Below are 41,854 nucleotides of genomic sequence, written 5' to 3'. Positions count from 1 at the left end.
TTGTGGCCCCGTTGCTCGCGCCGCGCATTCGCAGCCGTAGGGTGGGCAAAAGCGCGCGAGGCGCGCTGTGCCCACGTCCTCCTGGTTCAGACAGACGCGTGGGCACGCTCCGCTTTGCCCGCCCTACGAGACCTTCATCCGCGAAAAAAAGCCCCGGAGACATCTCCGGGGCTTTTGTCGTTTCGCGCCTCGCAGCGCGAGGCAGTTACGTTCGCGTCCGCATCCGCATCATGAAGCTGTCGAAGCTGAGTTCTGCCACCTGCATCCAGGCAAGCGAGTCGGCCCGATAAGCGGTGAGACTCGAGTACATCTTGCCGAAATGCGGATTGCTCTTGGCGAGATCCGCGTAGATCTCATTGGCCGCGCCGTAGCAGGCCTCGAGCACCTCCTGCGGGAAGGGCTTGAGGATCGCGCCGGCGGCGAGCAGCCGCTTGAGCGCGGGCGGATTTACCGAATCGTACTTGCCGGTCACCCAGGTGAAGGTGTCGAGCGAGGCCGTCGAGATCGCCGCCTGATAATGTTTCGGCAACGCGTTCCACTTCTCGAGGTTCATGAGGTTATGGCCTTGGCCGGTGCCTTCCCACCAGCCCGGATAGTAATAATACTTTGCCACCTTCACGAAGCCGAGCTTCTCGTCGTCATACGGCCCGACCCACTCCGCCGCGTCGATCGTGCCCTTCTCCAGGGCGGGATAGATATCGCCGGCCGCGATCTGCTGCGGCACACCGCCGAGCTTCGCGATGATGGTGCCGGCGAAACCGCCGACGCGGAATTTCAGGCCCTTCAGATCATCGACGGTCTTGATCTCCTTGCGGAACCAACCGCCCATCTGGGCGCCGGTCGAACCCGTGGGGACACCGATGGCATTGTGCTCCTTCAGGAGATCGTTGAGCATCTCCTGACCGCCGTTCCAGATCAGCCAGGAGATGTGCTGGCGCGTGTTGAGACCGAACGGCAGCGATGTGCCGAAGGTAAATGCAGGGTTCTTGCCCCAATAATAATAGAGAGCGGTGTTGCCCATCTCGACGGTGCCGTTGGAGACGGCGTCGAGCACTTGCAGGCCCGGCACGATTTCGCCGGCGGCAAAGGGCTGGATCTGGAAACGATTGTCGGTGATCTCGGCAACGCGCTTGCAGAAATATTCGCAGCCGCCATAGAGCGTATCGAGTGATTTCGGCCAGCTCGCAGCTAACCGCCATTTCACCTCGGGCATCGACTGCGCAACGGCCGGCGCGGCAACGGCACTCGCGGCCAGGCCCAGCCCGCCCGCCGTCAGGAATTTACGACGTTCCATGTAGTCCCTCCCTGTCCTGTCGAGTCCTCGACGAGGGATCGCGATCTTGTCGTCGCTTTGTCTTCGCCGGTGGCCGACGTTTTATTGCGTCCGAAATTCTATGTTCCCGGATCGAGGTGCAGGATGACCAAAGGGGGATCGCAAATCAAGCGCACTTTGGTTGAGCTTGCGGTGGCGCCGCTCAATGCTGCGCTGCGAACGCGGCCTCCATCGCCTTGCGCGTCTTCACCGTCTCGTTGCCGGCGTCGAACTCGACGTCGCTCCAGCGCACCACCGCGCCGTGCGTGACGTCGTGCTTCAGCTTCAGGCGGTGGGCGAGGCCAATCGGCAGCGCGCCGGCCTTGAGGCTCGCGGCCGCCGGTACCAGCTTGCCCCACACCGTATAGCCGCCTTCGCCGTCCAGCATCTCGCCCGCGCGCAGATTGCGCTTGGCCACTGCCGCAACGTCGCCGCGGAAGCCGCTGGCCTGGCCGGTCGGCTCGCCCCGCAGCGCCGCCGACAGCACCGAGATGTTCAGCTCGAGCCCGATCAGATGATACGGCTTGTACATCGCCGCATAACGTCCGCTGCCGTCGGTCTTGAGACCGTATTGCCGGAAGCAGTCGGCGGCATAGTCGTTCGGCGCCTCCAGCACGACATAGACGCCCCAGCGGAGGTCGCGAAACACCGGCCGCCCGTCCCGTTCGAGCGAGGAGACGACCTCGACCACGCCCGGCCGCTCCAGCACGCCGCCATGCGAGCGCGGCCGCATAATGTGCGGCAGATCGTCGACGCCGCAGGGCGGAAACAGCAGGCCGTCCGTGGGCACGTCGAGGGCACAGGCATTGGCGATCGCGGCCATCTCGATCGCTGATTTGGTGCCGTCGAGAAACGAGTTGAACATCTGCGGATTCATGCCGGCCGACTGCGCTTCGCCCGCGGTCAGGCCGTAATGCTGCCAGACGCCGTCAGGCGTCACGTCGTGATAGGCCGGCAGATATTTTGTGCCTTTACCGGCGGCGACGACGCGGAAGCCGGTGGCGCGGGCCCAGTCGACCATCTCGGCGGTCAGTGCCGGCTGGTCGCCATAGGCGAGCGAATAGACCACGCCCGCTTTGCGCGCTTCCTCGGCGAGCAGCGGACCTGCCAGCACGTCGGCCTCGACATTCACCATCACGATATGCTTGCCCGCCGCGATCGCGGCGCGCGCATGCCTGATCCCGACGGCGGGATTCCCGGTCGCCTCCACAACCACGTCCATGGCGCCGCCGGCAATGGCGCGGGCGCCGTCATCGGTGAAGACGGTTGCGGCGATCCGCTCGGCGCTCCAGCCGACGGTGCGGCAGGCCTCGCGCGCGCGGTCGCGGTCGATGTCGACGATGATGGGCACCTCCAACCCCGGCGTATGCGGCACCTGCGCCAGAAACATCGAGCCGAACTTGCCCGCGCCGATCAGCGCGACCCGGACCGGCTTGCCGGCGGACGCGCGGGCCTGGAGTAGGCGGAAGAGGTTCATGGGGGATTGTCCTGGTAATGGTCGTGTCCCGGACGCGGTGCAGCACGTAGTGCTGCTGCGCAGAGCCGGGATCCAAAAAGGAAACTATCAGCGCGGCATGGGCCCCGGCTCAGCAGCGCACCGCTGAAGAAGCGCTGCGCTGCGTCCGGGGCGCGAGACCTACTTACTCCGCCGCCTGCCGCGGCGCACGGGCAAGCCGCAGCAGCGCGTCGTCGTCCACCGTCTTGATCGGGGCGAAGTCGCGATGTGCGATGTAGTCCGGCCGCGTCGGGCTGCGGATGTAGTTCGAGACCGCGTTCAGCGTCAGGTACACGATCTTGCGCGGGAAGGGCGTGATGTTGCCGGCCGAGCCGTGGACGAGATTGCCGTGGAACATCAGCATGCCGCCTGGCTTGCCGGTCGGCGCCACGATGCCGCCCTGCGCGACCAGCCGCGTCACCGTCGCCTCGTCCAGCGTCCACAGCGGATAGGATGTGGTGGCGAGGTCGTGCGAGGCTTCGAGATCGCCGGCGTTCTGGCTGCGCGGCACCAGCATCAGAGGCCCGTTGATCGGCATCACCTCGTCGAGGAAGATCGCGATATTCATGGCCCGCGGCTCCGGCATGCCGTCGTCGCGCTTCCAGGTGCCGTAATCCTGGTGCCATTGCCAGACGTCGCCGGTGAAGGCCGATTTCGCGTTGATCTTGAACTGGTGCATGTAGACGGGCTCGCCGAACAGCTGCTCGACCGGGTCGATCATGCGTGGATGCGCGCCGAGGAGGCCGAACGCCTCATTGTAAAGATGCGCGGCAAACGCCGTGCGCGGCGCGCCGCTCTTCTCGCGCCAGACTTCGGGACGGTTGGCGTCGTAGATGCCGACCGCCTCGCGCGCCAGCAGATCGACCTCCTCCTGATTGAACAGCTCGGGCAGGAACAGCCAGCCCTCGCGGTGGAAGAACTCCAATTGCTCCTGAGACAGTTTCATGGGTCGTTTCCTCCTGTTTTGTTTATTTGTCGTTTCGTCGCTCCGGGGCGGTCCGCAGGACCGAGCTCCGGTGCGCACTTGCGCACCGTAGTCGCGCGTCGCGCGTCCGGAATGACAGCGCAAATCGCTACGCCGCCGCTTCCTCCGTCGCCCTCAATCTCTCCTCGGTCATCCGTCCCGCCGTTTGCGCATGCGCCAGCGCGGCGGCTTCGGCGGCCTTCGCGTCGCCCGCGAGAATGTGTCCGGCGATATCGGCGTGCTCGGCCCAGGCGCTGCCGCGATAGTCGAGCTCCGACAGCACTGTCGCCATCGAACGCCGCATATGCGGCCATTGCGGCGCGATCGTCTCCTCGATCACGGGATTGCCGGCGAGCTGATAGATCGCGCGGTGAAAATTCACGTCGAGCACGATCAGTTCAGTGAGTGTCGTGTTGCGGTCAATGCCGCGCCCCGCGGTGAACGCAGCCTCCAGCCGCGCGCGTCCTGCCGCGTCGCTGGCGGCGCGCTTCGCCGCAAGCCGCGCGGCCAGCGCGTCGATCGCGCCGCGCACCTCGTAGAGCTGGCGGATGCGCGCGGGATCGAGCTGGGTGACCTCGAAGCCGCGCTTGCCGCTCTCGGCGACGAGGCCCTGGCGGTGCAGCAGGTGCAGCGCATGCGAGACAGGCTGGCGCGACACGCCAAGCTTGTCGGCGAGCTCGTTCTGCCGGATGCGCTGGCCGGGCTCAAGCGTGCGGTCGGAGATCGCCTCCAGGATGCGGGCATAGACCTGGTCGATCAGGTTTGGGAGCGGGTCGAGAGGGATCACGCCGGCAGCTCCTGCGAGGGAATACGGAATTCCGTATTCGAAGGTATCGCGGGAGGGGGAGGGCGTCAAGACGAGCTGCGCGCCCGCGCCCAAGGCGCCCGCGCGGCTTCGCTAAGTCATTGATATCGCTATGATCGTCTACTGTGCATGGGGTTGTTTTCGCGGAAAAACCTCCGCCTCAACCCTCCAGCACCTCCACCTCCAGCGCGGCGATCCCTTCCGCATCGGCCAGCGCCTCGATTCCGGCAATGCGTTCGCCCTTGAACGTCACGCGCAGCGCGATGCGCAGCTGGCCACCGAGGATGACGGCAACGCCGATCTCGCCGTCGACCAGTGCCGTCCGCGCGGCCTGGGCGCGGCCCTTGTAAAGCTGTGCGACCGCATCCGCGCCCCGGATCTCCGGTAGCGTGCCGAGCCGCACCGCGGCCTGATCGGCGCGGAAGACGACGTCGGGGTCGAGCACGGCGAGCAGCCCCTCGAAATTGCCTTCGCGCGACGCTTTGAGGAAGGCATCAACGATTCCGCGCTGGCGCGACAGGTCGGTCTCGGGCACCGGCGCCCCCTGCACGCGCCGCCGCGCCCGGCTCGCGAGTTGCCGCGATGCGTCGACCGAGCGGCCGACGATCGGCGCGATCTCCTCGAAGGGCACTGCGAACATGTCGTGCAGCACGAAGGCGAGCCGCTCCGCCGGCTGCAAGGTCTCGAGCACGACGAGCAGCGCCGCGCCGACGGAATCGGCCATCTCCGCCTCGCGCTCCCGCGTCTCGTCGAGCGGCTCGGGCACATGCGGGCCCATCGGCTCTTCCTTGCGCGACTTCCGTGCGCGCAGCATGTCGAGGCAGATGCGCGCGACCACGGTCGTCAACCAGCCGCGCAAATTCGCAACATCGGACATGTCGTAGCGGCTGACCCGCAGCCAGGCCTCCTGCACGGCATCGTCGACCTCGGCGCCGGAGCCCAGCATGCGGTAGGCGACCGCGCGCAGATGGTCCCTGCTGGCTTCGAACTGGTGGCTGAGAAAATCGTCTTCGAAGTTTTTTTCGGTCATCGGTCACATTCCCTCGTCGCGATCCGTCATGCCCATGACGAAGCCAATCCGGCCGATGTGACCGGAACCTTCGACATTCGAGCGATGGAGACGAAAAAGATGCACGCCCGCATGAATCACCCTGTCATGGTCCTCCCCGAGGCCATGAATGTCCTGCAATCCCTCGGCAATCTGACCAAGCAGGGGCTGCCGGAAAAGCTCCTGGAACTGGTGCACCTCCGCGCCAGCCAGATCAACGGTTGCAGTGTCTGCGTCGACATGCACCCCAAGGTCGCCCGCAAGCTTGGTGAGACCGACGAGCGCCTGTTCGCCGTGTCCGCCTGGCGCGATGCGCCCTATTTCACCGACGCCGAGCGCGCCGCGCTGGCGCTGACCGAGGCCGTCACGCGCCTCGCCGACCGCGAGGATCCGGTGCCCGACGCAACCTGGAACGAGGCCGCCAAGCATTTCGACGAACGCGAGCTCGCAACGTTGATCCTGTCGATCGCGACCATCAATGTCTGGAACCGGCTGAATGCAACGATCAAGATGCCGGTCGGCGTGTGGAAGGTGTGAGGTCTCTTTCCCTCGCCTCTCCCCGCTTGCGGGGAGAGGCGACGAGAGCACCTACTCCGCCAAGAACCGGTTCACCACCTCGCCGAACTCCAGTGGCGCTTGCTCGAACATCCAGTGGCCGGCGTTCGGAATGACTGCCGTTTGCGCGCCCGCGATGTGCGCGGCCAGCACGCGCCACATCACTGACAGGCTTCCCGTCGTCGCGCCGCCGCCGATCAGCAGCGTCGGCGTGCGGATCGCCTGTGCGTCGCTGAGCGTGTAGGGCCGGCGCTGCTCGTTGATCTGGCCAAGGAAGGTGAGCGCGTTGTCGCGCAGCTGCTGCTTGGCCGCCGCGGGCACGCGCCGCCACGAGCCGTCACCCTCGATGCCCTCGTAGAAATTCTGCAGCGCGCCCTCGATATCGCCGGCGCGGATCATCTCGACCGAGCGCGCGGTGCGCGCCGCCAGCGGCGGGTGCGCGGGCGTGCCTTCCGGCACCGGCAGGGATGCATCGAGATCGCCGCCCGGCTCGGCCAGCACCAGTTTTCGCAGCAGATCAGGCCGGGCCTGCGCCACGCGGAAGGCAATGTGGCCGCCGCGCGAATGGCCCATCAGGTCGATCGGTGCGGGCGTCACCTGCTCGATGAAAGCGATCGTGTCGGCAACGTGCTGCGCCATCTTGTAGTCGTCGCCGACGGCATCCCAATGTTCGGGGAAGAAATGCCGCAGACTGACCGAGATCACGCGATGGGATTTCGAGAGCGGGCCGAGCACCGAATACCAGGTGCGGAAATCACCTAATGTGCCGTGCACGCAGACCAGCGGATGGCCCTCTCCGACTTCGAGATAGGCCATGTCGTAACCGTTGACGCGGAATGTCTGCATGATCAGCTCGCCAGGAAGTCGAGAACCACTTCGGAGTATTTCTGCGGCGCCTGCTCGAACATCGGATGCGTCGCATTCGGGATGATCGCCGTCTTCGAATAGGGCACATGCGCAGCGAGCGCATGCAGCACTTTTGGCAGCAGGCCTTTGGTTCGCGCCCCCAGGACGAATAGCGTCGGCATCTTGATCGCCTCCGCATCCGCCTTGGAGAACGGCGGACGGTTGTCGCGGACCTGGCCGATCAGGGTGGTGGCGTTGTCGCGAAGGTTCTGTTTCACCAGGGCCGGCAGCCGCGGCCAGGTGCCGGCGCCTTCCAGCGTGTCGACGAACACGGCAAGGCCGCCGTCGACGTCGCCGGCCGCGATCTTCTCGGCCGAGGCCGTGAACCGCGCCAGGAGCGGCGAGGGCCCGCCGACATAGTCGGGATCGAGGCTCGCATCGAGTTCGCCGCCGGGTTCAGCGAGGATCAGCCGCCGCAACAGATCCGGCCGCCGCTGCGCCACGCGGAAGCAGATGTGCCCGCCGCGGGAATGGCCCATCAGGTCGACGGGCCCGAGGTCGAGCTCCTCGATGAAGGCAATGACGTCGTCGACATGCTGGGCGATCGAGTAGGTGTCGCCGATGCCGTCCCATCGCGCCGGGAAGAAGTGCCGCAGGCTGACCGCGATCACCCGGTGCCGTTGCGACAGCGGGCCGAGGACGCAGCCCCAGACCCGGAAGTCGTTGAGCGAGCCGTGCACGCAGACCAGCGGCGCACGTCCTTTGTCCTCGCCCACGTCGAGATAGGGCATATCGTATCCGTTGACGTGGAGGCTTTGCATTCCGGGGCTCGCGAAGGATTGGAACTCCTGTGCAAGATTCCCGGAAACCGGGTGGATCGCAACTATTTCCAAGCCTAGATTTGGTCCGAGATCACATTGGGGGCATGCGACGAGGGACGCAAGCTCAGGAACCAAACCATGACCGACCAGCATTTCGCTCTGTTCGACACCAGGATCGGCCTCTGCGCCATCGCCTGGGGCCCGCGCGGCATCAACGGCACGCAATTGCCGATGGGCGGTGAGCAGAAGATCCGCACCCGCATCAGCCAGCGCCACGGTGATGCCGTTGAGACCGAGCCGACCGCCGAGGTGCAGCAGGCGATCGACCGCATGACAAAACTGCTCGCAGGCGAGCCGGATGACCTCACCGATATCGAGCTCGATCTCGACGGTGTGCCCGAGTTCAACCGCGGCGTCTACGCGATCGCCCGCGCCATCCCGCCCGGCAAGACCATCACCTATGGCGACATCGCCAAGCAGCTCGGCGGCGTCCAGCTCTCGCGCGACGTCGGCCAGGCGCTCGGCCACAATCCGTGCCCGATCGTGGTGCCCTGCCATCGCGTGCTGGCTGCCGGCAACAAGCCCGGCGGCTTCTCGGCGAATGGCGGCGTGGTGACGAAGCTGAAGATGCTCGAGATCGAAGGCGCGCTGGTGAACCACACGCCGAGTTTATTTGATTGAGGCGGCTTGCACCCCTGCCGTAGGGTGGGCAAAGCGGAGCGTGCCCACCGTCTCGTCGTAACATGGAGAGGTCGTGGGCACGGCGCTTCGTGCCTTTGCCCACCCTACGAGACCTCCGCTAGATCTTCGCCGCCGTCTTCGGCCAATATTTGTCGCGCAAATGCCGCTTCACCAGCTTGCCTGTGGGCGTGCGCGGCAGCTCGGCTTCGAAATCGATCGAGCGCGGGCACTTGATGGCAGAGAGGCGGCCCTTGCAGTAGGCGATCAAATCGGCCTCGAGCGCCTTGCCGGCACGCTTCATGTCGTGCGGCTGCACCACCGCCTTCACCTCTTCGCCCATCTCCTCGTTCGGGACGCCGAACACCGCAACGTCGGCGACCTCGGGGTGGGTGATCAGCACATCCTCGGTCTCCTGCGGGTAGATGTTCACGCCGCCCGAGATGATCATGTAGGACTTGCGGTCGGTGAGATAGAGGAAGCCATCCTTGTCGAGATAGCCGACGTCGCCGAGCGTCGACCAGCCCTTGGCGTTGTAGGCCTTCTTCGTCTTCTCGGGGTCGTTGTGATAGGTGAACGCCGGAGCGTCGGCGAAATAGACCGTGCCGATCTCGCCGACCGGCTGCTCTTCGTCGTTCTCGTCGAGAATCTTGATCTTGCCGACCACGGCGCGACCGACGCTGCCGCGATGCGCCAGCCATTCCTTGGAGCTGCAGACGGTGACGCCGTTGCCTTCCGAGCCGGCGTAGTACTCGATCAGGATCGGCCCCCACCATTCGATCATCCTGGCCTTGACGTCGACCGGGCAGGGCGCCGCGGCGTGGATGGCGCCCTTGAGCGTGGAGACTTTGTACTTCGCGCGGATCTCGTCCGGCAGCTTCAGCATGCGCACGAACATGGTCGGCACCAGCTGCGACTGCGTCACCTTGTATTTCTCGACCAGCGTCAGGAATTCCTCGGCGTCGAAATGCTCCATGATGATGGAGGTGCCGCCGAGCACGATCGCCATCATGTTGAAGCGCAAGGGAGCTGCGTGATAGAGCGGCGCCGGAGAAAGATAGATTGTGTCGGCGTTCATGCCGCACATGTTGGCGCAGAGCACGCGCAGGAATGCGTTCGGCTCGTCGATCGGCTTGCCCTCGAACGCCTTCTTGACGCCTTTCGGCCGGCCGGTGGTGCCGGACGAATACAGCATGTCGTAGCCGGCGATCTCGTCGGCAATCGGTGTGATCGGCTGGCTTGCTGCTTCCTCGTCGTAGGAGCGGAAGCCGGGCAGCGGCTCGTCCATCATGTAGAAGATCGGCTCGCCGGCGGCGCCCTTGATCAGGCCCTTGATCTGGTCGGCGCATTTCGGCGTCGTGATCACGACCTTGGCGCCGCAATCGGCGATGATGTAGTCGATCTCGTCCTGCTTCAAATAGCGGCTGATCGCGGTGTAGTAGAGCCCGCTCCGCTGGGCGGCCCAGCACAGCTCCATGAAGGCGAGGCGGTTCTCCATCAGCAGCGCGATGTGGTCGCCGGCCTTGAGGCCGAGCGAGCGGAACAGATGCGCGCCCTGGTTCGAAAGCTCGTCGAGCTCGCGATAGGTGATCGCCTTGCCGGTGCCGGCCATCTGGTAAGCGATCTTGTCGGGCGTGGTGCGGGCATGGATGGAGGGGTGGGTCATGGCGTTTCCTCAAAACGCGAATGGCGAGTAGCGAATGGCAAATAGGAAGAAGGGCAACCGCTCTTCGCCTACTCACCATTCGCTACTCGCCACTCACTACTCGCTTTTGTTTTTTTTACAGTCGCTCGACAATCGTCACGTTCGCCATGCCACCGCCTTCGCACATGGTCTGCAGGCCATAGCGCTTGCCGCGCTGGTGCAGGGCGTGAACCAGCGTCGTCATCAGCTTGGTGCCGGAGCCGCCGAGCGGATGGCCGAGCGCGATGGCGCCGCCATTGACGTTGAGGTGGGCCGGATCTGCACCGGTGGTCTTGAGCCAGCCGGTCGGCACCGAGGCGAAGGCCTCGTTGACCTCGAACAGGTCGATGTCGCCGATCTTCATGCCGGCCTTCTCCAGCGCCTTCTTGGTGGCGTGCAGGGGCGCATCCAGCATGATCACGGGATCGCCGCCGGTCATAGTCATGTGATGGATGCGCGCCAGCGGTGTGACGCCGAGCTGCTTGAGACCGCGCTCGTTGACCACCATGACGCCCGAGGCGCCGTCGCAAATCTGGCTGGCGCTGGCCGCGGTCAGCTTGCCGTTCTCGGCGATCAGCTTGACGCCCTTGATGCCCTCGAGCGTGGCATCGAAGCGGATGCCCTCGTCGATGTGGTGGGTGTCCTTGGAGCCGTCGGCGCGGGTGATCTCGAGCGGTACGATCTCCTTCTTGAAGTGGCCGGCTTGGGTCGCCGCGATCGCGCGCTGATGGCTGTTATAGGAATATTCGTCCAGATCATCCTTCGACAGGCCGTACTTCTCCGCCATCATCTCCGCGCCGGTGAACTGGCTGAACACAATGTTGGGATATCTCGCCTCGATGCCCGGGCTCTTGTAATGGCCGAAGCCGTTCTTGGCGGCGAGCTGCGAGGACAGGCCCATCGGCACCCGCGTCATCGATTCCACGCCGGCGGCGATCACGACGTCCATGGTGCCGGACATCACGGCTTGCGCGGCGAAGTGCAGCGCCTGCTGCGAGGAGCCACACTGGCGATCGATCGAGGTGCCCGGCACGCTCTCCGGCAGCTTCGAGGCCATGATCGCGTTGCGCGCGACATTGTTGGATTGCTCGCCGACCTGCATCACGCAGCCCATGATCACGTCCTCGACCAGCGCAGGATCGACCTTGGTGCGGTCGACCAACTCGTCCAGCACTTTTGCGGCGAGATCGGCCGGATGCCAGCCGGCGAGACGGCCCCCCTTGCGCCCGCCCGCGGTACGCGCAGCGGCGACGATGTAAGCCTCGGCCATGTCGGTCTCTCCCTGGATTCTTGATTGGGTCGGTTGTCGGGGCGGATTTAAGGGACGCAAGATCATTTAGTCAATCGATCAATTAATTCTTGTGATGAGGCGCTGCTTGGGCTTATCTGCGCGCCTCTCGAGGTGCATTCAGGGATCTCCGTGGCTACCAGCGTACCGAACAGGCTCCCCAGCGGAAAAAATTCCACGGCAGAGAAATTGCTCGTGGCCGCGAGCGAGTTGATGATCGAACGCTCCTCGATCGAGATTTCGCTCAGCGACATCGCGCAGAAGTCGGGCGCCAACGCCGCGTTGGTCAAATATCACTTCGGCAACAAGGACGGCCTGCTGCTGGCACTGCTCGCGCGGGATGCCGCGACCGAGATGTCCAATCTCGAATATCTGCTGGCGCAGCCGATCACGGCGACGGCGAAGCTCAAGCTGCATATCGGCGGCATCATCCGCGCCTATCATCGGTTCCCCTATATGAACCGGCTGATCCACTATCTCCTGCATGAGAGCGTCGCCGGCTCCGCGGACGAAGTTTCAAAATTCTTCGTCGCCCCGCTGCTGGACTTTCACCGTCGCCTGCTCGCCGAGGGCGTCAGCCGCGGCGAGTTCCGCCAGACCGATCCGGTGCTGTTCTACACCAGCCTGATCGGCGCTTGCGATCATCTGTTCTTCGGCCGGCACGCGATGTCTCGCGCGACCGGCGTCGGCCCGGTCACCGACGACGTCTGCCGGCAATATATCAAGCACATGGAAACGCTGATCTGCGGCGGCATCCTCACGCAAGCCGGGGAAGCTGCCGCGGCCGGATGATCCGGCCGCAACTCTCAAGTCTAGAGAAGAAACGTCCAAGGAAAGGTAGCCTGTCATGGAATTGAAAGACGTAGCCGTTCTCATCACCGGCGGTGGTTCGGGCCTCGGCGAGGCGACCGCCCGCGCCATGGCGGCCAAGGGCGCCAGGATCGGCGTGATCGACCAAAACAAAGAGAATGCCGAGAAGGTCGCGGCCGAGGTGAAGGGCGTGGCGCTCCATGCCGACGTCACCAGCGAAGAGCAGATCAAGGCCGCGATCGCCAAGGCCGAAGCCGCGCATGGCGTTGCGCGGGTGCTGATGAACTGCGCCGGCATCGGCGGCTCGCAGCGCATCGTCGGCCGCGACGGCGTCTACCCGCTCGAAAAGTTCGCGCGCATCATCAACGTCAACCTGATCGGCACCTTCAACTGCCTGCGGCTGTTCGCCGAGCGCCTCGTCACGATCGAGCCCGTCGGTGAAGAGCGCGGCGTTATCATCAATACGGCGTCGGTCGCGGCCTATGAAGGCCAGATCGGCCAGATCGCCTATTCGGCCTCGAAGGGCGGCGTCGTCGGCCTGACCCTGCCGGCCGCGCGCGACCTCGCCAGCCAGAAGATCCGCGTCAACACCATCGCGCCCGGCCTGTTCTTCACGCCGCTGCTGATGGGGCTGAACGAGGAAGCCCGCAAGAGCCTGGGCGCGCAGGTGCCGCATCCCTCGCGCCTCGGCGATGCCAAGGAATACGGCTCGCTCGCGGTGCACATCGTCGAGAACGCGATGCTGAACGGCGAGACCATCCGCCTCGACGGCGCCATCCGCATGGCGCCGAGGTAAGCGGCGCTCTTCTTCCTTCTCCCCCTGTGGGAGAAGGTGGCGCGAAGCGCCGGATGAGGGGTCTCTCTCCCCGATCTCGTCTGCGGAGACAGACCCCTCACCCAAGTGAACTCTAGGCTGACAGCGATCTTGCCCTCTCCCACAAGGGGAGAGGGCGCAATAACCGCCACCCAAAGAGCGGATGCAGGAGCGCCCCATGTCCCAACCGCTGCTGATCGAGCATGACGACGGCGTCGACCGGGTGACGCTCAATCGGCCGGAACAGCTCAACGCGCTCGATCCGGCGCTGATCGACGCGCTCAACGACTACTTCCAGGGCCTTCAACGCAACCGTGATACGCGTGTCGTGGTGCTGAAGGGCGCCGGCCGGAATTTCTGCGCAGGCCTCGACCTCAAGGCGGCGATGGCCCGCCGTGCCGGACAACAGGAGCCGCCCGGCGTCACGGAGTCGCTGGATTCGCAGCGTCGCATCGCTGACATCGTGATGCTGATGCGACGTTGTCCGCAGCCGATCCTGGCGCTGGTGCAGGGTGCGGCCGCCGGCGGCGGATTCGCGCTGGCGCTGGCTTCCGACATCCGCATCGCGACGAGATCGGCGCGAATGAATTGCGCCTTCATCAAGCTCGGCCTCGGTGGCTGTGACATCGGCACCAGCTATTTCCTGCCGCGGCTGGTCGGCGTGTCCGTGGCGTCGGAGCTGATCCTCACGGGGCGCTTCATCGGCGCCGAGCGCGCGCTCGCGGTCGGCCTCGTCTCGGAAGTCGTGGACGAGGACAGGCTCGATGACGCGGCCGAGCCTTATGTCGAGGCGATGATGACGGCCTCGCCCGTGGGCCTGCGGCTATCCAAGGAATGTCTCAACATGAGCGTCGACGCGGGATCGCTGGAGGCCGTTATCGCCATGGAAGATCGCAACCAGGTCCTGTGCAGCCGTTCCGAGGAATTTTCGGAAGGCATCAGGGCGGCCTTCCTTGAGAAACGAAAGCCTGTCTATATCAAGCGCTGAACGAGAACGATCCGCAAAGGACAATAATTCCGGGAGACGCAAAATGAGTGGAAGCGCGGCGGCCGTGATGACGAAGCCCGCCTTTCGCAAGATCGAGTGGCTCGCGCGCGACATCGACGTCGAGCGTCGCAGCGACGGCACGGTGGTGCTGAAGTCGCGCATTCCGCTGCAGCCTTACGAGAAGCACATCCCGGCCTCGCTGGCGAAATGGGCGAAGGAAGCGCCCGAGCGCATCTGGCTCGCTCAGCGCGGTGGTCCCAATCGCGAATGGCGCAAGGTGTCCTATGGCGAAGCCAAGCGCACTGTGGACGCGCTGACGCAAGGTCTGCTCAACCTCGGACTCGACGGCCGCCCCGTTGCGATCCTCTCCGGCAATTCGATCGAGCATGCGCTGATGACGCAGGCCGCGATGCAGGCGCGCGTCCCGGCAGCGCCGGTCTCGCCGGCTTACTCATTGATGAGCCACGATCACGTCAAGCTGAAATACCTGTTCGACCTGATCAAGCCGGCCGTGGTGATGGTGCAGGACGGCCCGACCTTCGAGAAGGCACTGAAGGCGATCGACCTCGCCGGCGTCACCGTGGTTCACGTCGCGCGGCCATGTGAGGGCATGAAGAGCGTCAGCTTTGCTGAGCTCGCGGCAACTCCGGTGACCGAGGACGTCGAGGAGTCGATCGCGAAGATCACGCCCGACACCGTCGGCAAGCTGCTGTTCACGTCAGGCTCGACCGGCATGCCCAAGGCGGTCATCAACACGCAGAAGATGATGTGCGCCAATGCAGCGATGATGATGCAGGTGCGGCCACGTTCGCCTGATGGCCCTGTTGCGACCATGCTGGACTGGATGCCCTGGAATCACACCATGGGCGGCAACGCGGCATTCCATCCGATCCTGGTCGATGGCGGCACGCTCTATATCGACGACGGCCGGCCGATGCCGGGCCAGTTCGAGGAGACGCTGCGAAACCTGCGCGAGATCTCGCCGACCTATTACGCCAACGTGCCGGCCGGCTATGCGGCGCTCGCGGCCGCCATGGAGAAGGACGACGCGCTCTGCCGCTCGTTCTTCAAGAACCTCTCGATCATGGCCTATGGCGGCGCGCGCCTGCCTGACGATCTCTACGACCGCATGCAGGCCCTCGCGGTGAAGACCACCGGCGAGCGCATCGTGTTCTACACCGGCTGGGGCTCGACCGAGACCGCGCCGACCTCGACCGGAACTTATTGGGATACCGAGCGCGTCGGCCTGATCGGCCTGCCGTTCCCCGGCGTCGAGTTGAAGATGGTGCCGTGCGGCTCGAAATACGAACTGCGGCTGCGCGGCGTCAACGTCACGCCCGGTTATTTCGGCCAGCCGGAGCTGACGAAGCAGATGTTCGACGAGGAAGGCTTTTACTGCATCGGTGATGCAGGCATTTTCGTCGACGATTCCGATCCGGTGAAGGGCATCATCTTTGCAGGTCGCGTGGTCGAAGACTTCAAGCTCACCACCGGCACCTTCGTGCATGTCGGGTCGCTCCGCACCGATACGATCGCAGCTGCGACGCCTGTCGTGCACGATGCGCTGGTCGCGGGGCAGGACCGCCCGTTCATCGGCCTGCTCGCCTGGCCCAATTTGCACGCCTGCCGGCAACTTGTCGGCAATCCCGAGCTGAACTTCGAGGATGCAGTGAAGCACCCCGAGGTCGTCGCCTGCTTCAGGCGGGGACTGGAAACTCACAACAGGGAGTGCGAAGGCGCCAGCAGCCGCATCATCGCGCGCGCCATGCTGATGGTCGAGCCGCCCTCGATCGACGGCAACGAGCTTACCGACAAGGGCTACATCAATCAGCGTGCCGGCCTCGAACGCCGCGCCGCACTGGTGGAGCGGCTGTATGCCGACAAGCCGGATCAAGACGTCATCGTTCTCAAGTAATCGACATCATCAACACGGGTACGCGCCATGAACTTCGACTTCTCCGACGACCAGAAGCAGCTCCGCGATCAGGCGCGCAAATTCCTCACCGAAAAATGCTCGCCGAAGGCGGTGCGTGTGGTGCTCGACGGCAAGGCGCCTTACGATAAGGAGCTCTGGAAGGGCCTCGCCGAGATGGGTTTCCTCGGCGTCGCGATCCCCGAGGAGTTCGGCGGCGCGGGCGCCGGTCATCTCGAGCTCTGCGTTATCGCCGAGGAGATGGGCCGCGCGAACGCGCCGGTGCCGTTCTCCTCGACCGTGTATCTCGCCGCCGAAGCGCTGTTGATCGCCGGCAGCGACGCGCAAAAGAAGAAATGGCTGCCGGCGATTGCCTCGGGCGAGGCGATCGGCACGCTGGCGCTGTTCGAGGGCAAGGGCAATCCCGCGCCGAAGAACGTCAAGCTGACGGCTGCGAACGGCGTGCTCAACGGCGTCAAGAAACCGGTCGCCGATGGTGCGATTGCCGACTTCGCCGTGGTTGCCGCGCGCACTGGGTCGAGCGGACGCGACGGTGATATCTCGTTGTTCTTGGTTGATCTCAAAGCCGGCGGCGTCGAGGTGAAAAGCCTCACCAATCTCGATCCGACCCGCGGGCAGGCCGAGATTTCGTTCAAAGCCTGCAAGGCCGAGCCGCTGGGTGCCGCCGGCGAAGGCTGGAGCATCCTCACCCAAATGCTCGACCGCGCCGCGGTATTGTGCGCGTTCGAGCAGGTCGGCGGTTCCGACCGCGCGCTGGAGATGGGCCGCGACTACGCACTCGATCGCATCGCCTTCGGCCGCCAGATCGGCTCGTTCCAGGCGGTGAAGCACATGCTCGCCGACATGTATGTCTCGGCCACGCTGGCGCGCTCGAACAGCTATTACGGCGCCTGGGCGCTCTCGACCAACGCGGCTGAATTGCCGGAAGCCGCTGCTGCCGCGCGCATCAGCGCGACGCAGGCGTTCCAGCACTGCGCCAAGAACAACATCCAGGTTCACGGCGGCATGGGCTTCACCTGGGAGTTCGACTGCCACATGTACTACCGCCGCGCCAACGCGATGGCGCTGGGGCTGGGGAGCCTGTCCTATTGGGAAGACCAGTTGATCGACCGCATGCGGAAGAAGAACGCGGCGTAATTAGGTTCGTAGGTGGGCTAGTCCCGCGGATGCGCGAAGCGCGATCCGCTGGGCGTAACCCACCACTTCCGTCGACGAGGAAACCAAAGAGGTGAGTTACGCCTTCGGCTAACCCACCCTACGAAGGTAAGAAGACGACCATGAACTTCGACGACACCCCTCAGGAAGCCGACTTTCGCGCCACCGCCCGCGCCTGGATCGGTGCGAATGCGCCCACGCAATACGAGGAAGAGCTGCGCAAATCCTCTCTCGGCCGCACCGTGCTCAAGAACGCCAATATTCTTGAGGTCGCAAAAGCCTGGCAGAAGAAGAAGGCCGATGCCGGTTGGGCCTGCCTGCACTGGCCAAAGGAGTATGGCGGGCGCGGCGCCTCGCCGATCGAGCGGGTGATCTGGCAGCAGGAGGAAGGGCCCTTTGGCCAACTCTCCCGCATGTTCATCATCGGCCACGGCATGTGCGGGCCGACCATGATGGCGTTCGCGCGCGAGGAGCATAAGCGCACCTATCTGCCGCCGCTCGCTTCCGGCGAGAAGGTCTGGTGTCAGCTGTTCTCCGAGCCCGCCGGCGGCTCCGACGTCGCGGGCCTGCGCACGCGCGCCGAGAAGGACGGCGACGACTGGATCATCAACGGCCAGAAGATCTGGACGTCAGGTGCGCATTATTCCGATTACGGCATCCTGCTGACGCGCACCGATCCCACCGTGCCCAAGCACAAGGGCCTCACCATGTTCTTCCTGGACATGAAGAGCCCCGGCGTCGAGGTGCGGCCGATCAAGCAGGCCAGCGGCGCCTCCGACTTCAACGAGGTCTATTTCACCAATGTCCGCATTCCCGATCATCAGCGCCTCGGCGAGGTCGGTGACGGCTGGAACGTCTCGCTGACCACGCTGATGAATGAGCGCAGCGCGATCGGCGCGGCCGTTTCGACCGGATTTCCTGAATTGTTCGAATATTGCTCCAGCCTGATGCTCGACGACGGCCCCGCGATCGAGGATCGCGCGGTGCGCTCGAAATTGGCGAACTGGGCGGTGAAGGCGAGCGGGCTGAAATACACCAGCATGCGCGCGATCTCGGCGCTGTCGAAAGGCGAGCGGCCGGGGCCGGAGAATTCGATCGGCAAGCTGGTGGCGGGCTCGATGATCCAGGACGTTGCGACCTACGCGCTGGATTTGCAGGGTGCGAGCGGCGTCGTCAGCGGCGAGGATGGCGAGCTGGCCGGCCGTTTCCAGGCGATGCTGCTGCGTGCGCCCGGCACCCGTGTCGAAGGCGGCACCGACGAGATCATGCGCAACATCATCGCCGAGCGGGTGCTGGGCCTGCCCGGTGATATCCGTGTCGACAAGGACGTGCCGTTCAACAAGATCCCGACGAAGGGAAGAGGCTAGAATCGTAGGGTGGGCAAAGGCGCGGCACGCGCCGTGCCCAAGAAGTCTATCGAGAGAAGGTGGTGGGCACGCTTCGCTTTGCCCACCCTACGCACTGATCAAGGATCGAGAGGGCCGTTATGAATTTCGACGACACCCCGCAGGAAGCCGCATTCCGCCAGACCGCGCGCCAATGGGTCGAGGCCAATGCGCCGAAGGAGCTGCACGCCGAGCTGTCAAAATCCTCGCTCGGCCGCATTCGGCTTGCCAAGCAAGATATCGTCGAGGTCGGCAAAGCCTGGCAGAAGAAGAAGTTCGAGGGCAATTGGGCCTGCCTGCACTGGCCGAAGGAATATGGCGGCCGTGGCGCGACGCCGATCGAGAAGGTGATCTGGCAGCAGGAGGAGGGTGTCTACGGCAAGCTGACGCAGCCGTTCCAGATCGGCGAAGGCATGTGCGGCCCGACCGTGATGGCCTTCGGCAGCGAGGATGCCAAGCGCCGCTATCTGCCGAAGCTGGCTTCGGGCGAGGAGATCTGGTGCCAGCTGTTCTCCGAGCCGTCTGCCGGCTCGGACGTCGCCGGCTTGCGCACCCGCGCGGAGAAGAAGGGCGACAATTGGGTCGTCAACGGCCAGAAGATCTGGACCTCTGGCGCGCATTACTCCGACTATGGTCTGTTGATCGCGCGGACCGATCCGAACGTGCCCAAGCACAAGGGCCTCACCATGTTCTTCCTGGACATGAAGAGCCCCGGCGTCGAGGTGCGTCCGATCAGGCAGGCCAATGGCATGCAGGAGTTCAACGAGGTCTATTTCACCGACGTCGTCATCCCCGACAGCCAGCGGTTAGGGGCCGTCGGCGAGGGCTGGAGCGTCTCGCTGACCACGCTGATGAACGAGCGCATGTCGATCGGCTCGCGCCTTGCGACCGGCGTGCCTGAAATGTTCGAGTTCTGCTCCAACCTGATGCTGGAAGATGGCCTCGCGATCGACGATCCCGCGGTGCGCTCGAAGCTGGCGAGCTGGGCGGCGAAGTCGAGCGGGCTGAAATACACCAGCTATCGCACGATCTCGGCGCTGTCGAAGGGCGAGCGGCCGGGTCCGGAGAACTCGATCGGCAAGCTGGTGTCGGGCATGATGCTGCAGGACATCGCGACCTACGCCATGGACCTGCAGGGGGCGGCCGGTGTTCTCACCGGCAATGACGAGGAGACGGTGCAGGGCCAGTTCCAGCAGATGCTGCTGTCCTCGCCCTCGATGCGCATCGCCGGCGGCACCGACGAGATCCTGCGCAACATCATCGCCGAGCGCGTGCTGGGCCTGCCCGGCGACATCCGCGTCGACAAGGACGTGCCGTATAACAAGATCCCGACCAAGGGGCGATGATCTCACCTCTCGCTGCATCTCGTAGGGTGGGCAAAGCAAAGCGTGCCCACCATATGCAGATGCTCCGGAGCAAGCCTGTCGGTGGGCACGGCGCGATGAGCCTTTGCCCACCCTACGAGAAGAGCGCGAGCTGAACCATGGACGCTACAGTCAAACAGAACGATCGCATCGGCGTGCTCGAAGAGCTCCTCAACGAGCGCTACTCCGTCCGCGCCTTCCTTCCCAAAGAGGTCGACCGCGCGACCATCGAGCATGTGCTGACCACCGCGCAGCGCACCGCGTCCTGGTGCAACAGCCAACCCTGGCAGGTGATCATCGCCAGCGGCGAGGCCAAGGAGCGCTTCCGGAAGCTGATCTACACGGAGGCGTCAGGCGGGCTCGGCGACGATTACGATTTCACCCCGCCGCGCGAATATGTCGGTGTCTATCTCGAACGCCGCCGCGAAAGCGGCTTTCAGCTCTACAACACGCTCGGCATCGCTCGCGGCGACAGAAGCGCCTACGCCAGGCAGGCGCTGGAGAACTACAATTTCTTCGGCGCGCCGCATGTCGCCATCATTCACACCAACGAGCCGCTCGGCATTTACGGTGCGATCGATTGTGGCGCCTATGTCTCCAATTTCATGCTGGCTGCGCAGGCGCTCGGGCTCGGCACGATTCCGCAGGCGGCACTCGCGCGGCATTCCGGACTGATCCGCCGCCATTTCAATCTGCCCGACGATCGCCGCGTCGTCTGCGGCATTTCGTTCGGCTATGCCGACGACGCTCACAAGGTCAACAGCTACCGCACCTCGCGCGCCAGCGTGGCCGAGACCGTGACCTTCGCGGACGAGTGATCAAGCGGCGTAGCTTCCGCTATCGCTGTCGGACGCGCGCGAAGACGGCCGTGAGAACGGCCGCCTTCATCTTCATCTAAGTCCTTGAGGACGCCGGCCGTCAGCCGCCGCTGCCGCCGATCACGGCCCGAACGGTCTCGTCCGGGCCAAAATCCTCGGCGCCATCGACATAGAGCAGCGCGGCGAGCTTCGAGCGCGCGCGGTTGACGCGGCTCTTGATCGTGCCGACTGCGCAGCCGCAGATCGAGGCCGCGTCTTCGTAGGAGAAGCCGGAGGCGCCGACCAGAATCAGCGCTTCGCGCTGGTCCTGCGGAAGCTTATCGAGCGCCGTGCGAAACTCCTCGAACTCGAGATGCGCGTTCTGCGACGGCTGTGTCTTCAGCGTCTTGGCGTAGTTGCCTTCGGCATCCTCGACCTCGCGCCGCCGCTTGCGATAGTCGGAGCGGAAAAGGTTGCGCAGGATCGTGAACAGCCATGCCGGCAGATTGGAGCCAGGCTGGAACGAGTCGATGTTGGCGAGCGCGCGGAGCAGCGTCTCCTGGACCAAATCATCGGCGCGGTCCGCATTGCCGCTGAGCGAAATGGCGAACGCGCGCAGACTGGGCACGGCCGCCAGGATGTCGTTACGCAGGGAGTCCGTGAGAGGCATTAATCCCTCCCATTGTTGTCGTTGGATCCGCCTTCATGTCCCACGTGGGGTGTCGCTCCCGGCGCATCAAGCTTCTTGATCAGTTCTGCGAACCGATCTGGAACCCCTTGTCGCACCACATCATCATACATGGCGCGCAACTGGTGCCCGATCCGGGATTGAATCTCCGGAGTGAGGCCTCCCTTGCCGGGGGTCGTGCTTCTGCTGGCTTGAGACTTGAGATCTTTCATGACCTGTTCCACGTTTCCCCGAGTTAAGTGACTGTAAAATCGAGAGGTTTTCTCAACCGGGAGCCGTTCCCTGGATAGGCTCAATTCCAGGTTCGATAAAAAGTTCCCGCTCAGACGGAACTTTTCTTGGCCTGAGGCGTAATCAGCCCAGCAGGGGAACCCGGGCCCCCCTCGGATTGCCTGGACGTCAAGGTTGGCCCCGAAGATGAATGGAGTGGGGATGTCCCGTTCACAGCTTGTTGCTGAACACTTGCCGTTGTTGCGCCGGTACGCACGCGCCCTGACGGGCAGCCAGGCCTCCGGTGACGCCTATGTCGCAGCCATGTTGGAAGCCATGCTGGGGGATCCGTCGGTGCTCGACGAGAGCCATGGACCGCGGGCCGGCCTGTTCAGGCTGTTCACCCAGATCTGGAATTCGGTCTCCGTCAACGATGATTCCGAGGTGACGACCTTGCCGATGCCGCCCGAGCGGCGGCTGTCGAACATCACGCCGCTGCCGCGCCAGGCCTTCCTGCTGCTTTCGCTGGAGGGATTCTCGGAAGAGGAAGTCGGCTACATCCTCGGCACCGACGTCGCCGAGACGCGGCGGCTTGCGGATGCCGCCGGACGCGAGATGGCCGCCGAGATCGCCACCGACGTGCTGATCATCGAGGACGAGACCTTCATCGCCATGGACCTCGAGAGCCTGGTGAAGAATCTCGGCCACAACGTCGTCGGCGTCGCGCGCACCCATGCCGATGCGGTGGCGCTGGCCAAGAACAGGCGGCCCGGCCTGATCCTCGCCGACATCCAACTCGCCGACGGCTCGTCGGGTCTGGACGCCGTCAACGAGCTGCTCCGCACCTTCGAGGTGCCCGTGGTGTTCATCACCGCATACCCGGAGCGCTTCCTCACCGGCGAGCGGCCCGAGCCGGCATTCCTGATCTCAAAACCGTTCCAGCCCGCGATGGTGTCGGCGGTGGCGAGCCAGGCGCTGTTCTTCCAGCGCAACTCGCGCAACCGCACGCCGAAGGCGCCGGCGGCTTAATAGAGCTGGATAAAGCTGGCCATTTGGCCAAACGATCCGATCCGGCGTGCTGCAAGGCACGCCGGATTTTTCGTGTCGCCTGCCGTGCTTGACGTGGGTCGGCTTCGCCCCTCATACCGCTGCATTGATCCCAGCCGGAGATGTGCCCATGGACCAGCAACTCCTCGATCGCCTCGCCATTCGCGACCTCGTCGAGAACTGGGCGGTCTGGCGGGATGCCGGTGACTGGGAGCGCTTTGCCACGGTCTGGCATGAAGAGGGCTGGATGTCCGCCACCTGGTTTCAAGGGCCGGCGCGGGATTTCATGCGCGTCAGCCAGGAGGGCTTTGCCAGGGGCGTGCGCATCCTGCATTTCCTTGGCGGCACCAGCATCGATCTCGCAGGCGAGCGGGCCATCGCGCAGACAAAGATGACGATCTCGCAGCGTGCCCCGGTGCATGACGTGGTCTGCGACGTCGTCTGCACCGGGCGCTTCTACGATTTCCTGGAGAAGCGGCAGGGGAAGTGGGGCATCGTCCGCCGCCAGCCGATCTACGAGAAGGACCGGATCGACCCGGTCGATCCCGCAGCAGAGCTCCGCCTCGACCAGACCGCGCTGGCCGCATTGCCCGAAGGCTATCGCCACCTCGCCTACATGCAGGAGCTGATCGGCTACAAGGTCAAGCGCGACATGCCGGGCCTGATCGGACCCGAGGTCGAGAAGCTCTATGGCGAAGGGCGCGACTGGCTGGCGGGGAAGTGAACCCCAGACAAAAGTAAGGCGCGACTGGCATCACCACAGTCGCGCCCTACGTCACCGGCTTATGGGGCAGGGGGGAATAGCCGGCTGTTGAGACGACTCCAGTCTGCGAAAGTCGTTCCACCCCTCGCGAAATATTTTGCGCACGCTGTCGTATTTGTCGCACACGGTTAAGTGATCGTAACCGCTAAGAACCCCTGATCCTTCACCGGCGTTGTTCCCGCGATCGCCATGGGGCGAGGGATCGACAGCCATGTCACAGATTCATAAGGTATTTTTGAGCGTCGTTGCCGCTGCTGCGACGCTCGGTGCCGTGCAACTGGCCTCGGGTCATGATCTGGCAGACCGCTGGCAGGCGGTCGCCGACAAGGCCGACAAGCCCGGCCACAATGTCAATCGGACCGGCAAGGCCGACCGGCTCGCCGAGATCAAACAGGCAGCTGTTCCGACCCGCACCGTCTCGATGCGGCTGAATGACCTCGCCGACACCTCGGTGCTGCTGCGGGTCCCCGCGGTGATCGAGACCGGTAATGCCAAGCCGCCGGGGCTGCTCCAGAACCAGAAGAAGGTGCGCAACAGGCCGACGATCGCCTGCGAGCCGATGGTCAGCTCCCTGACCGAGGTCGCAAAGCTGCTCCAGCCCGGCCGCTGCGTGACCTGATCCGCCCGGGCGCCGGATAGATCGCTCTCCCGTTTGGAGGACGATTCTTCACGTCCACTTGATCCCCTCTACGCTCGCGTTATATCCCGGGTTTCTTCCCTTTCGTTTTGACCGGGTAAACGCATGACGACGTCAGACACGGCTGTGCATACGCAGCCCTTCCAGGCCGAGGTTTCCGAGCTTTTGCACCTCATGGTGCACTCCGTCTATTCCGAGACCGACATCTTTCTGCGCGAGCTCATCTCCAACGCGTCGGACGCCTGCGACAAGCTGCGCTATGAGGCAATCGCAAGTCCTTCGCTGCTCGGCGAGGGTGACGCGCTCAAGATCCGCATCATCCCGAACAAGGCGGCCGGGACGCTCACGATCGCCGACAACGGCATCGGCATGGAGCGGCAGGAGCTGATCGACCATCTCGGCACCATCGCCCGCTCCGGCACCAAGGCATTCGTGTCGAAGCTGAAGGAGGCCAAGGACGGCCTCGGCCTGATCGGCCAGTTCGGCGTCGGCTTCTATTCCGCCTTCATGGTCGCCGACAGGATCGTCGTGGTCAGCCGCCGTGCCGGCGAGAGCGACGTCTGGACCTGGACGTCCTCCGGCGGCTCCGGCTTCGAAATCGCCCGTGCCGGCGACGAGGAGGCGGCGCGCCTGGCGCGCGGCACCGAGATCGTCCTGCACCTGAAGGAGGACGCCAAGAAATATCTCGAGAGCTTCGAGATTGAGCGCATCGTCGGTGCCTATTCCGACAACATCCTGTTCCCGATCGAACTGGTGCCGGAAGAAGGCGATCCCCGTCAGATCAATTCGGCCAGCGCGCTGTGGCAACGCTCGAAATCCGAGCTGACGCCGGAGGACTACAAGAAGGCCTATCAGCAGATCGCCTCCGCCTTCGACGATCCCGCGATGACGCTGCATTACCGCGCCGAGGGCCGCTATTCCTACGCCGTGCTGCTGTTCGCGCCCTCGACCAAGCCGTTCGACCTGTTCGAGCCGAACCGCAAGGGCCGGGTGAAGCTTTACGTCCGCCGCGTCTTCATCACCGATGATGCCGATCTGTTGCCGGGATATCTGCGCTTCATCCGCGGCGTCGTCGACAGCGAGGATCTTCCGCTCAACATCTCGCGCGAGATGCTGCAGAACAATCCGCAGCTGGCGCAGATCCGCAAGGCCGTGGCGACCCGGGTCGTGTCGGAGCTCGAAAGCCTGGCCGAGAAGGATCCGGAGAACTTCGCCAGGATCTGGGACGCGTTCGGCGCGGTGCTCAAGGAAGGCATTTACGAGGATTTCGAGCGGCGCGAAAAGCTGCTGGCACTTTCGCGCTTCACCACGACATCGGGCGAGAAGCGGTCGCTGAAGCAGGTCATCGCCGATTTCAAGCCGAACCAGACCGAGGTCTATTATCTCGTCGGCGACAGTATCGAGCGGCTGAAATCCAATCCGCGGCTGGAGGCTGCGACCGCGCGCGGCATCGAGGTGCTGCTGCTGTCCGATCCCGTCGATGCGTTCTGGACCTCGATGCCGTCGGAGTTCGACGGCAAGCCGCTGAAGTCGCTGAGCCAGGGCGATCTCAATCTCGACCTGATTCCGCGCGTCGACGACAAGGACGAGGCAAAGAAGGACGAGCCCGAGGCGGATGAAGCGGCCACCATTGCCGTGATCAAGGCTGCGCTCGGCGAGCGGGTCAGCGACGTCAAGGCCTCGACGCGCCTCACCAGTTCGGCCTCCTGCCTCGTCGCCGACAGCCAGGGCCCGAGCCGCGAGCTCGAGCGCATCCTGTCGCAGCAAAACCGCGGCATGAAGACCAAGCCGATCCTGGAGATCAATCTGCGCCATCCGATGGTGGGCGCGATCACCAAGGCGCAGGCCGGCTCGAAGGCGGTCGACGATCTCAGCCTGCTCCTGCTCGAGCAGGCGCAGATCCTGGACGGCGAATTGCCGGAGGATCCGGCTGCGTTTGCCGCAAGGCTGAACCGGCTCGTGCTGCAGGGGCTCGGCGCCTAGCGCCGCAGCCCGCAGCGCTCACCTTGCCGTCATCTGTCCCTAGGAACAGTCGCCTCCGGCCTGGTGTTATGCCATACGAGGCTGCCGGCATCAGATCCGCCGAGGCCGTCGATTCGAGGATTAAGTCCATGCGCCTGTCGATTTTGACCCTCACCGCGATTGCCGCGCTGTTCGTCGCGGCAGATGCCAGCGCCCAGACCTACGATCCGCGCTACCCGGTGTGCATGCACGTTTATACGCCCGGCGGCTTTACCGGTGGTGGCGGCGATTATTTCGACTGCTCCTTCACCTCGCTGCCGCAGTGCCGCGCGAGCGCGTCGGGCCGCGCGGCCAGCTGCGACGTCAACCCGTACTACGCCTTCGACCAGCCGCCGCAGCCGCGCCGGCGTCACAAGAAGGTGCAATAGCGAATCCGCGATGCCTCGTACCGGAACACAGTTCATGCGTTTCTCGTTCGGAATGATCGTGACCGCCGGCGCGGTGCTCGCAGCCGCGCCGTCGCATGCGCAGACTTTTGATCCGCGCTATCCCGTCTGCATGCACGTTTATTCAGGTGCAAACGGGGGAGGTGGGGAGTGGTACGACTGCTCCTTCACCTCGTTGCCGCAGTGCCGCGCCACGGCTTATGGCCGATCCGCGATCTGCGATCTCAATCCGTATTATCCGGTTCACGCGCCGCCGCCGTACTTGCGCTACAGGCGTAGCGGCTAGCGTCGGCAGGTGCTGTGCTACTCCTTCCTGCCCCCACAGCTCGACCACCTTGCGCCAGCGCGATCGGTCTCGACCGTCACCACGCCGCCGAACTCACCGGCGTTGCCGTGCGGCGGTAAGGATCACTAGAGTTAACCGCGCCCTAACAGAGTTTTACCTTGTCTCTTAACACCTGGGCAGGGCGCGGGGGCTAGATTGCCTGATGTCAGCAGGCGGCCCGAAAGAATCAACGGCATGACCCCCGGTGTCATCGAACGACAAAAAGTCGCGCGCGCGCCTTCGGCTTCAAAGATATGGCTGAAGGCCATCGAGCTCACGGCGCGGATCGAGACGCTGCCGGGGCGTCTGTTCGCCGACGTCATCGACGATTGGGCGCAGCGCCAGCCCGACCGCGTCGCGCTGATCACCGACGAAGCAAGCCTCGACTATGAAGGCTTGTCGAAGCGCATCAACCGCTACGCGCGCTGGGCGCGCTCGGCCGGCGTGGCCAAGGGTGATACGGTCGCGTTGATCATGCCGAACGGCATCGATTATGTCGCGGCCTGGCTCGGCATCAGCCGGATCGGCGGTGTGGCGGCGCTGCTCAACACCAGGCTGGTGGGACCCTCGCTCGCGCATTGCCTCGATGTCGCAAAGCCCTCGCATATCATCGTTGCGCAGGAGCTGACGCAGATGCTGGAGAGCGCGACGCCGCACCTGAAGACGCAGGCCAAGGTCTGGACGCATGGCGATGCCCGCAGCGAGCGCGCCATCGACGTCGCCCTCGCGGCGCTGGACGACGCTCCTTTGTCGCCGGAGGAGCACGGCGAGGTCACCATCGATGACCGTGCGCTGCTGATCTACACCTCGGGCACCACCGGCCTGCCGAAGGCTGCCAGCATCAGCCACCGCCGCATTCTCAATTGGGGCTTTTGGTTCGCCGGCCTCACCGGCGCGAGCCCGCAAGACCGGCTCTACGATTGCCTGCCGCTGTTCCACTCGGTCGGCGGCATCGTCGCGCCCTGTAGCATGCTCGCTGCGGGCGGCTCGGTGGTGATCGCGGAGAAATTCTCGGCCTCGCATTTCTGGTCCGACATCGTGCGCCATGACTGCACGCTGTTTCAATATATCGGCGAGCTCTGCCGTTATCTGCTCAAGGCGGCGCCGTCGGAATATGAGAACCGGCATCGTCTCCGCCTCGTCTGCGGCAACGGCCTGCGCGGTGACATCTGGGAAGACTTTCAGGCGCGTTTCGCCATTCCGCGCATCCTCGAATTCTATGCGGCGACGGAAGGCAATTTCTCGCTGTTCAACGTCGAGGGGCAGCCCGGCGCGATCGGTCGCATCCCACCGCTGCTGGCGCATCGCTTCCCTGCCAATCTCGTCAAGCTCGACCCCGACAGCGGCGTGCCGCTGCGCAACGAAGAGGGGTTTTGCCTCGCCTGCGCCCGTGGTGAGGCCGGCGAAGCCATCGGCCGCATCGGCACCGCCGATGAAGGCGGCGGGCGCTTCGAGGGCTACACCGACACCGGCGAGACCGAGAAGAAGATTCTTCGCGATGTCTTTACCAGGGGCGACGCTTGGTTCCGCACCGGCGACCTGATGCGGATCGACGACAAGGGCTTCTTCCATTTCGTCGATCGGATCGGGGATACTTTCCGCTGGAAGGGCGAGAATGTCGCGACCTCGGAGGTGAATGACGCGATGCGCGATTTCACCGGCGTGGTCGATGCCACAACTTACGGCGTCAGCATCCCCGGCGCGGACGGCCGCGCCGGCATGAGCGCGATCGTCGTCAACGAAGGCTTCGACATCGCGGCATTGCCCGCACATCTGGCGCAACGCCTACCGGCCTATGCGCGTCCCGTCTTCATTCGCATCTCCAGCGAGATTGATGCGACCGAGACGTTCAAGCAGAAGAAGGGCGATCTGTCGCGGGAAGGCTTCGATCCCGCCGCGATCTCCGATCCACTGTTCATGACAGACCCGAAGTCCGGGGCCTATGTGGCGCTCGATACCGAGGCCCATGCGCGAATCGTGGACGGCTCGATCAGGCTGTAAATCCCGCCAAAATCCGCAGATAGGTCCAATTTTATCTGAATTGTCCAAGAAGCCATTTACTTCTGTCGGGTAAACAGACGGCCATGGGGAGGCGGCCAGCAAGAGCCGCCGCAACACCAACGATAACAAAGCGAGCCAGCCATGTCGGTAAGGTCTAAGGTCATTGACGCGATCCAGCAGATCGCCAAAGAGCAGCACGTCACGCTTCCCGCGCTCTCGGACGATCTGTCGCTGCACGAGACGGGTTTCGACTCGCTCGCCTTCGCCATCCTGGTCGCGCGCCTCGAGGACGAGACCGGCGTCGACCCCTTCACCATCTCCGAGGACGCAGCGTTTCCCGCCACGGTGGGCGATTTCGTGCGGGCCTACGAAAATGTCCCCACGTGAGATCTTTGCGCTTCGCGACCATCTCGGCGCGGAGCTGACCGGCCGTACGCTGTCGGACGCGCAAACCTGCGTGTCGCTGACCGATATCCTGTCGCAGTCGGTCCTGGGCGGCCGCCTGCGCGAATTGTCCGGCCGCTCCGTGCTGCTCAAATTGTCCGACCAGCTCCGGTCGGGTCTTGCCATGATCGAGCTCGACGGCATCGCCCGTCGCATGCTGCTGTGCCCGCCCGATCTCAATCCGTCGCATCTCGAGGCATTGATCGCCGATGCCGAGATCGACGCCGTCGTGACCGACGAATCCGATCGCTGGGCCGGGACTGGCGTCCCGCTCATCGTCACCGCGCAATTGCCGCTCGAAGCCACCGCGCCGGCCAAGACCGAACGCGCGACGGAATGGCTGATGCTCACCTCGGGCACTTCAGGCGTGCCGAAGATCGCCGGCCACACGCTGGAGGCGCTGACCGGTGCGATCGTTGCCGAAGGCACCGCGCGCGGCCCGGCGCCGGTCTGGGCGACCTTCTATGACATCCGCCGCTATGGCGGCCTGCAAATCTTCCTCCGCGCCGTCCTTTCCGGCGGCTCGATGGTGCTGTCCGATCCCCATGAGACGCTCGGTGATCACGTCGCGCGGCTGAAGGCGCGCGGCGTCTCGCACATCTCCGGCACGCCCTCGCACTGGCGCAAGCTCCTGATGAGCGGTTCGGCCGCGCAGTTCGCCCCCGCTTACGTCCGCCTCTCCGGTGAGATCGCCGACCAGGCGGTGCTCGACGGGCTGAAGGCGGCATTCCCCAATTCCTCCGTCGGTCACGCCTATGCCTCGACCGAAGCCGGCGTCGGCTTTGCCGTCAATGACGGGTTGGAAGGCTTTCCGGCCGACTATCTCGGCAATCGCAACGGCGTCGAGATGAAAGTGGTCGAGGGGTCGCTGCGTATCCGTTCGACGCGCACCGCGCATGCCTATGTCGGCCGCAATGCTGCCGCGCTCACCGATGACGACGGATTTGTCGACAGCGGCGACATCGTCGAGCTGCGCGGCGAGCGCTACTATTTCGTCGGCCGCCGCGGCGGCATCATCAATATCGGCGGACTGAAGGTCCACCCCGAAGAAATCGAGGCGGTCATCAACCGCCATCCCGACGCGCGGATGTCGCGGGCCAAATCGCGCAAGAGCCCGATCACCGGCGGCATCGTGGTCGCCGATGTGATCCTCACCGAGGGCACCGATCCCGCCCGCGCGAAAGAGATCCGCGACCAGATCCTGGAGCGGTGCCGCGCGCAGCTCGCGTCCCACAAGGTGCCGGCGGTGATCCGCTTCGTCGAGGCGCTCGACGTCACCCCGGCCGGAAAACTGGCGCGCACCGATGCATAATGTCCTCGTCACCGGCGGCAGCCGCGGCATCGGCCTTGCGATCGGCAAGCGCCTCTCCGGCGCCGGATACAACGTGGTCGCGGCCGCCCGGCGCGAGAGCGAAGAGCTCAAGGCCGCGATTGCGGAGTCCGAAGGGCGCCTGCATTTCCGCGCCTGCGACCTTGCCGTGATCGACGCCATTCCGGCTTTTGCAAAACTCGTGCGCGACGAGTTCGGCCCGACCTACGGCCTCGTCAACAATGCCGGCCTCGGCACCGAAGGCCTGCTCGCCACCATGCATAATTCCGAGATCGAGGCACTGGTGCAGCTCAACGTGCTGTCGCCGATCATCCTCACCAAATATGTCGCGCGGCAGATGATGGCCGACGGCGCGGGCCGCATCGTCAACATCTCCTCGATCATCGCGACCACCGGCTATAACGGCCTGTCCGTCTATGGCGCGACCAAGGCGGCTGCCACCGGCTTCACCCGCTCGCTGGCGCGCGAGGTCGGCAAGCTCGGCATCACCGTGAACGCGATCGCGCCGGGCTTCATCGATACCGAGCTCACGCACAATCTGTCCGACGAGGCGCGCAAGCGCATCGCCGGCCGCAGCGCGCTGCGCCGCCTGCCGGAGACGGACGACGTCGCGCGCATGGTAGAATATCTCTTGGGCGAAGGCGGCCGCAACGTCACCGGGACGGTGTTTACTGTCGACGCGGGGAATACGGCCTAGGCGGAACTCCGCCGTCATGATTGCGTTGATCCGGCACAATGACATCCAGCCGGATTTGGTCGTAAGATGCCCCGCAATCGATTGGGTTACGTCAATCGATCTGCCCTAATCGACAAGGAGCAGTCCATGACCATGCCCAGCATGACCGCTTCAAATCAGGGCCGGACCGAGCAATCCCGCGCGAAGCAGGACGATGCCCGTTGCCCGCCGATGACGCACCAGAATTCCGGCGGTCATGGTCACGAAATGTACCCGCAGCAATTCGTGCGCCTGGTCGGCTGCCATGATGCGTCTCTCGATAGCTTGCGCAAGCGTCAGGACGAGAAGCTGCATTAGCAGCTCACGTCCGGTGCTTCGGCGGGTCTTTCGGCAGGTCAATCCGCTCATGTGAAAATTCCGGCGGCCCTTCGGTGAGGCGGCGGATGCGGCGGTCGCGTTCGTCCACGGGCAATGCCGGATCGAGCAGCGTCTCGATCTCGTGGACCGCGATCTCTTCGATCCTGGTGGCGTCCGATGCGATCGGATGCGCCGAGGAGTGGACCGGGGGCGCGATCTTCAGGCCCAGCTCGATCAGCTTGCAGATCGCATCCGAGCGGGTCAGTTGATGGGCTTCAGCCCAAGCATCGACGGCTGCCGTCAGTCTTTCGGGCATCTTCACCGCGCTGATCGGGTCGATGCCCGTGCGCCGGCGGACGGGAGAGGTGGAATCCTTGCTGCCGAAGTCTGACACCTGGATCATCCCATGCAACCGTTGGAGCTGGCCAACGATAGCCGTTCTCCCCGGCCGGCCGCTTGATTCCGATCAATGACCCGCTGCGGTATTGCAACGCGGCCTCACCTTGTTGTTGCCGTATCTTGTTGTCCTGGCCCGTTTCGGCCAATGATTGAAAGGGCCGCCGGCCGGCGAACCCGGATCGATCCTGCCACGTATTTGTTTTGCATTCCAACCATCCGGCATCCCCGATGACCTCAGGCGAATCCTTCTATGGCGGCATTCCCGTCTTCCGCGGCTTCACCAGCCTGATGGACCCTGCGCTCTATGTGCCGCTGCCGGACGATTGGAGCATCGGCGTTGCCGATATCGTCGATTCCACCAAGGCGATCGCGGCGCAGCGCTACAAGGCGGTGAACATGGCCGGCGCCGCCGTGATCGCGGCGGTGACGAACGCATTGGAGGGACGCGAATTCCCCTTCGTGTTCGGCGGCGACGGCGCGAGCTTTGCGGTTGCGCCAGGCGACCTCGAACCTGCCCGAGAGGCGCTGGCGGCAACCGCGACCTGGGTGCGGGAAGATCTCGATCTGACGATGCGGGTCGCGCTGGTGCCGGTCAGCGCCATCCGCGCGCAGGGCCTCGACGTGCGCGTCGCGCGCTTCGGGCCGTCGGCTAACCTGTCCTATGCGATGTTCTCGGGCGGCGGGCTCGCCTTCGCCGATGCCGCAATGAAGCGCGGGGAATTTGCCGTGCCGGCAGCGCCGGCGGGCACGCAGCCCGATCTCTCGGGCCTGTCCTGCCGCTTCGAGGTGATACCGGCCTCACGTGGGCTGCTCCTCTCGGTTCTGGTGATGCCGGCGCGCGGCGCCGACCCGCATGCCTTCCGCAAGGTGATCGAGGACATTATCCATCTCGTCGAGCGCAGCCCGGACGGCGCCGGCCCGGTGCCGCCGCAGGGACCGCCGCTGAAATGGCCGCCGCAGGGGCTGGAATACGAAGCCCGCACCAGGCGCGGTGGTCCGCTGCTCGCGCGCCGCGCCAGCGTGCTGGCCTATACGCTGTTCGTCTATCTGATCATGCGCTTCGACCTCAACGTCGGCGGCTTCGTGCCCAACGTCTACAGGCGTCAGGTGGTCGAGAACTCGGACTTCAGGAAATTTGACGACGGCCTGCGCATGATCCTCGACTGCACGCCGCAGCTCGAGCGCGCGCTGAGCGACCGTCTGGCGGCGGCTGCGCGCGAGGGTATCGTGCGCTACGGTCTCTACCAGCAGGACGCCGCCATGATGACCTGCTTCACGCCGTCGGCGTTGCGCAGTGATCACGTCCATTTCATCGATGGCGCACGGGGCGGCTACGCCTCGGCGGCGACGGCGCTGAAGGCGATGGTGGCGTGAAGCGTCAGCGTCCCGCCCGCGTCCAGGTCTCGCCGCCGCAGAGCGCGCCGACGCAGCCTTCGACCCGCAGCGAATCCGCTCCCGTCACGGAGATGCTGCTGGCATAGGTACTGCCGTCGTCGGCATTGTAGATCTGGCCGGACCATTTGTTCGGACCTGACGGCTGCATGCCGCTGAACAATGGCAGGCCGATCATCGGGCGCCTGGCGAGCTCGCGATTGGGGTTCTTGCTGTCGGTGGCGGGCTGGCCGGTCGCGGTGTCATAGGGCTCGCGCAGCCAGGCGACGACGCCGCAGATGCCGCCGCCGCACTTGCTGATCTTGACGCGCGCATCACCCGCCTGGGTCAGCCATGTCCCATCGGCGCTCTGCGCATGCGCGGCCGGCGCGCCGAGCAGCGCAGCGAGAAGGACGATGAGAGCAGCGAATCTGGAAGTCATGGAAGAGGCCCCGAAAATGGAGAGCCTCCATAGCAGCCCGGCGGGATAGTGCAACGCTGGCTGGAATCACATTCCTGCGTTCATTTGCCTGCGTTGGGACCTGCGATCATTTGTCCCAGCGCGCGAAGGCGACCGAGGCCGCAGTCGACAGGCCGAACACCGCCATGGCGCCGCCGACCAGCGCGAACAAGGTCCAGGCCGGCGCCTGCGTCATCATGAGGACGACGCCGCCGATCGCGACGATCAGAAGCCGCGCGGTGGAAGCGAGCACGGGGCCGCCGACGCGCGCCGCGCCTTGCGAGGAGAAGTAGAGCGACACGCCGATGCCGAAGAACACGAAGGTCGGGCCGGCCCAGTGGAAATAGCTGTGCGCGGCGGCGGTGACGCCGGGATCGCGCGTGAAGAGTGCGACCCATAGCGATGGAGCGAGCGCGACGGCGAGGCCAATCAGGCCGACCGTCAATCCGGAAGCTGCAGCGGCGGTCCAGGCCACACGCCGCGCGCGCTTCACCTGTCCGGCGCCCATCGCCATGCCGACCATCGGTACCGATGCGATGCCGAAGGCGAAGGTGATTGGGATCAGCAAGAATTCCAGCCGCGAGCCGATGCCGTAGCCGGCCAGCATCTCGGTGCCGAACGTGGCCAGGATCTTGGTGAAGATCAAAATGGTGAGCACGGTCTGGAGCGGCGACAGGCAGGCCACCGCACCAACCTTGAGGATGTCCAGGAACATCGCGCGCTCGAAATGAAACGCGCGAATATTCAGCGGCAGCCGGCTGCGGCCGGACGCGAGATACCAGAGGAAAAAGATCGCGGCGCAGGTGAACGCGATCAACTGGCCGCTGGCGACCCCCGGCATGCCGAAGGGCTTCACGCCGAACAGGCCGAGCCCCAACGTGCCGCCGAGCGCGATCTGGAGCACGCTGGCGCCGATCAGCGTCATCGAGGGCAGGCGCATGTCGCCGGTGCCGCGGATCACCGAGGCGAGCGTGTTGACGAGCCAGATCGCGACCGCGCCGGAGAACAGCACCTGCGAATAGCCGCTGGCCTCCTCGAGCACGCGATCGCGCCCGCCGAGCAGGGTGAAGAAGGAGCGGCCGAAGACGAGCATCATCACCGTGAAGAACAGCCCGCCGCAGAGGCCGATGATGGCGGCATGCAGCGCCAGCGTCGCGGCGCGGTCACGATCCCCTGCGCCGAGCGCGCGGCTGATCGCGGACGAAACGCCGCCGCCCATCGCGCCCGCGCTCATCATCTGCGTCAGCATCGCGAACGGAAACACCAGCGCGATCGCGGCGAGCGGAATGGTGCCGAGCCGGCCGATATAGGAGGTCTCGGCGATCGCAACTAAAGTGCTGCCGACCATCGCGATCATGTTGGGGATCGCGAGCCGCAGCAGCGTGGGCAGGATCGGGGCCGTCAGCAGGCTGGCGATCGGGGAGGCGACCGGCGCAATCGGCGGGACGGCGTCTGCAGGGGCGTCGATCGTCATGTTCACCGGGCGGAATTTTAGATGATGCTCGACATATTATAGGTCGGCCGAGCCCCTGCGGCAGCCCTCACTCCACGCAGGGGTCACCACGGCAGGCCGCATAGGTCGATGGTGCCCAGCGTCGGCGCGCGGACGATGTTGAAGACGTAGGGCGCCATGGCGGTGAAGCGGATCCGCCCCTCCGGCTGCTCGCAATAGACCTCGCCCTTGAAGGGCAGCCAGCTCCGGGTCTCGTAGAACGAAAAATTGTGTGGTTCGCAGAACAGCAGCGCGAAGCGAACGGCCTCATTGGCGCGAATGGTGTGAACCGCCGCGTCGATCGCTACGGTCGCATAGCCGCGACCGCGCCGGTCCTCGCGGGTGCAGACCCCGCCGATGCCGCCGATATGGACCTTCTGCCCGTTCCAGATAACGGTGCGGAAGTAGATGCCGACATGGCAGACGAGACCGTCCTCGGGCGTCTCGATCAGCACGCGCAGGTCGGCATTGGCCCATTTGACGTGAGCCCAGGCCGGCTTCTCCGCTGCGTCTTGAGCCCAGACCGCGCTGAGCAACGGCTCCGCGATCGGCCACGAGGCGTCGCCGTTCAAAATGTCGATCTCGATGCTCATGGATTTGTCTCTCGCAACGCGGCTGCGCGGTTCATTCGTTCTGTCATAACCGGTTCAAAGGCAACGATATTCTTCGGCCGGCGATCGGCCCGGGTTGAATGTCCCTCGGTGCTGCGAAGTTATGCAATCCGGCCAAGCCGTGGCATCACGTCTTTTCGCAAATTCTGAGGTATTTAACGGCGGTGGAACCTTCTATAAGAGTCCCCGTTAAGCCAGTTCCCCATCAGTCGCGGACAACATCCCATGACCTTTACGCTGCCCCCCCTCCCTTACGCCTATGACGCCCTCGGCCAGTTCATGTCGAAGGAGACGCTGGAATTCCACCACGACAAGCATCATCAGGCCTACGTCACCAACGGCAACAACGCGCTCAAGGGGACCGAATGGGAAGGCAAGTCCCTTGAAGAGATCGTCAAGGGCTCGTTCGGCAAGAACCCCGCGGTGTTCAACAATGCCGGCCAGCACTACAACCACATCCACTTCTGGAGCTGGATGAAGCCCAATGGCGGCGGCACCAAGCTGCCGGGCAAGATCGAGAAGAAGATCAACGAGGACCTCGGCGGCTTCGAGAAGTTCAAGACCGACTTCCAGGCGGCCGGCGTCGGCCAGTTCGGCTCCGGCTGGTGCTGGCTCCAGGTCAAGAACGGCAAGCTCGAGATCTCCAAGACCCCGAACGGCGAGAATCCGCTGGTGCATGGCGCCACCCCGATCCTCGGCTGCGACGTCTGGGAGCACTCCTATTACATCGACTACCGCAACCGCCGCCCCGATTATCTCAAGGCGTTCGTCGAGAACCTCGTGAACTGGGAATACGTCGAGTCCCTGCTCGAGAAGGCGTAAGGCCTCGTTGTCATTCCGGGGCGCCCGCAGGGCGAACCCGGAATCCAGAAGTTGTGGCGCGAGATTCCGGGCTCGCACTTCGTGCGCCCCGGAATGACAGAAAACAAAAGGCGGTCGCTCGCGCGGCCGCCTTTTTGCTGTGCGGAATTGCCCTGCGTGGCGCGCGCACCGGTCTGTCATCGTACTGTTTGCATCGAATGGACGCCGCCCTTAATCAGGAACGGCATCACCCTCGAGCGACCGAGCCCGTTGTCAGAACCTTCCCCGAAGAACCCGGCGCCTGCCGAGGACGCGGAGTCCGAACCGCGGCCGGGGCGGGTCCGCAAGCCGATCGGCTGGTCGACGATCATCATCGCCGCGCTGGTCGCGGTGAGTGCGACCTTGGTCTGGCGGCGTGACGGCACCGACGGTGTTCTCGACATTCTGACCCACGATCTGTCGCTATTCTCAGGCATCCTGCCGCGCGTGCTCGCCGGCTGCCTGCTCGGGGCCTTCATCTCGGAGATCCTGCCGCACGAAAAGGTCTCGCGCTCGCTCGGACCGAAATCCGGCCTGATGGGGCTGCTGATCGGCACCGCCTTCGGCGCGATCCTGCCGGGCGGTCCCTTCACTGCCTATCCCGTGGCGAGTGCGCTGCTCGCAGTCGGCGCCGATTTCGGCGCCACCATCGCCATGGTCGTGAGCTGGACCCTGATCGGCTATGGCCGGGCGGTGGCCTGGGAAATCCCGATCATGGGCACCGACTTCACGCTGTGGCGGATTCTGATTTCGCTGCCGCTGCCGGTACTCGCCGGTGCGCTCGGCCGCTTCGTCTATGTCCGGCTCTATCCGAAGCGCGAAAGCGACGAGGACGCGGCATGAGCGCCGCGCTTTTCATCGACATCCTGTTGTGGGGCTCGGTGTTCGGCGTCGGCCTGATCGCCTTTCGCCGCGGCCCGCCTGTGTTCAAGGCCTCGCTGCGCGAAGGCGCGATGGATTTCATCAACATCGTGCCGCGCATCGCGCTGGGTGTGATCGGCTCCGGCTACATCGCCGCGATCATCCCGCAGGAGGTGATCACCGGCTGGCTCGGGCCGGACAGCGGCTGGCTCGGGGTTGCGACCGCCGTGGTCGCCGGCGCCGCAACGCCGGGCGGGCCCGTGATCGGCTTCTCCATCGGCACAGTGGCGCTGAAGTCGGGCGGCGGGGTGCCGCAGGTGGTGGCCTATGTCGTTGCCTGGGCCCTGTTCGCCTTCCAGCGGGTGATCTTGTGGGAAATCCCGTTCATGCCGGCCCGTTTCGTCTGGTTCCGCTGCGCCGTGTCGGTGCCGTTTCCTTTCGTGGCAGCTGCCATCGCGATGGTGATCGGCAAGCCGTGAGCCCGGCGTGGACAGGGGTTATGTTATAATATAACGTTCCGAAATGGTTCCCGCCGCGTCCCACGCCCACCATCACGACCATGCCCATGGCCATTCTCATGACCACGCGCATTCGCATGGGCACGACCACACCCACGCCCATGTCCACGACGCGGCCTCGCCGCATCCGGCCCAGGCGGCGCCCTGGTCGATCCTGCGCATGACCATGGCGGCGCGCCTTGGGGCCGCGCTCGCCGTCTGTGCCGTGCTCTGGGGCGTGGTCTTCCTGGCGATGAGGTGACGATGGCGGCGCTCCACTTTCACAATGTGACGCTCGGCTATGACCGGCATCCGGCCGTGCACCATCTCAACGGTGAGGTTGCGCGGGGCGCGCTGGTCGCCGTGATCGGCCCGAATGGCGCCGGCAAGTCGACCCTGCTGCGCGGCATCGTCGGCATCCTCCGGCCGCTCGACGGCAGCATCCATCTCGGCGGGCTCGACTCTCGCGATATCGCCTATCTGCCGCAGAGCGCGGAGATCGACCGCAGCTTCCCGATCTCGGTGTTCGACTTCGTCGGCACCGGGCTGTGGCGCGGGACTGGCCTGTTCGGCGGCATCGGCAAGGCCGCGCGCGGGAAGATCTTGCGCGCGATCGCCTCCGTCGGCCTCAATGGTTTCGAGAACCGCCCGATCGGCACGCTCTCGGGTGGCCAGATGCAGCGCGTGCTGTTCGCGCGCGTGCTGCTGCAGGACGCTTCGCTCATAGTGCTGGACGAGCCCTTCAACGCCATCGACAGCAAGACCACGACCGACCTGCTCGCGCTGGTCAAGCACTGGCACGGTGAGGGCCGCACCGTGCTCGCCGCGCTGCACGACATGGAGATGGTGCGCAACCATTTCACCGAGACGCTGGTGCTGGCGCGCGGCCCCGTGGCGTGGGGACCGACGGTGGAGGTGCTGACGCCGGAAAACCTGCTGGTGGCGATGCGGATGTGCGAGGCGTTCGACGACAGCGCCGCGGCCTGCGCCGCCGACGATACCCGCTCGCGGGCGGCGTGATCACCGATGCTCTACGACACGCTGGTCGGTCCCTTCATCGAATTCGAGTTCATGCGGCGGGCGCTGGCCGCCGTGATCGCATTGTCGCTGGCCGGTGCGCCGATCGGCGTCTTCCTGATGCTGCGGCGGATGAGCCTCGTCGGCGATGCCATGGCGCATGCGATCCTGCCCGGCGCGGCGGTCGGCTTCCTGCTCTCCGGGCTCAATCTGTTCGCGATGACGGCCGGCGGGCTGATCGCAGGCTTTGCCGTCGCGATCCTCGCCGGCGTCGTCGCGCGCTCGACCGGGCTGAAGGAGGACGCTTCGCTCGCGACCTTCTATCTGGCCTCGCTGGCGCTCGGCGTCACCATCGTCTCGATCAAGGGCACCAATATCGACCTGCTCCACGTGCTGTTCGGCAACATCCTCGCGATGGACGACCAGACCCTGCTGGTGGTGGCCTTCAACGCCACCGTGACGCTGCTGGTGCTCGCCGTGATCTACCGCCCGCTGGTGATCGAGAGCGTCGATCCCTTGTTCTTGCGGACAGTCAGCCGCGCCGGTGGTCCCGCGCATCTCGCCTTCCTGGCGCTGGTCGTGATCAACCTCGTCAATGGCTTTCAGGCCCTTGGCACGCTGCTTGCGGTCGGCCTGATGATCCTGCCGGCGGGTATCGCGCGGTTCTGGTCACGCGATCTCACCGTCATGATCTGCATCGCGGTGGTCGCTGCCGCGGCTTCCGGCTATGCCGGCCTCGTGCTGTCGTTCCAGACCCGTGTGCCGTCAGGCCCTGCGGTCATTCTCGTGGCGACGGTGCTCTACATCGTCTCCGTGCTGTTCGGCCGCGTCGGCGGCATAGTCCGGCAGATGTTTCCTGGCCGGCATCTGGAAGCGTGACGGGCGATGCGCTTCCTTCTGTTCCTTGCCTTGCTGACCATCGCCTCGCCGTTGCAGGCCGCGGAACGGCTCAACGTCATTGCGAGCTTCTCGATCCTCGGCGACTTCGTCCGTAACGTCGGGGGAGATCGGGCCAACGTTACGACGCTGGTCGGCCCCGACAGCGACGTCCACGTCTACACGCCGGCGCCAGCCGATGCGAAGCGGGTCGCGGAGGCGAAGCTCGTCATCGTCAATGGGCTCGGGCTGGAGGGCTGGCTGCCGCGTCTCGTGCAGTCCGCAGGGAGCAAGGCCGTGGTGGTCACCGCGAGCGCCGGCATCGTGCCGCTGAAGCTCGGTTCGGCCGCCGACCCCCACGCCTGGCAGTCGGTCCCCAACGCCAAGGTCTACGTGACCGATATCGCCAATGCGCTGGCGGCGGCCGCCCCGGATGATGCGGAGTTCTTCCGGGTCCAGGCAAAAGCCTATCTGGAAAAGCTCGAAACGCTCGACCGCGAGGTCCGCGAGGCCGTGGCGAAAATCCCGCCAGAGCGGCGCAAGGTGATCTCGACCCATGACGCCTTCGGCTATTTTTCCGCCGAATACGGTATCCAGTTCATCGCCCCCCTGGGGGTCTCCACCGAAACCGAGCCGAGCGCACGCGACATCGCGGCCATCATCGGCCAGATCAAGGCCCAAAAAATACCGGCCGTGTTCCTGGAAAATATCAGCGACGACCGGCTGATCCGGCGGATCGCGGCCGAGACCGGCTCAAAAGTCGGCGGGACCCTGATTTCGGACGGTTTGACCGGCGAAAAGGGGCCTGCACCCACTTACATTGATATGGTCAGGCACAATATAAAGGCGCTGACCAGCGCGCTTGACCACTAGGGCAGGGGCCACCCCGCCTCGCGTCGCGCGAAAAGCCCGAAGTCCGGAGTTGTTATGTCTGAAGCGACCTCTCAGAAAATTCCCGTGACCGTCCTGACCGGCTATCTCGGTGCCGGCAAGACCACGCTCCTGAACCGCATCCTGTCGGAGAATCACGGTAAGAAATACGCCGTCATCGTCAACGAATTCGGCGAGATCGGCATCGACAACGACCTCATCATCGGCGCCGATGAGGAAGTGTTCGAGATGAATAATGGCTGCATCTGCTGCACCGTGCGCGGTGACCTCGTGCGCATCATGGACGGCCTGATGAAGCGCAAGGGCAAGTTCGACGCCATCATCGTCGAGACCACCGGCCTTGCCGATCCGGCGCCGGTCGCCCAGACCTTCTTCGTCGACGAGGACGTGCAGAAGAATGCGCGGCTCGATGCCGTGGTCACGGTGGCCGACGCCAAATGGCTGTCCGATCGGCTCAAGGACGCGCCCGAGGCCAAGAACCAGATCGCCTTTGCCGACGTCATCGTGCTGAACAAGACCGATCTCGTCAGCAAGGGCGAGCTTGCCGAGGTCGAAGCCCGCATCCGCGGCATCAATCCCTATGCGAAACTCCACCGCACCGAGCGCTGCTCGGTGGCCCTGGCCGACGTGCTCGACCGCGGCGCCTTCGATCTCGACCGCATCCTCGACATCGAGCCGGACTTCCTGGAGGCCGACGATCATGACCACGACCATGATCACCACCATCACGGCCACGATCACCACCACCATGATCACGGTCACGGCCTGAAGCACTATCACGACGAGGACATGCAGTCGCTGTCGCTCAAGACCGACAAGCCGCTCGATCCGAACGTGTTCATGCCCTGGCTGCAGAATTTGGTGCAGGTCGAGGGCGGCAAGATCCTGCGCTCCAAGGGCATCCTCGCCTT

45 protein-coding genes (1 of these 45 cut by a window edge) are annotated in these 41,854 nt (G+C 64.8%); 30 read left to right on the top strand and 15 right to left on the bottom strand.

All coding sequences use genetic code 11. The annotated features are described in order from the left end of the window. Nucleotides 1-205: 205 nt before the first annotated feature. The 5 genes from GGD61_RS07210 to GGD61_RS07190 all read right to left on the bottom strand — a co-directional run bounded on the left by GGD61_RS07210 (nucleotide 206) and on the right by GGD61_RS07190 (nucleotide 5,606). Entirely contained in the window at nucleotides 206-1,294 is a 1,089-nt protein-coding gene (locus GGD61_RS07210) for a TRAP transporter substrate-binding protein (protein WP_092255638.1), read from the bottom strand. A 181-nt stretch (nucleotides 1,295-1,475) separates the two neighbouring features. Beyond that, complete coding sequence (locus tag GGD61_RS07205; RefSeq protein WP_183230464.1) at nucleotides 1,476-2,789, bottom strand: NAD(P)H-dependent oxidoreductase; 1,314 nt, start codon at nucleotides 2,787-2,789, stop codon at nucleotides 1,476-1,478. Between the two features lie 163 nt (nucleotides 2,790-2,952). Further along, the gene (locus GGD61_RS07200; protein WP_018316233.1) at nucleotides 2,953-3,753 is read right to left on the bottom strand and encodes a phytanoyl-CoA dioxygenase family protein; all 801 of its coding nucleotides are present in this window, start codon (nucleotides 3,751-3,753) and stop codon (nucleotides 2,953-2,955) included. A 127-nt stretch (nucleotides 3,754-3,880) separates the two neighbouring features. Continuing rightward, nucleotides 3,881-4,558 carry a GntR family transcriptional regulator gene (locus GGD61_RS07195; RefSeq protein WP_092255955.1) on the bottom strand — a complete coding sequence of 226 codons (678 nt, stop codon included), beginning with the start codon at nucleotides 4,556-4,558 and terminating at the stop codon, nucleotides 3,881-3,883. A gap of 178 nt (nucleotides 4,559-4,736) precedes the next feature. Further along, complete coding sequence (locus GGD61_RS07190; protein WP_092255632.1) at nucleotides 4,737-5,606, bottom strand: sigma-70 family RNA polymerase sigma factor; 870 nt, start codon at nucleotides 5,604-5,606, stop codon at nucleotides 4,737-4,739. A gap of 99 nt (nucleotides 5,607-5,705) precedes the next feature. Here GGD61_RS07190 and GGD61_RS07185 point away from each other — a divergent pair, with 99 nt between their 5' ends. Next, nucleotides 5,706-6,161, top strand: coding sequence for a carboxymuconolactone decarboxylase family protein (locus GGD61_RS07185; protein WP_092255952.1), 456 nt, complete (start codon nucleotides 5,706-5,708; stop codon nucleotides 6,159-6,161). Between the two features lie 51 nt (nucleotides 6,162-6,212). On the opposite strand, the gene GGD61_RS07180 is transcribed toward GGD61_RS07185, so the two are convergent. Continuing rightward, nucleotides 6,213-7,025: an alpha/beta fold hydrolase gene (locus tag GGD61_RS07180; RefSeq protein WP_092255629.1), complete on the bottom strand. Its 813-nt coding sequence runs from the start codon at nucleotides 7,023-7,025 to the stop codon at nucleotides 6,213-6,215. 2 nt (nucleotides 7,026-7,027) lie between these two features. Beyond that, nucleotides 7,028-7,846 carry an alpha/beta fold hydrolase gene (locus tag GGD61_RS07175; RefSeq protein ID WP_092255626.1) on the bottom strand — a complete coding sequence of 273 codons (819 nt, stop codon included), beginning with the start codon at nucleotides 7,844-7,846 and terminating at the stop codon, nucleotides 7,028-7,030. A gap of 138 nt (nucleotides 7,847-7,984) precedes the next feature. Here GGD61_RS07175 and GGD61_RS07170 point away from each other — a divergent pair, with 138 nt between their 5' ends. Then, nucleotides 7,985-8,527, top strand: a complete 543-nt coding sequence (locus tag GGD61_RS07170; RefSeq protein WP_092255949.1) for a methylated-DNA--[protein]-cysteine S-methyltransferase — start codon at nucleotides 7,985-7,987, stop codon at nucleotides 8,525-8,527. 118 nt (nucleotides 8,528-8,645) lie between these two features. Here GGD61_RS07170 and GGD61_RS07165 read toward each other — a convergent pair whose 3' ends face one another. Continuing rightward, entirely contained in the window at nucleotides 8,646-10,190 is a 1,545-nt protein-coding gene (locus GGD61_RS07165) for an acyl-CoA synthetase (RefSeq protein WP_183230463.1), read from the bottom strand. 115 nt (nucleotides 10,191-10,305) lie between these two features. Continuing rightward, the gene (locus GGD61_RS07160) at nucleotides 10,306-11,478 is read right to left on the bottom strand and encodes an acetyl-CoA C-acetyltransferase (protein WP_092255620.1); all 1,173 of its coding nucleotides are present in this window, start codon (nucleotides 11,476-11,478) and stop codon (nucleotides 10,306-10,308) included. A gap of 150 nt (nucleotides 11,479-11,628) precedes the next feature. Here GGD61_RS07160 and GGD61_RS07155 point away from each other — a divergent pair, with 150 nt between their 5' ends. From GGD61_RS07155 to GGD61_RS07120, 8 genes are all read left to right on the top strand, one after another. Then, nucleotides 11,629-12,288, top strand: a complete 660-nt coding sequence (locus tag GGD61_RS07155) for a TetR family transcriptional regulator (protein WP_177237074.1) — start codon at nucleotides 11,629-11,631, stop codon at nucleotides 12,286-12,288. Between the two features lie 55 nt (nucleotides 12,289-12,343). Beyond that, nucleotides 12,344-13,102 carry an SDR family NAD(P)-dependent oxidoreductase gene (locus GGD61_RS07150; protein ID WP_018316223.1) on the top strand — a complete coding sequence of 253 codons (759 nt, stop codon included), beginning with the start codon at nucleotides 12,344-12,346 and terminating at the stop codon, nucleotides 13,100-13,102. A gap of 196 nt (nucleotides 13,103-13,298) precedes the next feature. Next, the gene (locus GGD61_RS07145) at nucleotides 13,299-14,108 is read left to right on the top strand and encodes an enoyl-CoA hydratase/isomerase family protein (RefSeq protein WP_183230462.1); all 810 of its coding nucleotides are present in this window, start codon (nucleotides 13,299-13,301) and stop codon (nucleotides 14,106-14,108) included. A gap of 43 nt (nucleotides 14,109-14,151) precedes the next feature. Then, a complete protein-coding gene (locus GGD61_RS07140) occupies nucleotides 14,152-16,023 on the top strand; it encodes an AMP-binding protein (protein ID WP_092255612.1) in 1,872 nt (623 codons plus the stop codon). 27 nt (nucleotides 16,024-16,050) lie between these two features. Then, nucleotides 16,051-17,178, top strand: coding sequence for an acyl-CoA dehydrogenase family protein (locus GGD61_RS07135; protein ID WP_092255609.1), 1,128 nt, complete (start codon nucleotides 16,051-16,053; stop codon nucleotides 17,176-17,178). Nucleotides 17,179-17,318: 140 nt separating this feature from the next. Beyond that, nucleotides 17,319-18,563, top strand: coding sequence for an acyl-CoA dehydrogenase (locus GGD61_RS07130; RefSeq protein ID WP_092255606.1), 1,245 nt, complete (start codon nucleotides 17,319-17,321; stop codon nucleotides 18,561-18,563). Nucleotides 18,564-18,682: 119 nt separating this feature from the next. Beyond that, a complete protein-coding gene (locus tag GGD61_RS07125; protein WP_092255604.1) occupies nucleotides 18,683-19,927 on the top strand; it encodes an acyl-CoA dehydrogenase in 1,245 nt (414 codons plus the stop codon). Nucleotides 19,928-20,064: 137 nt separating this feature from the next. Further along, a complete protein-coding gene (locus tag GGD61_RS07120; protein WP_092255599.1) occupies nucleotides 20,065-20,763 on the top strand; it encodes a nitroreductase in 699 nt (232 codons plus the stop codon). Between the two features lie 100 nt (nucleotides 20,764-20,863). Here GGD61_RS07120 and GGD61_RS07115 read toward each other — a convergent pair whose 3' ends face one another. Both GGD61_RS07115 and GGD61_RS07110 read right to left on the bottom strand, forming a co-directional pair. Further along, nucleotides 20,864-21,412, bottom strand: coding sequence for a sigma-70 family RNA polymerase sigma factor (locus GGD61_RS07115; RefSeq protein ID WP_018316216.1), 549 nt, complete (start codon nucleotides 21,410-21,412; stop codon nucleotides 20,864-20,866). After that, on the bottom strand, nucleotides 21,412-21,642 hold the full coding sequence (locus tag GGD61_RS07110; RefSeq protein WP_026201628.1) for a NepR family anti-sigma factor: 231 nt from the start codon (nucleotides 21,640-21,642) through the stop codon (nucleotides 21,412-21,414). The genes GGD61_RS07115 and GGD61_RS07110 overlap by 1 nt, the downstream gene beginning before the upstream one ends. 220 nt (nucleotides 21,643-21,862) lie before the next feature. On the opposite strand from GGD61_RS07110, the gene GGD61_RS07105 reads away from it, so the two are divergent. From GGD61_RS07105 to GGD61_RS40390, 11 genes are all read left to right on the top strand, one after another. After that, nucleotides 21,863-22,669 (top strand): response regulator, encoded by an 807-nt coding sequence (locus tag GGD61_RS07105; RefSeq protein WP_177237073.1) that lies wholly within the window; start codon nucleotides 21,863-21,865, stop codon nucleotides 22,667-22,669. Between the two features lie 148 nt (nucleotides 22,670-22,817). Continuing rightward, complete coding sequence (locus tag GGD61_RS07100) at nucleotides 22,818-23,411, top strand: nuclear transport factor 2 family protein (RefSeq protein ID WP_092255593.1); 594 nt, start codon at nucleotides 22,818-22,820, stop codon at nucleotides 23,409-23,411. 250 nt (nucleotides 23,412-23,661) lie between these two features. Further along, nucleotides 23,662-24,069 carry a hypothetical protein gene (locus tag GGD61_RS07095; protein ID WP_092255590.1) on the top strand — a complete coding sequence of 136 codons (408 nt, stop codon included), beginning with the start codon at nucleotides 23,662-23,664 and terminating at the stop codon, nucleotides 24,067-24,069. A 123-nt stretch (nucleotides 24,070-24,192) separates the two neighbouring features. Continuing rightward, nucleotides 24,193-26,070, top strand: coding sequence for a molecular chaperone HtpG (gene htpG, locus GGD61_RS07090; RefSeq protein WP_092255587.1), 1,878 nt, complete (start codon nucleotides 24,193-24,195; stop codon nucleotides 26,068-26,070). A gap of 128 nt (nucleotides 26,071-26,198) precedes the next feature. Next, nucleotides 26,199-26,477, top strand: a complete 279-nt coding sequence (locus tag GGD61_RS07085; protein WP_026201626.1) for a DUF3551 domain-containing protein — start codon at nucleotides 26,199-26,201, stop codon at nucleotides 26,475-26,477. Between the two features lie 34 nt (nucleotides 26,478-26,511). Then, nucleotides 26,512-26,781 carry a DUF3551 domain-containing protein gene (locus tag GGD61_RS07080; protein ID WP_092255584.1) on the top strand — a complete coding sequence of 90 codons (270 nt, stop codon included), beginning with the start codon at nucleotides 26,512-26,514 and terminating at the stop codon, nucleotides 26,779-26,781. Nucleotides 26,782-27,006: 225 nt separating this feature from the next. Continuing rightward, complete coding sequence (locus GGD61_RS07075; RefSeq protein ID WP_092255946.1) at nucleotides 27,007-28,821, top strand: long-chain-acyl-CoA synthetase; 1,815 nt, start codon at nucleotides 27,007-27,009, stop codon at nucleotides 28,819-28,821. A 141-nt stretch (nucleotides 28,822-28,962) separates the two neighbouring features. Continuing rightward, nucleotides 28,963-29,208, top strand: a complete 246-nt coding sequence (locus tag GGD61_RS07070) for an acyl carrier protein (RefSeq protein ID WP_183230461.1) — start codon at nucleotides 28,963-28,965, stop codon at nucleotides 29,206-29,208. Next, nucleotides 29,195-30,577 carry a class I adenylate-forming enzyme family protein gene (locus GGD61_RS07065; protein WP_183230460.1) on the top strand — a complete coding sequence of 461 codons (1,383 nt, stop codon included), beginning with the start codon at nucleotides 29,195-29,197 and terminating at the stop codon, nucleotides 30,575-30,577. The genes GGD61_RS07070 and GGD61_RS07065 overlap by 14 nt, the downstream gene beginning before the upstream one ends. Beyond that, nucleotides 30,570-31,292 (top strand): SDR family NAD(P)-dependent oxidoreductase, encoded by a 723-nt coding sequence (locus GGD61_RS07060; protein WP_092255581.1) that lies wholly within the window; start codon nucleotides 30,570-30,572, stop codon nucleotides 31,290-31,292. Before GGD61_RS07065 ends, GGD61_RS07060 begins: the two co-directional genes overlap by 8 nt. Before the next feature lie 126 nt (nucleotides 31,293-31,418). Next, entirely contained in the window at nucleotides 31,419-31,628 is a 210-nt protein-coding gene (locus tag GGD61_RS40390) for a hypothetical protein (protein ID WP_092255578.1), read from the top strand. A gap of 4 nt (nucleotides 31,629-31,632) precedes the next feature. On the opposite strand, the gene GGD61_RS07050 is transcribed toward GGD61_RS40390, so the two are convergent. Next, nucleotides 31,633-32,031 (bottom strand): hypothetical protein, encoded by a 399-nt coding sequence (locus tag GGD61_RS07050; protein ID WP_092255575.1) that lies wholly within the window; start codon nucleotides 32,029-32,031, stop codon nucleotides 31,633-31,635. Nucleotides 32,032-32,255: 224 nt separating this feature from the next. On the opposite strand from GGD61_RS07050, the gene GGD61_RS07045 reads away from it, so the two are divergent. After that, the gene (locus tag GGD61_RS07045; RefSeq protein ID WP_183230458.1) at nucleotides 32,256-33,401 is read left to right on the top strand and encodes a DUF3095 domain-containing protein; all 1,146 of its coding nucleotides are present in this window, start codon (nucleotides 32,256-32,258) and stop codon (nucleotides 33,399-33,401) included. Nucleotides 33,402-33,405: 4 nt separating this feature from the next. Here the strand turns inward: GGD61_RS07045 and GGD61_RS07040 are convergent, their stop codons facing one another. From GGD61_RS07040 to GGD61_RS07030, 3 genes are all read right to left on the bottom strand, one after another. Beyond that, nucleotides 33,406-33,840, bottom strand: coding sequence for a DUF2147 domain-containing protein (locus GGD61_RS07040; protein ID WP_092255570.1), 435 nt, complete (start codon nucleotides 33,838-33,840; stop codon nucleotides 33,406-33,408). Between the two features lie 106 nt (nucleotides 33,841-33,946). After that, nucleotides 33,947-35,332 carry an MATE family efflux transporter gene (locus GGD61_RS07035; RefSeq protein ID WP_177237071.1) on the bottom strand — a complete coding sequence of 462 codons (1,386 nt, stop codon included), beginning with the start codon at nucleotides 35,330-35,332 and terminating at the stop codon, nucleotides 33,947-33,949. Between the two features lie 83 nt (nucleotides 35,333-35,415). After that, nucleotides 35,416-35,943 carry a GNAT family N-acetyltransferase gene (locus GGD61_RS07030; RefSeq protein WP_092255562.1) on the bottom strand — a complete coding sequence of 176 codons (528 nt, stop codon included), beginning with the start codon at nucleotides 35,941-35,943 and terminating at the stop codon, nucleotides 35,416-35,418. 243 nt (nucleotides 35,944-36,186) lie between these two features. On the opposite strand from GGD61_RS07030, the gene GGD61_RS07025 reads away from it, so the two are divergent. The 8 genes from GGD61_RS07025 to GGD61_RS06990 all read left to right on the top strand — a co-directional run. Continuing rightward, entirely contained in the window at nucleotides 36,187-36,783 is a 597-nt protein-coding gene (locus GGD61_RS07025) for a superoxide dismutase (RefSeq protein WP_018316199.1), read from the top strand. Nucleotides 36,784-37,032: 249 nt separating this feature from the next. Beyond that, complete coding sequence (locus tag GGD61_RS07020; protein ID WP_026201624.1) at nucleotides 37,033-37,644, top strand: permease; 612 nt, start codon at nucleotides 37,033-37,035, stop codon at nucleotides 37,642-37,644. Continuing rightward, on the top strand, nucleotides 37,641-38,141 hold the full coding sequence (locus tag GGD61_RS07015; RefSeq protein WP_092255560.1) for a hypothetical protein: 501 nt from the start codon (nucleotides 37,641-37,643) through the stop codon (nucleotides 38,139-38,141). Before GGD61_RS07020 ends, GGD61_RS07015 begins: the two co-directional genes overlap by 4 nt. A gap of 43 nt (nucleotides 38,142-38,184) precedes the next feature. Beyond that, nucleotides 38,185-38,421 carry a hypothetical protein gene (locus GGD61_RS07010; protein WP_092255557.1) on the top strand — a complete coding sequence of 79 codons (237 nt, stop codon included), beginning with the start codon at nucleotides 38,185-38,187 and terminating at the stop codon, nucleotides 38,419-38,421. A gap of 2 nt (nucleotides 38,422-38,423) precedes the next feature. After that, nucleotides 38,424-39,179 (top strand): metal ABC transporter ATP-binding protein, encoded by a 756-nt coding sequence (locus GGD61_RS07005; RefSeq protein ID WP_177237070.1) that lies wholly within the window; start codon nucleotides 38,424-38,426, stop codon nucleotides 39,177-39,179. Nucleotides 39,180-39,185: 6 nt separating this feature from the next. Next, nucleotides 39,186-40,055 carry a metal ABC transporter permease gene (locus tag GGD61_RS07000; RefSeq protein WP_092255552.1) on the top strand — a complete coding sequence of 290 codons (870 nt, stop codon included), beginning with the start codon at nucleotides 39,186-39,188 and terminating at the stop codon, nucleotides 40,053-40,055. A gap of 6 nt (nucleotides 40,056-40,061) precedes the next feature. Next, the gene (locus tag GGD61_RS06995) at nucleotides 40,062-40,925 is read left to right on the top strand and encodes a metal ABC transporter solute-binding protein, Zn/Mn family (protein ID WP_018316193.1); all 864 of its coding nucleotides are present in this window, start codon (nucleotides 40,062-40,064) and stop codon (nucleotides 40,923-40,925) included. A gap of 54 nt (nucleotides 40,926-40,979) precedes the next feature. After that, nucleotides 40,980-41,854, top strand: partial view of a GTP-binding protein gene (locus GGD61_RS06990; protein WP_092255549.1) — the 5' portion only. 172 nt of this gene lie beyond the right edge of the window; the window shows 875 of its 1,047 coding nt (coding positions 1-875); the start codon lies at nucleotides 40,980-40,982; its stop codon lies off the right edge, out of view.

Source organism: Bradyrhizobium sp. SBR1B (genome assembly GCF_014198205.1).
In the GTDB taxonomy this organism is placed as follows: domain Bacteria; phylum Pseudomonadota; class Alphaproteobacteria; order Rhizobiales; family Xanthobacteraceae; genus Bradyrhizobium.
The sequence above is the reverse complement of the archived record's forward strand: the minus strand, read 5'-3'. Positions and strand labels throughout refer to the sequence as shown.

Excerpts from the sequence above, each read along its gene's own strand:
- GGD61_RS07070 (WP_183230461.1), top strand. The coding sequence starts at position 28,963 with ATGTCGGTAAGGTCTAAGGTCATTGACGCGATCCAGCAGATCGCCAAA.
- GGD61_RS07185 (WP_092255952.1), top strand. The coding sequence starts at position 5,706 with ATGCACGCCCGCATGAATCACCCTGTCATGGTCCTCCCCGAGGCCATG.
- GGD61_RS07060 (WP_092255581.1), top strand. The coding sequence starts at position 30,570 with ATGCATAATGTCCTCGTCACCGGCGGCAGCCGCGGCATCGGCCTTGCG.
- GGD61_RS07100 (WP_092255593.1), top strand. The coding sequence starts at position 22,818 with ATGGACCAGCAACTCCTCGATCGCCTCGCCATTCGCGACCTCGTCGAG.
- GGD61_RS40390 (WP_092255578.1), top strand. The coding sequence starts at position 31,419 with ATGACCATGCCCAGCATGACCGCTTCAAATCAGGGCCGGACCGAGCAA.
- GGD61_RS07025 (WP_018316199.1), top strand. The coding sequence starts at position 36,187 with ATGACCTTTACGCTGCCCCCCCTCCCTTACGCCTATGACGCCCTCGGC.
- GGD61_RS07110 (WP_026201628.1), bottom strand. The coding sequence starts at position 21,642 with ATGAAAGATCTCAAGTCTCAAGCCAGCAGAAGCACGACCCCCGGCAAG.
- GGD61_RS07160 (WP_092255620.1), bottom strand. The coding sequence starts at position 11,478 with ATGGCCGAGGCTTACATCGTCGCCGCTGCGCGTACCGCGGGCGGGCGC.
- GGD61_RS07065 (WP_183230460.1), top strand. The coding sequence starts at position 29,195 with ATGTCCCCACGTGAGATCTTTGCGCTTCGCGACCATCTCGGCGCGGAG.
- GGD61_RS07010 (WP_092255557.1), top strand. The coding sequence starts at position 38,185 with ATGGTTCCCGCCGCGTCCCACGCCCACCATCACGACCATGCCCATGGC.
- GGD61_RS07200 (WP_018316233.1), bottom strand. The coding sequence starts at position 3,753 with ATGAAACTGTCTCAGGAGCAATTGGAGTTCTTCCACCGCGAGGGCTGG.
- GGD61_RS07030 (WP_092255562.1), bottom strand. The coding sequence starts at position 35,943 with ATGAGCATCGAGATCGACATTTTGAACGGCGACGCCTCGTGGCCGATC.
- GGD61_RS07135 (WP_092255609.1), top strand. The coding sequence starts at position 16,051 with ATGAACTTCGACTTCTCCGACGACCAGAAGCAGCTCCGCGATCAGGCG.
- GGD61_RS07095 (WP_092255590.1), top strand. The coding sequence starts at position 23,662 with ATGTCACAGATTCATAAGGTATTTTTGAGCGTCGTTGCCGCTGCTGCG.
- htpG (WP_092255587.1), top strand. The coding sequence starts at position 24,193 with ATGACGACGTCAGACACGGCTGTGCATACGCAGCCCTTCCAGGCCGAG.
- GGD61_RS07170 (WP_092255949.1), top strand. The coding sequence starts at position 7,985 with ATGACCGACCAGCATTTCGCTCTGTTCGACACCAGGATCGGCCTCTGC.
- GGD61_RS07150 (WP_018316223.1), top strand. The coding sequence starts at position 12,344 with ATGGAATTGAAAGACGTAGCCGTTCTCATCACCGGCGGTGGTTCGGGC.
- GGD61_RS07015 (WP_092255560.1), top strand. The coding sequence starts at position 37,641 with ATGAGCGCCGCGCTTTTCATCGACATCCTGTTGTGGGGCTCGGTGTTC.
- GGD61_RS07130 (WP_092255606.1), top strand. The coding sequence starts at position 17,319 with ATGAACTTCGACGACACCCCTCAGGAAGCCGACTTTCGCGCCACCGCC.
- GGD61_RS07175 (WP_092255626.1), bottom strand. The coding sequence starts at position 7,846 with ATGCAAAGCCTCCACGTCAACGGATACGATATGCCCTATCTCGACGTG.
- GGD61_RS07050 (WP_092255575.1), bottom strand. The coding sequence starts at position 32,031 with ATGATCCAGGTGTCAGACTTCGGCAGCAAGGATTCCACCTCTCCCGTC.
- GGD61_RS07085 (WP_026201626.1), top strand. The coding sequence starts at position 26,199 with ATGCGCCTGTCGATTTTGACCCTCACCGCGATTGCCGCGCTGTTCGTC.
- GGD61_RS07190 (WP_092255632.1), bottom strand. The coding sequence starts at position 5,606 with ATGACCGAAAAAAACTTCGAAGACGATTTTCTCAGCCACCAGTTCGAA.
- GGD61_RS07140 (WP_092255612.1), top strand. The coding sequence starts at position 14,152 with ATGAGTGGAAGCGCGGCGGCCGTGATGACGAAGCCCGCCTTTCGCAAG.
- GGD61_RS07205 (WP_183230464.1), bottom strand. The coding sequence starts at position 2,789 with ATGAACCTCTTCCGCCTACTCCAGGCCCGCGCGTCCGCCGGCAAGCCG.
- GGD61_RS07040 (WP_092255570.1), bottom strand. The coding sequence starts at position 33,840 with ATGACTTCCAGATTCGCTGCTCTCATCGTCCTTCTCGCTGCGCTGCTC.
- GGD61_RS07125 (WP_092255604.1), top strand. The coding sequence starts at position 18,683 with ATGAATTTCGACGACACCCCGCAGGAAGCCGCATTCCGCCAGACCGCG.
- GGD61_RS07145 (WP_183230462.1), top strand. The coding sequence starts at position 13,299 with ATGTCCCAACCGCTGCTGATCGAGCATGACGACGGCGTCGACCGGGTG.
- GGD61_RS07180 (WP_092255629.1), bottom strand. The coding sequence starts at position 7,025 with ATGCAGACATTCCGCGTCAACGGTTACGACATGGCCTATCTCGAAGTC.
- GGD61_RS07045 (WP_183230458.1), top strand. The coding sequence starts at position 32,256 with ATGACCTCAGGCGAATCCTTCTATGGCGGCATTCCCGTCTTCCGCGGC.
- GGD61_RS07035 (WP_177237071.1), bottom strand. The coding sequence starts at position 35,332 with ATGACGATCGACGCCCCTGCAGACGCCGTCCCGCCGATTGCGCCGGTC.
- GGD61_RS07115 (WP_018316216.1), bottom strand. The coding sequence starts at position 21,412 with ATGCCTCTCACGGACTCCCTGCGTAACGACATCCTGGCGGCCGTGCCC.
- GGD61_RS06995 (WP_018316193.1), top strand. The coding sequence starts at position 40,062 with ATGCGCTTCCTTCTGTTCCTTGCCTTGCTGACCATCGCCTCGCCGTTG.
- GGD61_RS07165 (WP_183230463.1), bottom strand. The coding sequence starts at position 10,190 with ATGACCCACCCCTCCATCCATGCCCGCACCACGCCCGACAAGATCGCT.
- GGD61_RS07210 (WP_092255638.1), bottom strand. The coding sequence starts at position 1,294 with ATGGAACGTCGTAAATTCCTGACGGCGGGCGGGCTGGGCCTGGCCGCG.
- GGD61_RS07120 (WP_092255599.1), top strand. The coding sequence starts at position 20,065 with ATGGACGCTACAGTCAAACAGAACGATCGCATCGGCGTGCTCGAAGAG.
- GGD61_RS07000 (WP_092255552.1), top strand. The coding sequence starts at position 39,186 with ATGCTCTACGACACGCTGGTCGGTCCCTTCATCGAATTCGAGTTCATG.
- GGD61_RS07080 (WP_092255584.1), top strand. The coding sequence starts at position 26,512 with ATGCGTTTCTCGTTCGGAATGATCGTGACCGCCGGCGCGGTGCTCGCA.
- GGD61_RS07105 (WP_177237073.1), top strand. The coding sequence starts at position 21,863 with ATGTCCCGTTCACAGCTTGTTGCTGAACACTTGCCGTTGTTGCGCCGG.
- GGD61_RS07005 (WP_177237070.1), top strand. The coding sequence starts at position 38,424 with ATGGCGGCGCTCCACTTTCACAATGTGACGCTCGGCTATGACCGGCAT.